The following is a 53682-nucleotide window of genomic DNA, read 5'->3' as shown; positions in this document are numbered from 1 at the left end:
TATAGCTTCCTTTTTAAAGGATTCAAAATCAAAATCGTATTGTGTTGCCATATTTATGTCGATAGTTTAAAGTTACACTATTGACACAGTTCGTGAAACACCCTCTTACTTTGAGGAAAATGTGGGGGATGTTCCGTTCTGATTTAAGTTTTTATCCTTTAGAACTTTCTCTTTGGGTGAAAAGTAGTTCCCCTAGCAATAATAAAGTAATCATTCATTTACTTCAACAAAATGAAGATTATACTTTAACTAATGACTCATTAAAAGTATTTTCATTTAGAAGTTCTATAGATTTAAGTAAAACGGAGTGGCAACAAATTACTATCCCATATAATTTGTTCGTTGAAGATAAAGAAGGGAGAGGAGATCCGATTGATCTTAAACGTGTTGTTGGGTATGAATTTGGTGTAGAAAATACATCGGGGAAGGCGCATGAATTTACAATGAATTTTGATAGTTTTCAGCAGTTTACATCATTTAAACCTACTTTTAATAAAAAAAATAAGTTTAGTAGTATCTTTATACAATTACATGCTAGTCTACACGAACATTTAGATTGGGAACCAACTTTTAAGGCATATAGAGCAGTTGGTATAGACACTGTAATTTTACAGCAAGCCGTTCGTAATGATAAAACGGGATCCGTATCCAATTATAAAGGGACAAAACTACCCAATATTATCAAACAATATCAAATGATTGAGAATGCATTTACTGCAGCGACTAAAACAGGGATGAAAGTTATATTAGGATTAAATGCAGGTAAATATCCTATCAATAAAAATGAAGCCACGGTGTATGATCAATTATATGAAATAAATAAAATTATAGTGGATGAACTATATAACAAGTTTTCCAATAATAAAATGATGGTAGGTTGGTATATTTCAGAGGAGTATCATGATGGTACTTGGAGAGGGTGGTGGAAACCTGAAGATGCATATTTACTATCACATTATCAGGAAAGAGTAGCTTCATATGCAAAATCTAAGGAGAAAAAATTTCTTGTGACTATAGCGCCAGCTTTATGGCGTGGCCGTCCAGCAGATATGACCTATGAGTTTTATAAACGAATTTTAGAAAAAACACCAAGTGTAGATATTTTATACCTACAAGACTGTGCAGGAAGGCTTAATATTCTTAATGATGATTTAATAATTGATTTGCCCAATTATTTCGCTATGGTAAAAAAAGCTTGTGATGAGACAGGTGTCAAGTTTGGCGTTGATATAGAATCTTTTACTAAAGGTAACTGTACTATTAAAAGAGGAACAAAAGAATGGGAGGATTTAAAATTATTATTGGATATTGCAGGAATGTATACTCAAAATATTTCTCAGTTTAGTTGGCATTCTTTTAGACCAGGAATAGGAGCGTTTAGTAACTATGAGAAGTATATAAATGAATAATTTCCTTGTGTTTTGTGCTCTTAAACAAAAATATGTCATAAAATAAAGAGTGAGAATCGCTCATCTTCAAATTATATAAAAATGAAATTATAGTGTATATAGAAAAAATAAACTTAAAATAATGATAAAAATGAAAAAAGTATTTCTTACAATTGTTCTTTCTGTATTCCTTTTATCAGGGATAAATGCTCAGAAAAAATCTACTGCTATTTTTTTACATCATGAAAGTGTAATGAATACCCTTAATCTTGATGCAGATCAACGAGCCAAAATAATGGACATTAAAAAAATAACTGATCCTAAACTTAGAGAAATAAAAGCTAATACTTCACTTAGTCCGGAAGAAGCTACTAAAAAGATGAGAGAAGTATGGGCAGAGCGCACAAAACTGCAGAATGAAGTATTAAGTGCCGATCAACTAAAAAAATTGAAACAAATGCGTGCAGAAGCAAAGCAGGCAAATTAATAATAAAGAGCTGTCTAAGAAAACCACTAAACAACTTGAGTTTCGGAGTGATGAAAAGTTTTAAGACAGCTCTTCTCTTTCTATGGTATTAATAGTACTATTGAAATGAGACTTTTTTCTATCTTGAGTTTAATGACATTGTTGAAATAAAAGTTTTGTTTTTTTCGGTAACGTACCCAATAATTTGATATATTAGCTGAAGAAATAGTTGACCAGTTGTAATAAAAACAAATTTTGAAACCAAGCAGAATTATATAATACCAGTTTTAAAAGTAGATGCCTTAAATAATGAAACCACATATTAAATCAATCCTGACCTACCTATTTATAGGACTATTCGCTGTTCAACATGGAGCATTTGCGCAAGCTACAACAGCAGGCATAGATGTTGAGGATCCCAGATTAACAGGATCTAAAAACCTAGAGTTTCTGGTGAACCCTGATAAAAGTGATTGGGTATATAAATTGGGTGAGCCAGTAAAATTCACAATAAAGTTATTTGTTGATGGTAAACCCCTAGAGTCTGCAGATTTATCTTATATGATTGGATTGGAGAAAATGACTCCAACAAAAAAAGGAAAATTTTCTCTTATAAATGGTTATGCAACATTAGATGGAGGAACTTTAAATGAAGCAGGTTTTTTACGATGTGATGTAAGGGTGAATGTGAAAGGGAAGATATATAAAGAATTGGCAACAGCTGCATATGAGCCAGAGAAAATAAAACCAACAGCGGTAACGCCAACGGATTTTGATAAATATTGGGATACAGCGATTAAAAATTCTAAGAATGTTTCCTTAAATTATAAACTGACTCCTATACCTGAAAAAGGAAACGAGCAAGTAGATGTATTTCAGGCAGAATATGAGTTTTATAATAATGGTGTGCAAAAATTTTATGGTGTATTGAGTATTCCTAAAAAAGAAGGGAAATATCCGGCAATTATTCGTTTTCCCGGTGCAGGGTGGTTGCCTTTGAGCGGAGATCAAAGTAATGCAGCTAAAGGATTCATAACCTTGGATTTATATATTCATGGAAGGCCGGTAATTATGGAAAAAGCATATTACACAGCTTTACAGGCTAACGAGCTGAAGGGCTATCAATATAAAGGAACATCTGATCGAGATTCATTTTATTATAAAAATGTAATATTAGGATGTGTAAGATCTGTCGATTTTATCTATTCGCTTCCTAAGTTTGATGGAAAGTACATTGGAGGTTGGGGGTCTAGTCAAGGAGGAGCTTTGTCTATTATTACAACATCCTTAGAGAATAGAATAAACTATTTGGTGGCTTTGTGTCCGGCAATGTGCGACTTTACAGGCTACTTGAATGGAAGAGCAGGAGGTTGGCCTCATTTTTTTCTTAAACCAGAACTTTATGAAAACAATAAAGAGCAAATAATGAAAGCATTGTCTTATTATGATGTAGTGAATTTTGCTAAAAGAATAAAAGTTCCCGGATTTTATTCTTGGGGATTTAATGATGAAACAACACCGCCTACATCCTTTTACTCTGCTTACAATTCTATAAAGGCTCCAAAACAGGTCTTCATTATACCTTCTGGAATACATAAAATTTATCCGCCTCAGCGAGAAAAAACTTATGTCTGGTTATTAGACAATTTGAAAAAAGACAACTAGTTTTTGTTTGCATCTTTTGTATTTGCCCTTCTGTAAAGTTGGGCAAATCAAAAGATAAATCTTAATTAAAATGAGATTTATGAATATGAAATATAAAATTTTGTTTCTGTTATATGTGATTGTATTAGGTTGTAATCCTCAAAAAGCAAAAAGGAGAATAATCCCGGTAGAGAAAAATATTCAGTTAGAAAAATCAGTTTTGGATATAAGTGTGGTAGCTAAGGGGCTTAACGTTCCATGGGAAATAACATGGGGTCCAGATAATAAAATTTGGATAACAGAACAACATGGAGAAATAAGTAAGTTGGATCCAGAAACAGGGGAAAAACATAGAATATTAGAAATAAAAGAAGTTTGGAAAGATAGAACAACAGGTCTTTTAGGAATGGCTATTCATCCGAATGTGAAAGAAAATCCTTATGTGTTTGTAGATTATACGGTAAAGAATAACGGGAAGATATTTTCGAAGTTGGTTAGATATACCATACAAAGAGACACCTTAATAAAACCTACTACCTTGTTAATTATACCTGGGAGTACTGGTCATAACGGATCAAGGTTAGCTATTTCTCCTAATGGAAAACTTTTATGGGCAACGGGTGACGCGCAAAAAGGAGGAAATGCACAAAATGAAAAGAGTTTGAATGGTAAGATATTGCGAATAAATATAGATGGAACAGTTCCCGAAAATAATCCGATACAAGGAAGTTATGTATGGGCAAAAGGTTTTAGAAATATGCAAGGATTGGTGTTTTCAAAAAGGGGATTTCTCTATACCTCTGAACATGGCGATGCTTTAGAAGATGAAGTAAACCTTATTGTAAAAGGAGGGAATTATGGATGGCCTAATATAGAGGGGATACACGATATTGAAGAAGAGAAAGAATATGCACTGAAAAATAACACTATAGAACCTTTGCTATCATGGACTCCAACGATTGCACCATCAGGGATAACCTATTATGGACATAAAACCATTCCCGAGTGGGAGAATAGTTTACTTCTGGCGACACTGAAAGCAAGAAGTTTACATGTATTGAAGTTGAACGATGATGGTACAAAAATCTTATCGGATAATATATTTTTAGAGAATGAGTATGGACGCCTAAGAAGTGTTTGCGTTTCACCAGAGGGAGATATTTACGTTTCTACTAGTAATAGAGACTGGAACCCTTACAGTAAGCCGATAGAGGCCGATGACCGGATATTAAAAATAAGCAAAGCAGCTAGGGTGACTAGTGACAAGGTACTGAAAGGGAAGTTGGCATCAGAGAATAAAACTATAGAAAATATAGATCAGTTATATAGCGTTTATTGTGGCGGTTGCCATAAAGATGATGGTTCTGGAGTAGAAGGAACATTCCCAGCTTTAAAAGGTTCTTCCTTAGTACAAGGAAGTAAGGAAAGCCTGATAAAAGTATTCTTAAAAGGTAAAAAAACAGAAAACAAAGCCGAGCAAATGCCTTCTTTTAAGTTTCTTAATGACGATGAAGGGGCAGCGATATTGACATATATAAGAAAAAACTGGGGAAATAAAGCAGAGCCAATTCAAGCTTCTGAAATCAAAGGATTAAGATAATACTCGGAATAAGATATAAGTTTTTTATTTGATTGATTGTTTTGTAAGGCATTGAGTTTATTGAATAAGAAATAATTTGTCATAAATGTAATATTAGCACAAAATGAACAATATTTTAATCAAGTTAAGCCGAATTAGTTTCATTATTATATTTCTTTTGACCTCATCAATTTGTATGGGTCAACATAATTTAGACCATATACGAACAGCCTCTAAAAATTGGCGGATAAGTTTTGCTGGATCTTCTGTTACTTGGGGTGGAGGTTTTTTACAATCAGGTTTGGTAAAAGAAGCTATTTTAAATATCCAGAGAAACCAATCTATAACTGTAGAGCCGGATATGGTAAAGGTGTTGGGAAATAGTTCTTATTTAAGCGGGCCAGATAATCAAAAATATTTTGATGGTAAAGCCTTGAAAATTACCGGTATAAATTCGAGTATCAAGTTTTCGATTACAGGAGATGAGATTACACTTGTTCAAGGAATAGAAAGAGATAATCATGCGGCTTCCGAAATAGAAGTATATATAGATGGCAATTTATACGACACCATTAATAACTGGAACACCAGTCCCATAGGGATAGATAAGCTGGAGTTCAAGGGTGATGGTGTCAAAAAGCAATTTGATTTAGGAAGAGCCTTTACGTTTAGGCATCAACTGTTGTTGAATGAAAAAATACTTAAAGGAGATCATAATCAAGGCGGTTATGGAGGCGGAGAAATCCCTAAAGATTTAGACTATCTGGTTATTAGAAAATACGGAAAAGATAAGCATGGAGACCCAGAAGTACATCACTGGATTTCATTCAAAACAGCTCCGGCTAAAGGAGATAAAGTATTGGTTGCTTTTTCTTATGGTGAGGAAATCAGTTACGAAAAGACTACCATAGGAAAATCCGATAAAGGAGAGTTGGAAAGCCCTTTCGGAGACGGGGATGTTTCGTTTGATATAACTAAACCAACACGAGTTTCCAGCGGATTAGATTTTAGAGAGACCGATGATAGAGCTATGAAGACTTACAGATTCGAAACTATTCAAAAACGGGATGTCGAGCTGAAAATAAAAGGCAATTATAAAGAGTCAAAAGGTATTCCTTATTTTATCTTCAATCTGGCGACTAATAGGATTTTTTATTTCCAAAATGCTGGTATAGGTGGCTGGAAATTAGCTTTTTTTAATAACCCGAATGAGTTCTACCGAGGATATAAGAAAATTGCCAGTTTCTCACCAGATATCCTGTATATAGAAACAACACCCAATGACGATTGGAGTGTGAAAGGATACAAGCTTTATACTGAGTACCCTGATTTATCTTTGACAGAACTACAGTCTATCAGGACGCTTCCTATCAAATCTATTACCTATAATAAGGAGTCTGACACCTATAATTTTCAAAAATGGGTGGGAAGAATCGATAAAATAACAGCACAGAGTGTTACCTATTTGGCAGACAAACAGCATCAAACAGATGCTCTGCCCCGGCGGGGAGATTATGTGTTTCTGGGAGGGTATTATTCAAATAATAAAGAGTATGTGGTAAGGAAAGTAGACAGATACGATGACACTAAGTATCAGATATTTTTTGATAAACCCATTACTGCGCAAGAATTAATCTATAAAGATATAGAGACACTTAAAGGTATGGAAATCAGGGTGAGATCTTTGTCTGTCTTTGAGGAAGAATTCAGAGAATTTATAGCCCACATGAGAAAAGCCAAGCCTGAATTGAAAATAGCATCTATGGTTAATCCCCTTCCTATTATTGGCGCAAGAGAACTATGGGGATATTGGGATTTGATGAATGATATCTCTAAGGATATAAAGGTCGATAATTTGGGAATTCAGACTTTTTATGATTACCAGTATTCGCAAAGTAGAGACAAAGAGGTGGTTGTAGATGCAAATGCTTTAAAAATTAACCCGTTGACCGGTTATATGGAAGCAAGTATAGATAGATTTGATGGTAAGAATCGCCAAAACTATGAAGTGATTGTTAACGGGAAAAATGTTTACGGGTTAGATGCTGTAGTGAGAAATCCCTATGCTTATGGTGTAGATACTGGCTTGAAGAAAGAGCAGCTTAACATGGATTATCGGAGGGAAGGAGTGAGAGCAAATCAAGGAATCAACCAGAAAATGGAATTGGTTTTTCTTAAGAATGCACCTAAATCGGGTAAAATTCATATTAGATTTTCGACTAAAAACTGGAGTGGAGATGGTTGTCATGTAAGAACAGGGGACGATGGTTCTAAGCTTTATGGAGAGGTTTATTATGACTACTTCAATAAGTTAGAGAAAGAATCAATGTTAGGTAAAAGTTCTAAATGAGCTGAATCTGTAGATTTTAGATAAAATATCATTGTTACAATAAATTACAGTATATGAGTATAAGAAATAACTGTAAGACATTGGAGATGATATGGGATCTACCCATATGCTTTAGATCAAAGATTAAGATAACTAAAAAACTAAATGAAAAAAAAAGAAGAATCAAAACTGATGAAAAGGGTTAAGGAAATTATTCCCGGGATAATTATAGCTGCCATTGTTTTTGGCCCCAGTAAAATGACCATTACTTCTAAATTGGGAACAGACTATGGTTATAGTATGTTGTGGATTGTTGTAGTGGCTATTTTCTTCATGACTGTTTTTACCAAAATGGCCAGTAGGATAGGTATAGTAAAGAAAGATTCATTATTAACAATAATTGGACAAAAATGGGGAAGATGGGCAGCTATTGTTATTGGTTTTGGGATTTTTTTAGTAGCAGCATCTTTTCAGGCAGGAAATTCAATTGGCGTAGGAATTTCTATAGGAGAAGCTACCGGGACATCACCAAAAATTTGGGTCATTGTATTTAATATTATTGGTATTCTACTACTGTTTTTCAAAGAGTTTTATAAAATATTAGAAAAATTAATGCTGTTGTTAATATTTATGATGCTGTTATCATTTGTTGTCACGGCTTTTGTGGTAGATCCGAAGGCAGAAGATATTCTGAGTGGGTTTATACCCAGTCTGCCGGAAGGTTCTGTGGGTTTGGTTATAGCCTTTATGGCCTCTTGTTTTTCGATTGTTGGAGCATTTTATCAAGCTTATGTAGTTCAGGAAAGAAAAAAAACGGGGGAAGAGGAAGAGGTCATTATTGATAAGAGTATAGTAGGTATGATTGTTTTGGGATTAATGAGTGCTATAGTGATGATTTGTGCAGCGACGGTACTACATCCCAAAGGAATAAAATTGGCAAGTGCTATGGATATGGCAAAAGCCTTAGAGCCTTTATTTGGTCATTACGCGTCAATCTTGTTTTTGATAGGTTTGTTTGGAGCTTCTTTTTCTTCAGTAATAGGTAATGCCTCAGTTGGAGGAACCATGTTGGGAGATGCATTAGGTTATGGAAGTAAATTACAATCTGTCAAAGTACGAGCTTTGATAGCTGTATTAATGATTATAGGTGCAACAGTGGCAATAATATTTGGAAAACTTCCTTTAGAGCTGATTGTGCTAGCTCAGAGCGTGACTATTTTCTTGGTACCTTTTATTGGGATTGCTATGTTTTTGGTTGCAAATGATAAGAAAATTATGGGAGAGTATAAAAATAATAGATTCACTAATATATTCGGAGTGTTAGGGCTGTTATTACTTTCCTTTTTAGCGATTAGTAATGTATACGATTTATTTATAAAATAACAGATTATGGAAGATTTGATAGCTTTAGAACAAAAACTGACCAGACCAAGTACCAAACTTATAGAAGATATAAAGAGTATAGATGGTGATATTATGCTACTTGGTGTTGGGGGAAAGATGGGGCCAAGTATGGGGAAGTTAGCTGCGCGGGCAATAAAGGAGGCAGGTATTAGCAAACGTGTTATAGGTGTTTCAAGGTTTAGTGATGAAAAAGCAAGAAAAGAACTAGAAGACGCCGGAATAGAAACTATAGCCTGTGATTTGTTAAACGATGAAGAGCTTTTTAAGCTTCCAGAAGTTAAAAATGTTATTTATCTGGCGGGGCATAAATTTGGGACAGTAGGCAACGAAGGTTTTACCTGGGCAATGAATACATACTTACCTGGTAGAGTATCCGAAAAGTTTAAAAACTCAAATATTGTAGCATTTTCGTCAGGGAATGTACTTCCTTTCGTACCAGTAACTTCGGGAGGAGTAAGTGAAGAAACCACACTAGAACCTATAGGAGAATATGCACAATCCTGTTTAGGAAGAGAGCGCATATTTGAGTATTTCTCTAAGAAAAATAATACGCCATTACTTATATACCGTTTAAACTATGCTGTAGATTTTAGGTATGGTGTAATTATGGAAATCGCAAAATCCGTATTATCAGGAAAACCGATTGACTTAAGGACCGAGAATGTAAACGTTATTTGGCAAGGAGATGCTAACGAAATAGCTATAAGATCTTTATTACATTGTGCAAGCCCGGCTAAGATTTTAAACGTAACTGGACCAGAGACACTATCTACAAAATGGGTGGCAGAAGAATTTGGCAGAAAATTTGGTAAACAACCCGTTTATCAATATGAGGCAGAAGGATCGGCATTATTAAATAATGCGGCAGAATGTCATAAACTATTTGGTTATCCGCAGGTTACCATAAAAGAAATTATAGATATCACAGCTATCTGGTTAACTCAGGGAGGCGAAGAGTTTGGTAAAGCAACACATTTTCAAGAAAGAGGAGGGAAATTTTAATGAAACGGTTAAGTGAAGAGCTTAAGCAGTTATTGGATGAAGGAACAGTATTGCCAGCACATCCATTGGCATTAACAGCCGATAGAACAATTGATGAGTTTCGTCAAAGACAGTTGACACGGTATTATATAGAGTCAGGAGCAGGGGGGGTAGCTGTAGGTGTGCATTCGACTCAGTTTGAAATTCGGGATCCGGATATTAATCTTTTTCGTACAGTTCTAAAATGGGCATCAGAGGAGATTGATAGTGCTAAACTGGAAAGACCCTTTCTGAAAATAGCAGGTATTTGTGGCCCTACAGATCAGGCTGTTGCAGAGGCAAATATAGCTGTTGAGTTGGGATATGATATTGGATTGTTAAGTATGGGAGGTTTGCAGGGATGGACGGAAGAACAAATATTAGACAGAGTAAAAGCTGTAGCGAAAATTATCCCTGTATTTGGTTTTTATCTGCAACCTTCTGTAGGGGGTAGAATATTCAGCTTTGATTTTTGGAGTAAATTTGTTGAGATTGATAATGTAGAAGCAATTAAATGTGCCTCGTTTAACAGATATCAAACACTGGATGTAATGAGGGCAGTAGCTAATTCTTCCAGAAGAGAGAAAATATCCATGTATACAGGAAATGATGATAATATCATAGCAGACCTTCTAACAGAATATAGCTTTCCGGTAAAAGGAGAAATGCAATCTGTAGGCTTTAGGGGAGGTTTATTAGGACATTGGGCTGTTTGGACAAATAATGTGGTACAGCTTATGGAGCGTATTAAGAAGTATAGGAAAAATAAGACAATAGAAGAAGCAGATGCGCTATTAAGTTTAGGTGTACAGGTTACAGATGTAAACGCAGCTTTATTTGATCCGGCTCATGATTTTCACGGTTGTATTCCTGGAATACATGAAGTTTTGCGTAGACAAGGTCTTTTGGAGGGGCGGTGGTGTCTTAACTCCAAAGAAGAATTATCTGAAGGGCAAATGGAGGAGATCGATAGAGTTTATGAGAATTACCCTCATCTTAACGATGACGAGTTTGTGAAACAATTTTTGCATAAAGAGAAGCAGATGTCTCCTATTATAAATAGCTATTAATTACAAAAATATGAAGTGGTGCTCAGTTTCCCTGATGATGTGTTTAGTAATTACAGTTATTAATATACAAGCCAAAGAATATAAAATAAAAAACGCCTCTGAATTAGAGGTGTTAACTCTGTTGCCCGGAGATAAAGTAATTTTAAAGTCAGGTGTGTGGACAGACCAAAAGCTTATGATGAAAGGTCTGGGAACAAAAGAAAAAAATATAGTTTTTTCTGGAGAAAGAAATGGAAGTACCGTTATATCTAAAGGATCAACACTTTTGATAGAAGGAAAATACCTTACTGTAGAAAATTTGAAATTTAGGGATACAAATATCCCTAAAGGAAGTATTGTTTTTATCAGCAAAGCAGCAGAAAATTGCCGTTTTACCAATAATGTGTTTCTCGAAACAGGCGAAAATTCATTAAGCAAAGACACTTTTTTTGCATGGGTAACCATGTATGGTGTAAATAATCGAATAGATCATTGTTATTTTAAAGGAAAAACCAATAAGGGATGCACTATTGTTGCCGAAGCAGAAAAAAAGCCAGGTTATAATAGAATAGATCACAATTTCTTTGACCATAGACCAGAATTAGGAATGAATGGCGGAGAGAGTATCAGGGCAGGAAACTGGAATACATCGATGTTCTCATCACACATTACGATAGAAGAAAACATTTTTAAAAATTGTAATGGAGAAATAGAAATTATATCTAATAAATCTTGTGATAACATTATCAGAAATAATCTTTTCTATGAAAGTAATGGCACTATTTCTTTAAGACACGGGAAAAGAGCTACCGTAGCCGGAAATGTATTTATAGGAAATAAAAAAAATGGAGTAGGAGGGATTAGAGTTACAGGTGAAGGACATCGGATTTTTGATAATTATTTTTCGGGTATAATTGGAACCGATTTCTACGCACCTGTGTCATTCAGAAATGCATGGGAAAATCCTCCGTTACATGGTTACGATCAGGTGAGAGATTGCGCTGTTTTCTCAAATACATTTATTAATTGTGGTATTCCATTTTATATAGGTGTAGGAAAAGATGAAAAATCTTTTGTTGTTCCGATAAATACAACAATTGCTAATAATTTGATATATAGCAATGAAAAAGCATTGAAAATAATAGAACCTAAATATAAATTTGAAATTATTAAAAATCTGGTTTCCAGTTCATCAACCGAAAGTGCTAAAGGATTTATAAAAGAGAATTTACATTTGCAAAGTAAAAAGGGTTTAGCCTATATCAAAGCTCCTTCATCTGTTAAACCTCATATTTTGGAAGGTGCCAAAGAAAATTATTTTGGAAGCAGGCTGCAAGATGGATTTTACGGAAAATTATTAAAAGCAAAGAATGTAGGTCCATCCTGGTACCGTATTAAACCTTATTTAGTTATAATCAATTAAACTTAATTTATGCCCACCAGAAGAAATATATTAAAAACCATAGGGGTAACAGTCCTAACAGCAGGAGGTATAGCACATTCATCTTATGCTTCAAAAAAAAGGGATATAGCAGTTGGTACAATAAAGTTCTTTTCTAATGTAAACTCTTTGATTTCCGAAAAGAAACTTAAAGAAGGTGATATTGTTAAAACTTTGGGATATCATCAGGCTAACGATGGTGGACATGCTGAATATATTATTTCCGATAGGCAAGATCAGTATCAGGCAGGTATAGCGCTTCAAAATGGTTTGTTTGCTTTATTGATTAATGTATCTTCAGTTAATTATAAGATGTTCGGTACAATCTCTGATGGAACACATGATGACGGAATTGAGATAAAGAAAGCACACCAATATGCAAATGGGCAAAATATTCCTGTATTTAACTATACAGGAGAGTTTTGGCTAAAAGAGACCAACTCTATACAAATTCTTAATAATGTGGAGTGGGGAAACACCATTTTTCATATAGATGAACAATTTAATACACCAAAAGCAAACAAATTTGTAATAGCAAGTCAAAAGCAAAAAGTAAAAAAAACTTTCTCAACACAGGAAAAAGCTAATATTATAAACAGATTTAAACCGGGCGTAAACGTTGTGGAGGAGTTTTCTCCTTTTTCGGGCCATTTAATATATATAGAGGATACCAATGATAAGGTTGGATTCCGGTCAGGAGCTAGATTCACAGGCCAATCCTGGGCTAAACAGGAATTTGTATATATAGAAGAACACGGAAAAGTTTTAGGAGAAGTGGCTTATACCTTTAAAGACTTTTCTTCTATTGAAATAATTCCTGTAGACGATACTTATTTGACTGTTAACGGAGGCTGTTTTTACCTTTCGGGAGACAGTCAGGGAAAAGGATACACAAAAAATGGTTTTGGCATTGTGCGGTCAAGAACGTTAATCAGCAATCAGGTAGTAAGGCTGGAAGCTGGTAAGAAAGATACTGCACCCAATGCGAGAACCGGTTTTTATAATTTCAGCAAAGTTTATGAAGTTAAGTTAGAAAACATTCGTCTTATTCCATACGAGCAAGATCGGGAAGGAACGGCAAATGATGTTCCTGCAGGTACTTATGGTATATCTGGAGGAAGAATGCTTAATGCAACATTTAGGAATATTACCGCAGAAGGTAGTGCTGTACATTGGGGCGTTTTTGGTACTAACATGAACAAGAACTTTAAAATAGATGGTTGTCATTTAAACAGAGTAGATGTTCATTTTCATTGTTGGAATTTATCAATATTAAATTCAAAAATTGGTTACAGGGGTATTTCCATTACAGGAGGAGGAGATCTTATTGTTCAGAATACAACCTGTGAAAATCGCTCGTTTATAAATTTTAGAAGAGATTTTGGATCTAAATGGGATGGAGATATCAGGATATCCAATTGTAAATTTATTCCGGCAGAAGGTTCTTATAATAATGTACTGGACTTTAATCCGGCAAATTTCGATTATAAATATCCTATTGTATTTGGCAGATCGGTTTCAATAGAAAATCTGGTGATTGACTGTAACAATAATAAATCCAAAGGCCCGCTTTATTTAATGAGTCTCAGCGGTTTTTCTGAGATGAAACACGGAGAGAGAATTGTATTTCCTAAAAATGTTCAGTTCAAAAATATTATCGTACATGGTGAAAACAGAGGCGTTCGTATAGTTACACTTTATAACCCTAAAGGTTACTTTGTTAATACAAAAGGCAGCTATGATGGTATAGAACTGAAGCCTAATAGTAAAATGCTGATTGATAATGTTGATTTAGAAGACCTTTCCGGATTAAAATCCGAAGAAAAAAATAATCATATCTTAGTTAAAGACGGTAGTAAGGATGTAAAAGATGCTAATTCCCTATTTCTCCAAATAGAAATAGTAAACTGTGCGTCCATAAAAATGGATATCTCTGGTTTACCAGCAAAGGTGATAATTAGAAATTCCAGTCTATCAGCCTTTAAAAGTAAAAAATTAGGAATAATGAAAGGGGAGCTTTATTTGTTAGAAAGCAAAATTTTACCTGAAATTACTTCCAAACAAGAAATAGATTTAGAGTTAGATACAACATTAGCAACCGTTTTTTTCAACTGTACTATTCATGCTCCTAAAGTAGCAGGCAAGTTTGAACCGTCTTTACTAGATAACTATGATTTTATTAAAATAAATGAAAAGTTGAAATTTAATCATTCAAACACTATCTTAGGAAAAGATATATTAAACTTTTTGAAATCTAAGGGTAGTAGCCTGAATCCTAAATTTATATCCATGTTAAAATCACATTCTGATTTAGAAAATTAATCTAATAACATATTAATAGTTCATATATTATGAAAAATAAAATTTGTATTATTTTTTTGATGATTTCTGCTATTTCTTTTGTAGCATATTCACAAGGAAATTCTAACAGTAAAGAAGAGTTGTGGGGAAAAATAAGCCCTTATTTTTCTGTTCCTTCTGAGTTTTCGGGTCAATATGGTAATTATAAATCTCTTTTGAAATTTTATAATGGCGACACTGTATTAACTAAAAATGATTGGCGGAAACGTAGAAATGAAATTTATACGAAATGGAATGATATGATGGGAAAGTGGCCAAATCTTATTCAAAAGCAAAAGATGAAAATACTGGACACTGAGCAAAAAGAGGGATATACAAAATATAGGATTAGTTTTAAATGGACTCCAACAGAAGAAACAGAAGCCTATCTTTTAGTTCCCAAATTAAATAAAAAGAAATACCCTGCAGTTGTGACTACTTTTTATGAACCTAAGACTGCTATAGGGGAGGGGAAACCCAATAGGGATTTTGCATTACAACTGGTTAAAAGAGGCTTTGTCGCATTATCTATAGGTACAACTAAAGCTTCTCAAGACCGTACTTATTCTCTTTATTATCCCTCGATACAAAATGCAAAAGTGCAGCCCTTATCTATGTTAGCTTATGCAGCAGCAAACTCTTGGTATTTATTGTCTGATTTACCTTATGTAGATAATAAAAGAATAGGAATAATGGGACATTCTTTTGGTGGAAAATGGGCCATGTTTGGATCCTGTTTGTTTGATAAATTTGCATGTGCAGTTTGGTCAGATCCTGGGGTAGTTTTTGACGAAGATAAAGGTAGTTTAGTTAACTATTGGGAGCCATGGTATTTGGGATATTATCCAACCCCATGGGAAAATGTTTGGCGTAAAAAAGGAAATATAGAAGGTGCTAAAGGTCTTTATCCTAGATTGTTAAAAGAAAACCACGATTTACACGAAATTATGGCATTAATGGCACCACGCCCATTTTTAGTTTCAGGAGGAGCTTCAGATCAACCAGTACGTTGGACAGCGCTCAATCATGTGACGAAAATAAATAAGTTGTTAGGAGTAGAAAATAGAGTAGCTATGCAAAATAGGGTTTTGCATGAACCTAATAATTATTCTAATAGTATTGCCTATGACTTTTTTGAGTACTTTTTAAAATGATAAAAATGATCTTGGGTGAAGTCGGCGAAAAAGATAATACATGTGATTTTTGCTGTTGTTTTAAAGTTAATATGCTCTTGTTTTTTCAGTTATTGTTAATAAGTAGGCTTATTGGTGATAAATAATTGATTTTATTCTAGATAATTATGGTAATTATATTAATTGATTTTGAAAGATTAAAAAAAATATTTAATTTCGTGTACGTACACATTTTATATTAAAAATGCCTAAATGAAAAATAAGCTAAAAATAATTAACGGAAATATTATTACACCGTATAAATTGATAGAAGGAGGGTGTATCCTCATAGAAGACGGAAAGATTATAGAAATCAATAGGTTTGATATAGATGTGAATGATGCAGAAATAATAGATGCTAAAGGTAATTATGTATCGCCTGGCTTTATTGACTTGCATGTCCATGGAGGAGGAGGATATGATTTTATGGATCATTCTGAAGAAGCTTTTCTTAGTATAGCAAACCTGCATGCACAATATGGAACAACAGCGATGTGTCCAACAACATTAACAAGTCTGAAAGAAGATTTGATTAAGACCCTACATTTTTATGAAAAAGCAAATGAGAATAATCATTCTGGTGCTCAGTTTTTAGGTATGCATATAGAAGGTCCTTATTTCTCAATGCAGCAAAGAGGAGCTCAGGATCCAAGATATATCAGAGCCCCAGATCCTGATGAATATAAGGAGATATTGAGGTGGGCTCATCTTATCAAAAGATGGAGTGCTGCACCAGAATTAGACGGAGCGATGGAGTTTGCCAGATATTTGAAATCTGTAGGTGTTTTGCCAGCAATAGCACATACAGATGCTATTTATGAAGACGTTCAGGAAGCTTTTGAGAATGGGTATACTTTGTTGACACATTTTTATTCAGCTATGTCTGGAGTCACAAGGAGAAATGCATATCGCTATGCGGGAGTAGTAGAAAGTGGTTATCTGATAGATGAATTGGATTTAGAAATAATTGCAGATGGGATTCACTTACCACCACCATTATTAAAACTAATTTATAAGATTAAAGGTCCTTCCAGAGTTGCTTTGATTACGGACGCTATGCGTGGTGCAGGAATGGGAGAAGGTGAAAGTATTCTTGGTGATTTAAAAAATGGAGTTAAGGTTATTATAGAAGATGGAGTGGCTAAGTTACCAGATAGAAGTGCTTTCGCAGGCAGTGTAGCTACGGCAGATAGGTTGGTAAGAACAATGCATTTCGATGCGGGTATAGGATTATTAGAAACTATTCAAATGATAACGGCAACACCTGCAAGAATATTGAATGTTGATGATAAAAAGGGAAGCATCTCTATCGGTAAAGATGCTGATATTGTATTATTTGACAGGAATATAAAAATTTTACAAACTATTATAAAAGGAAAATCAATATATAGACATGAAGAATTTGCAGAAAGATTTGTTGAAAATTAGAGTATTTGAAAATAGAACGGAATTAGGAGAAGATGCAGCTTCTCTTGTAGCGAAAGAAATAACAGAATTGTTAAAAACGGAAAGCTATATCAATATGATTTTTGCTGCTGCACCTTCTCAGAATGATTTTTTTGAAAAAATAGTACAAAAGGATATTAACTGGGAAAGAATAAATGCTTTCCATATGGACGAATATGTTGGATTACCAGAGGATGCCCCCCAGGGATTCGGTAATTTTTTAAAAGATAAAATTTTCTCTAAAGTTAAGTTTAAAACTGTTAATTATATTAATGGGCAGGCTGAAAATATAGAAGACGAATGTGTTCGTTATGAGAATTTATTAAAACAATTTCCTCCTCATATTGTTTGTATGGGGATAGGTGAAAATACACATATAGCATTTAATGATCCTCATGTTGCTGATTTTAACGATTCTAAGTTAGTGAAGGTGGTTGATTTGGATGATGCTTGTCGTACGCAACAAGTGAATGATGGTTGTTTTAAGGTAATTGATTCTGTACCAAAGTATGCCCTTACTTTAACTGTTCCTGCTCTCTTTAAAGGAGAAAAGATATTTTGTATGGTTCCAGGAAAAACGAAAGCTAATGCAATAAAATTGACATTAACATCAGAGATAAAACAAGAATACCCATCGACTATATTGAGAAATCATAAGAATGCAATGTTATTTGTTGATGACGATAGTTATTCCCTTATGAGTTAGTGTTTTTAAAGTGTAAATTTATTAATTCATTTTAATTTTTGTAATTTGCTTTTAATGGTTCTTTGTTAATGTTAATATATTCTTGATGAAGAAAAAAGAAGAAAAGGAGTTAGTAGGAGTAAAGGAGATAGCTAGAAGGGCAAATGTTGCAATCGCTACTGTTGATAGAGTCATAAATAATCGAAAAGGTGTTTCGGAGAAAACGAAGGCAAAGATTAATGCAATTATAGAGGAGCTTAATTATAAACCAAATATTTTAGCAAGAAGATTAGCTTCTAAAGAGACTTTAATGTTTGCGGTTTTAATACCTTCTGTTTCTAAAGAAACAGATTATTGGGAAGCTCCATTGGAAGGTATTACTCAAGCTCAATCAGAAATAGTAAGTTATGGAATAGAAATAGACAAATATTTTTTTGATCAGAATGACACTCAGTCCTTTTTAATAGAATCGAGGAAAATTCTTGATAAGAAGTATCATGGTATTTTATTAGCTCCAATGTTTGCCAAAGAGTCAGCAGAATTTGTATCCGAATGTACAAGAAGATCTATACCAGTTGTTTTTATTAACTCTGATTTGCCAGATACTCCAAGTCTCTGTTATATAGGCCCAGACCTTTATCATGCGGGGGGATTGGCTGCGCATTTATGTGGATATTTGATAGAAGAGGAAGACCGAATTCTGATTGTTAATATCTCAGAAATAGATAATCATAGACATTTTTTAAGAAAAGAAGAAGGTTTTAAAGATTACTTTTATGAGAGTAAAAAGTCGAATGCGATTTTAAAGCTTGATATAAAAGAGACTAATTATAAAGCTATAAGTAAAGAACTTAGGAAAATATTTAACTCTGAGAGAGTAAATCTTGTGTTTGTTCCTAATTCGAGAGTTTTTTATGTAGCCAAATTTTTTGAGGAATACGAAATTGATAATGTTAGATTAATAGGGTTTGAGTTTCTTGCAAAAAACATTAAATATCTCAAAAAAGGAACTATAGACTTCTTGATTTGCCAAAAACCTATAGAACAAGGGTACCGAGGGATAATGACACTTTATCAGCATTGTGTGTTGAAAAATCGTGTTAAAAAAGTGCATTATATGCCAATAGATATTATTACAAAGAAAAATTATAAGTTTTATAGCAATTAGATATTATATTTATCATCAAAAAAGTATCGTAGTTTAGCATTTAGATATAGAGCCTTATCAATATAAAAATGTAGCTATTTCGAGGAGTATTGGAAGGGGGAAGTCTTCCTCCTAAGTGCTGAAGAGACATATTCCTAGACTTCGATCGGGATGACAAGATTCTTTTTATATAGTTATATATGTTGTGGGACCTTGTTTTGTTAATATATTATAGTTTTATAATTTACATTTAATATTTCTTTATAGATTTATATTAAAGAATTTTTGATGAAGAAAGAGAAAGAATTAGTTGGAGTAAAAGAGATTGCCAGAAGAGCAAATGTTTCTATAGCAACTGTAGATAGAGTATTGCATAATAGAGTTGGGGTTTCCCCAAAGACCAAAGAAAAGATTATTGCTATTATAGAAGAGTTAAATTATAAACCAAATATTTTAGCAAGACGCCTTGCGTCTAAAGAAATATTGAAGTTTGCGGTTTTTATTCCCTCGGTTTCGGAAGAAACCGATTATTGGGCAGCCCCATTAGAGGGAATTAATCAAGCTGAAACTGAAATAACTACTTACGGAATAGAAATAGAAAAGTATTTTTTCGATCAAAATGATAAGAAATCTTTCTTGAAAGAATCTAAGAAAATACTAAACAATAAGTATCATGGTATTTTGTTAGCACCTATGTTTATTGAAGAATCAATAGACTTTGTGAAAGAGTGTATGAAAGCGAAAACTCCATGCGTTTTCATTAACTCTGATTTGCCAGATATATCTAATTTATGCTATATAGGTCCGGATTTATATCATTCTGGAGCATTAGCCGCACATTTGTGTGGGTATTTAATAGGCAAAGAGGAGAAAATTCTAATTGTTAATATTTCAAAGGAAATTGATAATCATCATCACCTTTTAAGAAAAGAACAAGGGTTTAAAGAATATTTTGAAAAGCATCAAAAAGAAAACATTATTATAAAATTAGATATTCGGGATACGAATTATAAAGCCGTTAGTGAAGAATTGACTAAAGCCTTTTCTAATAATAAAATAGAGTTGGTTTTTGTGACAAATTCAAGAGTGTCTTCTGTGGCTAAGTTTTTTGATGAAAATCAAATTGATAATGTGAAATTGATAGGGTTTGACTTCCTGAAAGAGAATATTGAGTTTTTGAAAAAAGAAACAATAGATTTTCTAATCTGTCAAAAACCTATTGAGCAGGGGTATAGAGGGGTTATGGCCCTTTACCAGCATTTTGTTTATAATGCAGAGGTGGAAAAAATATATCATATGCCAATAGATATAATAACTAAAGAGAATTACCAATTTTATAGGAATTAGTTTGTCAGAATATAAAGAATATTGGAAAAAATAAATACTGAAAATATATTGTATTCTCAATATTATACTATAAATAATCAACCCTGGTCAGAATACCATACGGATTGTGAAGCCAAAGTTTTGGTTTTATATGACGAAGGATTTTTACATTTAAAGTTTTTTGTTAAGGAAAAACAAATAAGAGCAAGATATAGAGAAACAAACGGTACCGTCCATAAGGATAATTGTGTAGAGTTTTTTGTGAGGTTTGATAATGATACTAATTATTATAACCTCGAGTTCAATGTTTTGGGGAATACTAAAGTAGCCTATGGTAACGGACGACACGGAAGGGAAGAGTTGCCTCTTAAATTAATAGAACAAATTGAAAGAGAAGTTTCAATGTTGCCGAAGTCAGTCAATGGCCAATTATATATAGAATGGGTTTTAGATATAAAAATTCCAGATTTTATATTTATAAATAATAAACAAAAAGAACTAAGCCAATATGAAATTTTCGCCAATTTTTATAAATGTGGAGATGATTTAGACAACCCGCATTACCTCTGTTGGAATACTATAAATACAGAAAATCCCGATTTTCATAGACCTGAGTTTTTTAAAAAACTAACTTTTAACAAATAAAATTAAAAAATATTTTGATTAACGGTAAATCTTGCTTATTTTCGGTAACGTACACGAACCAATTTTATCTAAATGAGTAAAACTAATATAACAAGAAGGAAATTTATATCAGGTGGGACAACGGCGTTAGGCGTATTATCGCTTACGGGTGTGCCTAATATTGTATTTGGAAGATCTGAAAAAATTCGGTTAGGGCTTATTGGATGTGGGCAAAGAGGAGGAGGGATAAGTTCTATTGTAAGTAAGTTAGATAATGTAGAAATAGTAGCATTTTGTGATGTATCAAAAGATGCTCTTCACGCAGTTAAGAAATATGCAATAAAGGATGCTAAATATTATGAGAATTACCATGAATTATTACAAGATAAAAAAATCGATGGAGTTATAATAGCAACACCTTTATATCTTCATTATCAGATGTGTGTGGACTCTTTGGATGCAAAGAAACATGTGTATGTAGAGAAGACCATGACTTATAGTATTTCTGAAGCAGTAGCCTTGGTAAATAAAGTGAAGTCTACAAATTTAGTATTGCAGGTTGGACATCAGTATCGGTATTTTCAAATGTATTACAAAATAAAAGAAATCATAGATCAAGGGTGGTTAGGACAAATAACACATTTTGAAAGTCAGTATAATAGGAATTCGGACTGGCGAAGACCACTTAAACCAGGGCAAGAAGATAGAATTGTCAATTGGAGAATGTATAAAGAATATTCAGGTGGAGTTTTAGCAGAGTTGTGCGCTCATCAAATAGATATTGTTAATTGGATGGTAGATGGTCATCCTAATAAAGTTATAGGTTTAGGAGATGTGAATTATTGGAAAGATGGTAGAGAAACTTATGATAATGTACGTACAATATATGAATATGATAATGGTGTAAAGTCTAGTGTTACATCTGTTTTATCCAATGAATACAATAGCTATGCTATGAGGATATTAGGATCTAAGGCTACTATTGATATCAGAAGAGAAAAAGCCTTTCTCTATCCAGAACCTAAAACGAAAACTTTGGGAGTGGTAGATGGAGTAACTGGGGCAACTGTTGAAAGTATAAAGCCAGGGGAAGGAAAAGAGATTGTTTACAAAAGTATAGACGGTTTAAATTTGGATCCTACAGCTTATTCGTTAATGGCTTTTGCAGATTGTATTAAAAATAACCAAAAACCTGTGTCTAATGTGAATACAGGTAAAGATGTTGCTATTGCTGTTCATATGGGGAATCAGGCTGTTGAAAGTGGTGTGATGCAACATTGGGATAAAAATAAATACTGATAAACGTTTTTTAGTATAAGTAATTTAACAGCTTAGCTTATTATTGATCATTGAGTTTTGATCGAAACATGAATGATTTTGCCATTATTAAAAACCTAAAATTAAAAACCAAAAGCAATCGCTATGAACATAGACAAATTTAATAGGCGTAAATTTATAAGATCTGCGACTATTGCAGGGGCCTTTGTAGCAGCTCCAAGCTTAATTAGTAATAACCTGTTTGCTAATCAAATTAAGGGAAAAAGAGTAGGTATTATAGGACTTGATACCTCTCATTCCGTAGCATTTACAAAAGAATTAAACTCAGGTAAGAGCGAGTATTTAGGATACAAAGTAGTCGCAGCTTATCCCAAAGGGAGTAATGATATTAAAATAAGCGTTGATCGTATTCCTGGTTTTACCGAAGATGTGAAAAAACAAGGAGTTGAAATTGTTAATTCAATAGACGAGCTACTGAAAAAAGTAGATGTGGTGCTTTTGGAAACTAATGATGGACGTATTCATTTAGAACAAGCTCTACCAGTGTTAAAAGCAAAAAAGAGAGTATTCATAGATAAGCCTATTACAGCATCTTATGCTGATGCAAAAAAAATATTCGAAGCTTCACAAAAATATAATACTCCATTCTTTTCATCATCATCATTAAGATATATTGAAGGAATGAGTGAAGTGAATAGTGGTGCGATAGGAAAAGTAATTGGTGCGGATACTTATAGTCCAGCATTATTAGAGCCGACACATCCGGATATGTTTTGGTATGGGATACATGGTATAGAAATGTTATTTGCGGCAATGGGAACGGGGTGTAAGAGTGTGACTCGTGTATTTACAGAAGGTAGTGATTTAGTGGTAGGTACATGGAATGACGGAAGAATAGGGACTTTTAGAGGGATTAGAGATGGGAAGAAAGATTTTGGAGGAACTGTTATAGGAGAAAAATCGGTTCAGAAATTTGGGAAATTTACGGGATACAATCCTTTGCTTTTAGAAATTATAAAATTTTTTGAAACAGGAGTTGTTCCATTTAATTCGCAGGAGACATTGGAGATTTGTGCATTTATAGAAGCTGCGGATGAAAGCAAAAAAAATGGAGGGAAACCAGTTTTAATTAGTTCAATTGTAAATAAATAACTTAAGATATGAGCAACATGAATGAGAATGCCAGAAGAAAATTTATAAAAAATGCAGTAACTGGTGCTGCTGCTATCGGAGTTGGAGGGATTTTACCAGGTTTTAGTGCGAAAAGCTATGCTAGTATATTAGGGGCTAATGATAAAGTTAGAGTAGCTTCTATGGGGGTAAACGCTAGAGGTTTAGCGTTAGCTACTAATTTTGCAGCACAAAAAAATTGTGAAGTAATATATGTGTGTGATGTAGACTCTAGAGCTGCAGATAAATGTATTTCTAAAGTTTCTGAAATTCAAGGTAGAAAACCACAAGCACAAGGGGATTTTAGAAAGGCTTTAGAAGATAAAAACTTAGATGCATTAGTAGTGGCTACGCCAGACCATTGGCATGCTCCTGCGGCAATTCTAGCATCTAAAGCAGGGAAAAGTGTTTATTTAGAAAAACCTTGTGGTCACAATCCTAATGAAGGAGAGTTGTTGATTAAAGCTGTAGAGAAGTATAAAAATATTATACAGATGGGGAATCAGCGAAGATCATGGCCTAATGTTGTAGCTGGTATCAAGGAGCTTCATTCGGGAGTGATAGGCCGTCCATATTTTGCTAAAACATGGTATACCAATAGTAGAAAATCTATTGGTATAGGAAAGAAAGTAGAAGTGCCGTCTTGGTTGAATTTTGATTTATGGCAAGGTCCTGCACCAAGGAAAGACTTTAAAGATAATTTAATCCATTATAACTGGCATTGGTTTTGGCATTGGGGAACAGGAGAAGCTCTTAATAATGGAACTCACATGGTGGATATAGCACGTTGGGGATTACAGGTAGACTATCCTACAAAAGTAAGTTCTAACGGTGGAAGATATCATTATAAAGATGATTGGGAAACACCAGATACTCAAATTATCAATATGGAGTTTGCTGATAAATGTTCTATTACTTGGGAGGGTAGAAGTTGTAATGGACGACCTATAGAAGGAGCTAGTGTTGGAGTAATATTTTATGCTGAAAATGGATCTCTTCAGATTGAGGGAGATAATGGTTATAAAATATACGATTTAAAAGGGAAATTGATAAAAGAAGTTAAAAATGAGGTTCAGGTAGATGTTAGAAGTTTAACAAATCCATCTCAAGCTTTAGATGCTATCCATATCCAGAATTTCTTTGACGCTATAAAAAAAGGGGGAAAATTAAATGCAGATATAGTGAGCGGACATAAGAGTACTTTATTGGTGCAATTAGGTAATATTTCACAGAGGGTGGGAGAATCGCTAGATATTGATCCTAAAACTGGAAGAATCTTGAATAGTTCATCCGCTAAAAAATTATGGAGTAGAGAGTACCAAAAAGGTTGGGAGCCTACGATTTAATATATAGCAGATAGAAATGAGCGACAAAAAAATAACATCAGACCAGCTAACTAAGCGAGATACCACTATATCTATATTATTGATAGGTTTGGTTTTCTTTATTATTGGATTTGTATCGTGGATAAATGCTATTCTGATACCATTTTTCAAAATAGCTTGTGAGTTGACAAACTTTCAGTCTTATTTGGTAGCATTTGCCTTTTATATTTCTTACTTGGTGATGTCAGTTCCATCATCTTATCTTCTGAAAGCAGTAGGTTTTAAGAAAGGGATGATGACGGCATTCTTTGTTATGTCTGTAGGTGCCGCATTATTTGTGCCAGCAGCTTGGTTTAGAACCTATGAAATATTTTTATTAGGGTTGTTTACTTTAGGTTCTGGTTTAGCTATTTTACAGACAGCTTCCAATCCATATATTACCGTATTAGGTCCACAGGAAAGTGCTGCACAGCGGATTAGTATCATGGGAATCTGTAACAAGTTTGCAGGTATTCTTGCTCCTTTACTCTTTGCAGCGGCAGTTCTGAAGGCAAGTGATGCAGAGCTGTTTAAGCAAATACCATTAATGGAGGATGCGGAAAGAGCAACGGTACTTGATGAACTCATAAGAAGAGTTATGATTCCTTATTCAGTAGTATCGCTAGTGCTTATTGGTTTGGGACTATTTATAAAATATTCACCTCTTCCTGAGATTGATACAGAGAATGAGAGTGAAGAAGTTGCAGAAGCTAATTCAGGAAAAACCAGTATTTTTCAGTTTCCACATTTAATATTGGGTGCAGTAGCCATTTTTGTTCATGTTGGCACACAGATATTGGCAATAGATACGGTAATAGGTTATGCAGGATCGATGGGTATTACTTTAATAGAAGCAAAAGTTTTTCCGTCTTATACTTTAGCACTTACAATAACAGGGTATTTGATAGGTATTATTACTATACCACGTTTTATTAGTCAAGTAAATGCCTTAAGGTTTTGTACTATACTAGGGGCTATATTGAGTTTATTGATAGTTTTTGCTAGTGGAAACATAACTTTATTTGGGCATACAGCAGATGTATCTATTTGGTTTGTAGTCATGTTAGGGTTGGCAAATTCATTAGTTTGGGCTGGTATATGGCCTGTAGCATTGGATGGATTGGGGCGATTTACTAAATTGGGTTCCTCGATCATGATTATGGGGCTTTGTGGAAATGCTATTATGCCATTAGTATATGGGCATTTTGCAGACGAATATGGTTTAAGAGAGGCTTATTGGGTGTTATTCCCCTGCTATCTATATCTTGTATATTATGCTGTGTATGGTTTCAGGATTAGAAAATGGACGTTTTGAAAATTTAAGTAGATTTTACGTTTTTTGTTTGTAAATGAGATGCTCGCATCTCATTTCTTGTTGTTATCTCTACGCTTTAAATTAGTATTCATTAGTAAAAATTAAAATCATGCCAAAAATAAAAATATATATATGTTGTATGTTGGTCATGTCTATTGTGAAAATAGGAGTAGGGCAACAAACTGTAGAAAAAGATCCGATTGTTAATGTTTTGAAAGATATTCGTTATGCCGCAAAAACAGATTCAAGTCGTAATGATATATCTTGTGATAGATTATTAGATTTATATTTACCAACCAATGTATCTGAAACAGAAAAACTACCTGTCTATATGTTTATTCACGGGGGAGGTTTTTCTGGAGGAGATAAAGACCAAACGGCGATATTTTGTAATAAATTAGCGTTAAATGGAGTGGCTGTACTATCTATAAACTATCTTCTCTATTTGAAACTAAATAAGATAAAAGGAGCAAGCTGTAGTGCAAATATGTCTAAAGGATTGCCAGCATCCGGTAAATTTCATTCAGGTCTGCACCATGCTATAGAGGTAGCTTCAGAAGATGCGACTTTGGCCTTAAAATGGATTAAAGATAATGCCTCTAAATATAATTTTAACCTAAAAAAAGTAATTGTTTCTGGGGGATCTGCCGGGGCGATGACGGCACTATATACGGGTTTGTGTAAGAAATCTAAAGACCCAGAGATTTTGGCTATTGTTAATTTATGGGGAGGTTTAGAAAATAATGAGCAAATTATAAATACTAAAATACCAGTCCTAACATTTCATGGAGATAAAGATGCTTTGATTTCTGTAGATTATGCATATTCATTGCATAAGTTTTTGGAAAATAATGGTAATAAATCTTCAAAGTTGGTAATCATGGAAGGAGTAGGGCATGCCGCTTATACTTATATTACTAATAATAAGGTAGACGAAATTCTTAGCTTTTTAAAAAAAGCATATAAAAAATAATTAATAAGGAGGTGTTGAGTGAAGAGGGTATCAATAAAAATCACATTATTTCATAGATCAATAGATTAGAAAATGAAAAAAAATAATTCGTTAATAGCAGGTTTAATAATAATGATATTTACTATGTCTAACTGTTCAAACTCCAAAAAAGAACAAGAGGTAAAACTTATTACCCTAAATCCAGGGCATTTCCATGCCGCTTTGGTGCAGAAATCTATGTACGAAGGTGTAAGTCCAGAAGTTTATGTATATGCGCCGGAAGGAGAAGAGCTTGAGGCACATCTGAAACTGGTAGAGAAGTATAATACCAGAGAAGAGGATCCTACCCAATGGAAAGAAAACGTATATAAAGGGTCTGACTTTTTGGAAAAGATGTTGTCAGAAAAAAAAGGAAATTTGGTGGTTTTAGCAGGAAATAACAAAGAGAAAACCAGTTATATAGAACAATCGGTTAAAGCTGGATTTAATGTGTTAGCAGATAAGCCTATGGCAATTGATGCTAATGGTTTCTCGTTATTACAAAAAGCATTTGAAGAAGCGAAGAAGAACAATGTGCTGTTGTACGATATTATGACCGAGAGATACGAAATAACCAATACCTTGCAGAAAGAACTATTTATGATGGGGAATGTTTTTGGAGAGTTGGAAAAAGGTACCCCAGAGAATCCCGCTATCGTAAAAGAAAGTATACATCATTTTTTTAAGAATGTTTCTGGTTCACCATTGATTCGTCCAAGTTGGTACTACGATGTAAACCAATTGGGCGATGGTTTGGTAGATGTAACCACACATTTAGTGGATCTTATACAGTGGACATGCTTTCCAGATCAGATTTTAGATTATCATAAAGATATAAATATGAACGACGCTAAGCGGTGGGCAACATTAATTACTCCGTCGCAGTTTAAAAAGTCTACCAACAAAGATACCTATCCGGATTTTTTAAAGAAAGATTTAAAAGATAGCGTATTAAGTGTGTATTCTAATGGAGAAATGAATTATACCATTAAAGGAGTTACTGCTAAGGTCTCTGTGATATGGAACTATCAGGCACCTGAAGGAACAGGAGATACGCATTTCTCTGAAATAAAGGGAACCAAAGCCAGTTTGAAAATAAAACAAGGAAAAGAGCAAGGTTTTAAGCCAGTATTGTACATAGAGCCAAAACAGCATAATGATTTAGACTATAAAAGAGCTCTTTTTGATGGCTTTGTGAAATTACAAAAGAAATATCCGGGAATAGAGTTGAAAGAAGTGACAAATGGCTACGAAGTTATTATTCCTGAAAGTTATAAAGTAGGTCATGAGGCACATTTTGCAGAAGTTGCCAGAAAATATTTAGCCTATCTTAAAGAAGGAAAACTTCCGGAATGGGAAGTGCCTAATATGATTGCTAAATATTATACAACAACTTCAGCGCTTGAATTGGCGAAAAAAGGTGCTAAATAAAAAGAAAAGTATTTTAAAGGAGTATAGTCGTTATGGGATATCCGTAATGACTATACTCTTTACTGTTATTTTATATTGAAAAAAGTTATATAGCCTCTAAAAGATAATATAGTTTAGTCTTTAGGTAATTGTGTACATAAAAAAAATCAAATAAACGTTGTATATTCCCGCTTATTTTTACTGATGAGAGTTTGTATCATTTTGTTTTTCATTTTACTAAAAACTTCTATCCTTGTTGCTCAGAGCAATAAAGAGGTAGGTAATATAAATGGTAATGTAAAAGATGAAACCACAGGAGAATCCATAGATTTTGCGGGGGTAAGTGTTTATAAAACAGATAGTGAAGTGGCAATAAAAAACTTCATGACTGATTTGGATGGCAAATTTTCGTTTGGAGAATTACCTTATGGTATCTACAAATTGAAAATATCATTTATGGGCTATCAGGCAAAAACAATAGATGAGATTGTTTTGAATACCGATAATAATGATGTAAAGATAGATGTGAAATTAACTCCTATAACTCTTACCGTATTAGATGAGGTTGTAGTTACAGCATCAAAACCTATGATAGAGTTTGGTGCAGATACCATAACTTTTAATGTAGACCAGAGTATTTATGCACAAGGGGCCACCGCTACCGATTTGTTGAGATCTGTACCTATGGTAACTGTAGATCCGGATGGAAAACCAACCATTGCAGGAAAAGTCAATACAAGAGTTTTTATAGATGGAAAACCATCGGATTATACATCAGAAACATTAACAGATTTGCTTAATGTACTTCCATCAGAAGCTATACAAAAGATAGAAGTGATTACCAATCCAGAAGCCAGATATTCTGCAGATGGAGATGGTATTATCAATATAGTTCTTAAAAAAGGTTATACTTTAGGGGTAACCAGTGGGCTTGCATTTACAACCACTACTCAAGGAACTTATAATGGAACGGCTTATGCTGCTTATAGCGATAAAAAGTTGACTGTAAATGGAAGCTATGGTTTTAAGCATAATAGAAATATAACAGATGTTGATTTAAATAGGATAAATTACAATGCCGCTTCGGCAGTTTCTTCTTATATGAATCAATTGTCCAATTCTAAAAGCTTAACAGATGGACATAATGCCAGAGCATCTGTTAATTGGGATATAACTCCATTACAGAATCTAAGAGCATCTGTAAATTATAATTTAAGTGACTTAGGAGGTGAAAGTTTTATGGACGATTTTAGGTTTAATGCCGCTAATAGTCCTACTCAGACTATTAATCAAGATATATATAATGCCAATAAAAACAATGCTTTTACCGTTAACGCAGATTACACGCTGAAATTTAAAAGAAGAAAAGGTGAAAGTATTTCTGCGGGATTTACTTATTTTGATAATGGTATTTTCAGGGATAGAGATCTGTCAAGATTATATTATAATAAAAATGGAGTCAAAAATAATGAGAATAGTCAGTACAGGTCTAACGATATAAAGACAGGTCGTTTTAATTTTAATGCAGACTATGTCAAAAATCTCAGCAAGTTTGCCACACTTTCTTTAGGAACTCAAATCACGTTAGGTTCAAATAGTAACGATCAGTATGTAACCGGGTATGATTATGTGAATGCCGTAGATACAATTTCGAGGCTGACAAGTAAGTTTGATTATGATGAAAATATTTACGCTTTTTATGCCAGTTACAGATTGCGTACAAAATCCAGGTGGACATTTAGAGGAGGAGTACGCTCCGAGTTTACAGACCTCAACTTTTACGATACATCTATACAAGGTTTAGATACAAGACCATATCACAATCTTTTTCCTAACATATCTATTAATAAGACCTATAAAAAGAAATATAATTTTGGGTTGAGTTATAGTATGAGGGTCACCAGGCCTCGCGAGAATGCGCTTAACCCATTAATAGATGATACAAACCAATCAAACGTAAGCTTTGGAAATCCTAATTTAAGACCATCATACACCAATCAGTTTCAGTTGAGTTTTGGTACAGCTGGTGCAAAGTGGTCTTTCACTCCCAGACTAAACTATACAACAACAGATAAAATCATAGAAAGATTTCGGATATCTCCAGATAGTATAACTTATGAGAATTTGGGTTCAAATAAAGCGCTTACATTTAGCCTATTTGGTAATTATAGATTAGCCAAATCAATTACTTTAACAGGAGGATATACTGTAAGCTATCGTGCTTACGAATCAAAATCTGCGCTTCAAAGGCCTACGCAAGGATATAGTCACAGAGGTAACATGAGTATAACAGGGCAATTGCCACATTCGATTATGCTAGAAGGGCAGCTGAATTATTATTCTAATGCACTGGCACAAGGTAAAAACTCGAGTTCAGTAACGACCAGTTTTGGGTTGCGAAAAACTTTCCTCAAAAACAGATTGAATGCAAGAGTAGCAGCATTTGATCCTTTTAAAAACCGAAACCTGAACGAGATAGTGGATGTTTTAACCAATACAGGAGGAAGTTACCATCAGGAACGGAATGTGCTGTATAACTCCACAAATTATAGTTTTACCATAGGTTACCGTTTTATGAACACCAAGAAACAGAAAGCTAAGGAAGATGTAGGAAAAGTATTGGAGTCTCAACAAGAAGGAGCTGAAAAACTACCAAGTACCAAAAGCAAGAAAAAATAATTTTTTATTGAAGAGTTATAAGATTGTGTGTTTATTTTAATAGCGATGTTTTTTGTATTGTAGTGGTGTTTTTCCGGTGATCTGTTTAAAATGACGATTGAAGTTAGATAAGTTCATGAAACCGCTTTCAAAAGAAATAACGCCAATACTAAAATCAGTTTCTTTTAGCAATTTACAGGCGTGACTAACACGTACTTCCAGTAAAAATTGAGAATATTTTTTCTTAGTTCGCGATTTAAAATATCTACAAAAGGCATGTGGAGTCAGGTGTATAATATCAGAAATATCCTTTAATGTAATTTCTCGATGAAAATTATTAAGTGTATAATGGTAAATTCTGTTTAATCTGTTTTCATCCTGTTTATTGGTGAAAACTTTTAATGTGTTGCCCGATATAGGATGATGTTCGTCACTCTCTGCCAGTGTGTTCAGTATTTGTAATAAGCTTATTAAACGCTGTGTGTTTTGCATGTAACTAAGGTGTTTAAGATAATTAGTCACGATTCTCTTGGTTTCGCCATTAATTTTTAAACCTAGTTTCGATTTTTCAATTAAAGAAAGGATATTCTTGTTCTCTGGTAAAGCTAGAAAAGAAGATAGTATCTCTGTGGTGAAATGCACAGTAATCGTTTCAGTAATTGCCGATTCATATTTACTGCCGTCATCATCACTTCTGAAAAGATGAGGTAAATCAGAACCTACCATCAAAAGAATATCATTTCCAATATTAATAATACTATCTCCAATTAAAGCAGTTCCATTTCCCTCAATTATCCAAACCAGTTCCATTTCAGGATGATAATGCCACTGACTATAGAACTTTTTAGATATATCAGTTTTGATACTAAAAGATTGATCTACAGGAAGTGGTATTTTTTGTAACTGTGGTTTCATTATTAAAGTATCTTGTATTTGCTAAATATAAGTTAAAATAGGTTAATATAGTATCATAATATGTTATTATATGTGTATTTACCTTTGTTTTATTCTTTGATATTAGCAAAGTCAAAAACAAAAAAATATGGAAAGACCGCCGATTCTTCTAAATCTAAGTCAGGTAAATATTAACGATATCAATATTGCAGGAGGAAAAAATGCTTCTTTAGGAGAGATGATAAAAAATATGGAATCTTTGGGTATCAAAATTCCTGGTGGTTTTATTATTACGGTAAAAGGCTATTACGATTTTTTAGAATATAATTATCTGGATGAATTTATTACCAAAACCTTATCAGAGATAGATTCTGACGATTTACTGCTGCTTAAGAAATCTAGTGAAGCTATTAGGAAAAGAATTATAGAGGGGCACTTTCCTTATCATTTAAGAAAACAAATAGAAGAAGCTTACGAGAAACTTTCTGCCGAATACGGCACAGAAAATGTAGATGTTGCTGTAAGATCTTCAGCTACTACAGAGGATTCTCCAAATGCTTCATTTGCTGGTCAGCAAGATACATATCTGAATGTTTGCGGAATAAAAAGCTTGTCAAACGCGATAAAAAACTGTTTTGCATCATTATATACAGAAAGAGCTATAAGTTATCGGAAAAGTTTTGGTTTTGGAAAACAGCAGATAGCACTGTCTGTTTGTGTGCAAAAAATGGTTCGTTCAGATATAGGAACTTCTGGCGTTGCTTTTTCTTTGGATACGGAAACAGGATTTAAAGATGTGGTAGTTATAAATGCATCTTACGGATTGGGACAACCTATTGTAGAAGGAGCTGTTGCGCCAGATGAGTTTGTTGTTCATAAACCTACATTAGATAAAGGATACCCTTCAATTATAGAACGGAAATTGGGTTCAAAAGACCAGAAGATGATATATTCAGATTCTTTTCAAAAAAGAGTAGATATTGTTTCTACTACTGAAGAAGAAGCCAGATCTTTTTGTTTGAAAGACGAACATGTTCTTCAACTGGCAAGGTGGGTGTCACAAATAGAAAAATATTATTCAGAATTAAAAGGGTACTGGTGTCCAATGGATGTGGAATGGGCCTTAGATGGTCATACCGAACAGCTTTATATATTACAGGCCAGACCAGAAACCGTTCATTCTCTTGTAAACAAAAATAAAATAGTAAACTACTCTATCAAGCCATCGGAAAATAAAGAGAAATTATTACAAGGCATTGCTATAGGAAATAAGATAGGAGCAGGAAAGGTAAAGAAAGTAACAGGGCTGAAAGAAGAAATATTTGGTATAAACTTTCAGAAAGGAGACGTTTTGTTAGCAGAGATGACTGATCCGGATTGGGAGCCTTTAATGAAAATAGCATCGGCCATAATAACCCAAAAAGGTGGGCGGACTTGCCATGCAGCAATTGTAGCTCGTGAGTTAGGTGTTCCTGCTATTGTGGCATGCACTAATGCTATGAGTGTGTTGACAGAAGGACAGGAAGTAACTATTTCCTGTGCAGAAGGAGATACTGGTTTTGTTTATAATGGAGTACTTGCTACAGAGCAATCGGTGTTAGACTTAAATAATTTGCCTGCAACAGTTACCCCAGTAATGTTAAATATAGGTTCGCCAGATACAGCTTTTAAATATGCTGAGCTTCCGCATGGTGGAATAGGATTGGCTCGTTTAGAGTTTATTATCAATAATTATATTAAGATACATCCTTTAGCTTTACTTAATACGGCAAGTTTGTCAGATAAAGAGTTAAAAAAAGAAATAGAATTACTTACAGTTAATTATAAAAGTGCAGAAGATTATTTTGTAGATAAGCTTTCGCAGGGAATAGCCAAGATAGCAGCGTCTTGTTATCCGAAAAATGTTATTGTTAGGTTTTCTGATTTTAAAAGTAATGAATATGCCAATTTAAAAGGAGGAAAATATTTTGAACCAGAAGAAGAAAATCCGATGATAGGTTGGAGGGGAGCATCACGATATTATTCTGAAGTATATAAAGATGCCTTTGGTTTGGAATGCAAGGCAATTAGAAAAGTGAGAGATAAGATGGGTTTAGATAACGTGATTGTGATGGTTCCCTTTTGTCGTACTGTAGAAGAACTAAAGAAAGTTTATGTGGTAATGGGAAGTTACGGCCTTGAAAGAGGAGGAAATGGGTTGCAGGTGTATTTAATGGCAGAATTGCCGTCTAATTTTATTATGGCAGAAGAATTTGCAGAATATGTTGATGGATTCTCAATAGGTTCTAATGATTTAACACAGCTAGTTTTTGGACTGGACAGAGACTCCTCACAAGTAGCACATCTTTATGATGAGCGAAATTCTGCCATCAAAAAAATGATAAGAATGTTATTGGAAGCTACAGAAGATAAAAATGTGAAAGTTGGGATTTGTGGTCAGGCACCATCTGACTTTCCGGATTTTGCACAGTTTTTGGTTAAAGAGGGGATTGATACTATCTCGGTAACTCCAGATTCATTTGCTACAACGGTAGAAGCAATAGCCCAAGTAGAAAACAAATTCAGGAAAAAAGCATTTACAGTAGCACATAATATGGCAGCTTTCAGATTAAAATAAATAGGAAAGCTATCGGGTAAGCTGTAAATAAAGATCTATAGTGCCAATTTTTACTTAATTTTTATGCGAGCCTTCGAGGGGAAATGACCCTCGGAGGTTTTTTTATGCTAAATATTGTGATACAAACGATAATAATCGTAATAAAAAGTAATCATAAAAAAAACTACTTTAGAAGTTCTTAAAACCTAAAATAAATATCAATTTTTTGAATATGCTACGTTTACTAAATCTGTTTGTTTTACTGCTAATTGGTGCGAGTCAAGTTTTTTCGCAAAATGGACTTGTTAGTGGTCAAGCTATTAAAAATGGTTCTCCTGGTGGAATAGGACATTTTTCTTTACCATCATTAACAGGAGTGCTTATGGGAATAGCGACAGCTAATGACGATGAGTTTCCTGATGTTTTTATGCAGGCAGACGCCAGAGCGCCAGGTACATATCTTTACCATTTTAAAAAATTAACAGATAAAGGAGAACCTGTGTTTTCTGAAGGAATAAAAATAAAACTACCTTTTGAAGATGCAGGACAGACTAAAGGAGTAGTTATTCAAAATCAAGCTAAGAAAATATATGGATTCTGGCGTTCTAGTGGGGAATCCATTAAAGCATCCTTATTCGATAAGAAAACAAATGCTTTTGAACAGTCACAAAATATAGCTGTAAATGGTTTGCCCGGAGGTTTTTCGACTTTTGGAGTAGTAGAAACTGCAGAAGGGAAATATCTTTTTCTATTTACTGTAGCCAAGGAAGCCACATCTCCAGTTGTAAAAATGAAAGTCGATAGCGCATATTATACTCCGGAAGGTTTTTGGCCTAACGAATTACCTGAGGTGGGGATTTATGGAGCTTATGTAGATAATTTACAAGATATTCAATCGCTAAATGCACAGCCACTTACAGATTTAAACCAAACTTATTATGGAATTAGTGGGTACACCGGATATCGTACAGAAAACAACGACAGGTATGTGGTGTGTGGTACAAGATTGGGTAATATTCATGTCTATAAAATAGAAAAGAATGGTTTGTCCCAAACAAGATATATTGTAAATCAGAAAGAAATATTGCAACGTAACCCTACCATTAATGCTTATCCTGTATATTTTAATGGACCGGGAAGTGCAAAAGGACTGTTGACTTCAGGCGAAGGAGGGATTTTCTTCTATAAAAATATTGGGAAAAAAGATAAAAAAGGCAATCTTGTTTTTGAAGATCCGTCTGCTATTTTTCAGGAAAAAGCAGTTTTATACGGAGGATCTTTAGTTGTTCCAAGTATGGCAGACTGGAATGGAGATGGTGTTTTAGATATTGTTTCAGGAAATTCGGCAGGAAATATTCTTTTCTTTAAAAATACAGGTTCTAATATAAATCCCTTGTTTCAAAATCCAGTAACGCTGGAAGCAGGTGGAGAAAAAATACATGTACAACCGGGTTATCGGGAAGATATACAAGGCCCGGGCGAAGCCAGATGGGGCTATACTTGTCCGGTAGTTTACGATTGGAACAAAGACGGATTACCAGATATCCTTACAGGAGATAGCCGGGGGAAATTTATGGTTTATATAAATAAAGGCAGCAAAACAAAACCACAGTTGGATGTAGAGCGATCTCTTTATGTAAATGGTATGAATGTACACGGAGGGTGGCGTTCTATACCGGGAGTAGCTGAAATGAATGGTGAAAATGTATATGTGATTTTGGATAGAGATAATGATTTTCATCTTTATTACCAGTTAGATACCTATAATGTTGAAGATGGAGGAAAGCTAAAATTAACAGATGGTAAGTATATTAATGGCCATCGCCGTAAAGGTGGACAATTTGGTAGAGCTAAAATACACATTGTAGATTGGGATGGTGATGGTGTAAAAGATATGTTGGTGGGAACGGGAAGAGGAGCTTCCATTCCAAACCCTATAACAGGATTACCTTATAACCGCAAAAAGAAAAATGAAGGCGCTGCGGTATTATTCCTTAGAAATGCAGGTACAGATGCGCAACCTGTATTTGAATATCCTCGTATGATGAAATTTAAAGGGGAAGATATTCTTTTGGGAGCGCATGAATGTGCCCCGACAACTGGCTATTTAGGAGGAGATGGCAAAACATTGAATTTAGTGGTGGGTACAGAGTACGGAACTTTTATTTATTATGACAGGAAAGATCTGAGCTGGTAAATAAAGTTTAAACTTCAAAAACTCTTTCTTGCATTATCCTATGAAGGGATGGTGAAGGGATTCGTTTAATCCAAAAAATGAAATTTATAACAAAAAATTAGAACAGAATGACGTCTTTTTGTTTCGCATTGTTTGCTTATGATAATATAATACATATATAAGATAAGTATGGTTAGAAGATGCTTTTTTAAGTTCACTACCTTTAATATTATAAGCTTTTCTAGCCAATAAGCACCTAATAGTTTCGGTTTAAAATGACTGGTTTTTTTAAAATATTGAAAGGAAATAATAGTATTCTACAAGATGAATATGTGCTGTTTAGTTTTGATAACTATCAATATTGGAATCTATACGGTCGTTTTTTTCTTTTTGTTATAGTATTCTATGTAAGCATTTTAAATAGAACGAATAGAGTTAAGTTTCGTGTTCTGGCAATAGCTATGAGAGATTCCTCAGAGAGTTTAGTAGATATCAAGAATTAATCAACACAGTATAATTAATATTTAAAAATGAACATTATGAAGAAGACGGTTTTATCAAGGGTATTGCTTTTAAGCTTGTTTATGTTAATGAGTGCAGTGGGATACAGTCAAATAGTAGCCTGGCAATTTGCGTTGCCAGAACCATCAACAGGTAAAGATCGTTCGGCTAATGCTACTATCAATAATGAAAATCTGGAACAATCAGTATTAACAAGGGGACCAAGTGCTGTTGCAAAGCAAGGTAATGCAAGAGGTTTTAGCGGTAATTTTCCGATTGATGCCACTAAAGAAGATGCAAAAAAATCTGGAGCTTATTATCAATTCACTATACAGGCAAAGAAAGGAAATAAAGTTTCTCTTTCTTCATTAGATGCAGTGTTGAGGAGACAAGCAGAGTCTGCACATATCTATCGTTGGATGTACAGTTTAGATGGTAAAAATTTTAAAGAAGTTGGAAATGAAGATGTAGTTATTAATGACCTTAATAATAACGGAATAAAACAAAAGTCAATCAGTTTAACCGAATATAAAGATTTACAAAACGTTCCATCGTCTAAAACAATAACATTTAGAATATATGCCTGGGGAGGAATATCAGAAAAAACTGGTGCCATAGCTTTTGGCTTTGGTAAATCTAATGCGAAAGGGAGCCCGGTATTGGCTATTAAAGGAAGCATAGAAACAGATAAAAAATAAATATTCTTGTTATTTCGACCGACCATGGGGAGTGGAGGAATTTCAGACCGAAAAACTTCTGAAAAAGATTCCTCCACTACAGTCGGATGACGGAAATTTTTAAAACATACTCTTTGAAATAATTAATTATAAACAACTTAAAAACGAATGGTTATGAAAAAACTTTACTTTATGACAATTGCATTGATTCTAGGGCTTGGCAATACTATTAATGCACAGGATCTTTTAGTTGGTTGGAACTTTAGGCTTCCAACTGCTATTGATGGAAAGTTAACGGAAGTAGCAGCATATAGCACTACTGGTGCAACGTTTCAAACTTTACCGAAAATAACAATGGGTGCAAATTTGACTACTGTGGGTATAACTGGTAACTCTGCAGGTTTTGGTGGAGATATAAAAAGTACGGGAACAATGCCAACCACATTTGCAGAAGCACTTAGTACTGGTACTTATTATGAAATAATATTACAGCCAAAAACAGGGGAAACGGTTTCTTTAGGTACTCTTGATTTTAAGATTAGAAGAGAATTTGATAAATCGCCAAATGCTTATGTTTGGACATATAGCATAAATGGTACCGATGAAAATTCTTTCTTAGCTAATAAACTACATGCTGAAAGAGACATACGTAATGAATTTTATAATCAGGTAATAAGTACTGATCCCTCAAATAATGGTGTTGTCCAGCCAACAGTAACGCTAACAGGGTTAACGAATCTTACTTCAACTTCTACCGTCTATCTACGTTTATATTTCTGGAACACTTTAGATATGACAGGTGTGGCTGATGCGACTGCTAAAGGGTATAATTTTGCTTTAGGCAAAACAATGACAACTACGCCTATTAATTATGATGTCTTGAATATAAAAGGGATCACTACTCTCCCCGTAAAACTTACTTCTTTTAAAGCTACAAAAGCACCTAACGGAATCAAATTAAACTGGCAAACAGCTTCAGAAGAAAATAACTCACATTTCGAAGTTTATAAATCAGCGAACGGAAAGCCAGATATTTTTGTAGGCAGTCAGAACGGAGCAGGAAACAGTACACAAATTAACAATTACAGTCTAACAGATTACGAACCATTTATAGGTACCAATTATTATCAGTTACGTCAGGTAGACATTGATGGACAATATCAGGAATCTGCTATTATCTCTATAAAAAATACTTTAGAAACCGAAGATGCAATTAAGGTATATCAAAAAGAATCCTCTATTGAGTTAAGATTAAATAGTACAGAGGGCGGTAAGGGTACACTGCAGATTGTAGATGTTACCGGTCGTTTAATCTACAAAAAAGAAGTTAATCTATCAGCAGGAGATAACAAGTTGGAACTACCATTTAATGCTTCTTCTGGAGTTTACATGATCAATCTAACAACAGATAATAAAACCGTAGGAACCAAATTTATTTGGTAATAAGAATATATTAATAAACAGGATGAGCTTTTACACACCTTCAGAAGTTAATCTTAGAAAATTAAATTAAATATAAAAATATATGCAGGTTAGAGAAAAAATACCAATTCGCATTTTTCTTTGTGTGTTGCTTATGCTAAACGTGGTGAATCTTTTTGCCCAACAAAATCCACGTAAGGTAATCAACAGTCAGATACTGGATGCAGAAAATAACGATCCTTTGGTAGGGGTTTATGTTAAAGTAAAGGAGGATAACAAACGTTCGACAATAACCGATATAAATGGAAAGTTTAGTATACGCGCTGCAGAAAATGAAACGCTGGAGATAGCTTATATAGGTTATACTACTATCCATATCGCAGCAAAGAATTTTCCCAAAACTGTGAAGTTGAAACCAGACTTAAAAGCTTTAAAAGAAGTTGTAGTTATTGGATATGGTACAGTAAACAAGAAAGACTTTACGGGGTCACTTTCGGAAGTGAAAGTAGAAGATCTCAACAGAGCCCCGGTTCCTAATGTGGCACAAGCATTAGCCGGGAGGGTCGCTGGTTTACAGGTGAGTGCGCTTTCAGGACAGCCAGGTGAAGAGTCTGATATTATTATCCGTGGAGGAAACTCTATTACCCAAGATAATTCACCATTATATGTAGTAGATGGTTTTCCAATAGAAGGTTTTAGCCTGTCGTCTTTAAATCCGGAAGAAATAGAAGATTTTAGGGTGTTAAAAGATGCTTCTGCAACTTCTATTTATGGTAGTAGGGCGGCAAATGGAGTAATCATTATAGAAACCAAGAAAGGTAAAGAAGGTTTACCAACATTAACTTATAATTTTAACTATAGTCTGCAAAAAGCTAACAAATTTATGGACATGATGGATCCTTACGAATTTGTTAAGTACCAGTTAGAACTTAATCCAGGTATAGACGGTGCAGAGAAAACATATCTTACTGGTCCCGGACGTACTTTGGATGATTACAAGAATATAGCAGGCCACGATTGGCAAAATCAGTTGTTCAGAACAGCTCCTATGCAAAATCACAATATATCGTTGCGAGGTGGCAATAAGGATACCAAATATGCTTTCTCCGGAAATCTGGTAGATCAGGATGGTGTAATCATCAATTCAGGTTTTAGCAGATATCAGGGACGGGCAAGGGTAGAACAACAGGTCAATAGAAAGCTAAAGGTTAATCTGAACCTGAGTTATTCAAAAGATAAAAATTACGGTCAGTTAACCAATCAGCAAGCATCAGGGAATAATTCGTATGCCACGTACATCATGTACAGAACCTGGGGCTACCGTCCGGTTTCTACTACAGGGAATTTGGAAGATCTCTTGTTTGATGACGATGGAGAAAGTAGCGAAACCTTGTTAGTTATGAATCCAATAATTTCCACTAATAACGAGTATAGGCAGCAAAACAGAACTTTTTTTACAGCTAACCTGGGACTTGATTATAATTTGCCATGGAACATGAAATTAAATGTAAGGGGAGGTTATAATTCCAGAATAGTGAGAGATGAGTACTTTAATAATTCAAAAACTTATAGGGGGTATCCATCGGCAAATAATGTAAATGGTATGCATGGAGGGTTCGCTGAAAATAGTTTAACAGATTGGGTAAATGAAAATACCCTTACTTATAATAAAAAGTTTAACTCCAGGCATAGATTGGATGCTTTGTTAGGGGTTACCATACAAGGGCAGGAGCAGAATAAATATGCTTTTACCTCTATTAAAATTCCTAATGAAGAAATGAGGATGAGAGCTTTGGGCACAGGGTATCCTAAAGATCCTTTATCTCCAGCAACAGGAAATATGCTAGCTTCTTATTTAGCGAGAGTGAATTATAATTACCGAGGTAAATATCTGTTAACGGCCAACTTTAGAACAGACGGATCTTCAAAATTTGCTCCACAGAACAGATGGGGCTATTTTCCTTCATTTGCAGCAGCCTGGAGGGTAGGGCAAGAAAAATTCTTAAAGAAGGTAGCTGTTATTGACGATTCGAAAATTAGAATAAGTTGGGGAGCAACAGGTAATAATCGTATTAATGATTTTGCTACATCCAATGTGGTAGCAATGGGAGATTTTTATGGTATTGGCACAGGTTCTTCCGTTCCGGATTTTGCATTAACCATGTCTAATTTTGGTAACAAAGACCTGAGATGGGAAACGACCTATCAGTTAGATATTGGCTATGAGTTATCACTATTCAAAAGTAGATTAAATTTTGTCTTAGATTTTTATAATAAAGACACGAAGGACTTGCTGTTGTACTCAAATGCACCATATATAAGTGGATATCCTAAAATATATAGAAATATAGGTTCAATCCGTAACAGAGGGTTTGAGGTAGAAGTAAATTCTGTGAATATCCATAAAAAAGATTTTAAATGGAGTACCAGCTTTAACATCTCGTTTAACCAGAATAAAGTACTTGCATTAACGGAAGATGAGAAAACAATGTTCTCTAATCCAGCGTTTACAGGGACTTGGAATGCAGCCAATCTGTACATTACACAAATAGGAATGCCCGTGTCTTCTTTTTATGGGTTGATGTGGGATGGTGTATATCAACTATCAGATTTTGATAAAATGTCTACCGGATCCTATGTATTGAAAGATGGATTACCCTCTCTTTACGAAGACAGAACAAAAACACAACCGGGCGATATCAAATATAGAGATATCAATGGCGATGGAATTATTGATGATAAGGATAAAATTATTATGGGACGGACCTTACCTAAACATTATGGTGGTTTAAACAATAATTTTCAGTACAAAAACCTAAGTCTCAATGTGTTTTTTCAATGGAATTATGGTAATGATGTTATGAATGCTAACCGTTTAATGTTTGAGGGTAACAGTACTGGAAGGCCAGGACTTAATCAATTTACTTCCTATGCAGATAGGTGGACAGAAGATAATCCATCAAATGAACAATTCAGGACAAGAGGATTTGGACCCGCAGGCTATTTCTCAACCAAGCACTTGGAAGACGGTTCATTCATTAGGCTAAAAACGGTAGAATTAGCTTACAGATTGCCTAAGAAATGGTTGCGTAATAAAATTTCTAGCCTAGACTTAAGCATGGCAGCACAGAATCTTTATACCTGGACAAAATATTCAGGTTTAGATCCCGAGGTTTCTACCCGTAACTCTATTTTGACACCAGGTTTCGATTATTCGGCCTATGCGCAAAATTTTACAGTTTCATTTGGTGCTAAAGTAGTTTTTTAAACAGATAAAGAGATGAAAAATATACTAAAAAAAATAAGTGTAGTAGGAGTACTTTTTTTAGTGACCTCTTGTAATGATATTCTTGATGTCAATCCGTCTAAATATGTGATGGAGAAAGAAACTTATTATGCTACAGAAGCAGAGCTAAATTATGCTTTAAATGGTGTTTATGCAGCACTGGCTGATGGTAATTTATACGGTAACAATATGTTGGGGAGGATGGGATTGGAAGCTGATGAAGCTTATGAAGATTACAGTTCAGATGAAAATACAGTAGGAGATTATAATGTAGAATCTACTGATGCTAAAGTACAAAACTACTGGCGGTCTTGTTATGCGGGAATTGATAGAGCAAACAATTTATTGGCAAATGTAGATAATGTGAATATTGCTATCAGTGATAGCAGGCGTAATGATATCAGAGGGCAGGCATTATTTTTAAGAGGCTATTATTTCCTGATGCTGGTAACCCGCTTTCAGGGAGTACCATTGGTGTTAAAACCAGTAAAGAATGCAACTGTATCAGAATTGCAACAGGAGCGTGCATCTGGAAGAGAAGTTTATACACAGATACTGGAAGATATGGAAAAAGCAGCTGCATGGGTGAAAACAGCCAAGGAAGTAGGGGTTGGAGGTCGTGTTTCAAAATCAGCAGTATGGGGGATGTTGGCCAGAGTAAATCTTTATTTAGCAGGATATCCTTATAATGAGCAGGAACGTTACAAAGATGCTATGATATATGCCGGCAGGGTTATTAATGAGGGGTATCATGAATTAAATCCTTCATATCAACAGGTTTTTATTAATTATGCGCAAGATAAGTATGATATCAAAGAAAGTATTTTTGAAGTAGAATTCCATAGCGATGGAACAGGAGTGTATCCAACAGCTGGTATGGTTGGCAGAAATAATGGGATCAAGAACCCGGTTATTGATAATGTTATAGGATTGTCTATTGGAGCTTTAAGGTGTACAGATTATTTACATGGATTATATGATGCAAATGACTTGAGAAGAGACTGGAATGTAGCACCATTCTATTATGTAGAAGATCCGGATAATAAAGGAGTAGCTAAACTTACAAATTGGGGAGCTGCAGATTCCAAATATCAGAGACATTGTGGAAAGTTCAGAAGAGAATATGAAGTTGTATTACCTAAATTACAATCTCAAACGCCACAGAATTTTCCATTATTGAGGTATTCTGATGTGTTATTGATGTACGCAGAAGCATATAACGAATATTATAAGGGGGCAGACAATAATGCATTGGAGTACTTGAATATGGTGAAAAGAAGAGGACTGGGGTTAAATCCAAAAACGGCTAATACGGCAACTGATTTTAAAGATATCAGCTATATCGGCTTTCAGCGTGAAGTAAGAAACGAGCGCCCCAGAGAGTTATGTTTTGAAATGATGCGTAAAAATGATGTGGTTCGTTGGAAAATATTTTACGATAATATGGTTACCCGCGAAGCAGAAACTCCACAAACCTATACGTCTTCTTATTATGTAAGAGCAAGAAGATATTTCAGAAGCGTGGATCGTAAAGATGAGTGGTGGCCAATTCCTTCGTATGAAATGGGAGTTAATAAAAAATTAGTTCAAAATCAAGGATGGTAAAGATGAAAAAGTATTTAACATTTATAGGAATGTTGCTTGGAGTAGCAGCATGTAAAGATCCTTATGAGGTCTCAGCTCCTGTTTTTAATGTCTCAACAGAGAAAAATGTTTATGCAGTAGGAGAAAGGATTAGGTTTGAGATAGAAGGGAGTCCTGATATGATAAATTTCTATTCAGGAATAGTTGGGTATGATTATACTTATCACGATAAAGATCGTGTTTATGAAATAATACCTAGTTTAAATTTTAGATCTGCAAAATATGCAGGAAATAATGAAGATTGTGCCGATTTGCTTTATACTACCGATTTTAATGGAGACTATACTTATGAAAATGTGAAGGCTGCAAATTGGATTAGTATATCCAATAGGTTTAATATTCCTCCCATTGTAGGCACATCAGCTTCTTTTTCTGATTCTGGTACTGCGGATATTGCAGATTTATTTGAAGGAGGGAAAAACGTTTATTTTGCCTGGCGCTGTAAAACGAATGAAGCTTCAAGCAGAACACAATTTCAGGTATCGGATTTCAATATAAATGGTGAATCATTGGACGCTAACAATCCTTCCAGTGTGTTATATTCTCAAGTAAAGCTAGACTTTAGGTGGGTTTTAAATGAAGCCGCTAGTCTGGATGCTACCCAGCCCAATGTTAATACCTCTCGAATTCTATGGACCGGTACTTTCAATAATACAACTGGACCATTTAAAGAAGGTTACGCAATTAGTGGGCCTGTAGCTATTTCTGAACAGATGAATTTAGGTCTTGATAAGCATGAGGTTATAAAAAGTATTCAGAACGAAAACGTGACAGAATATTTCTACACTTTTGATAAAGCAGGAGAGTATGAAGTCGTTTTTGTAGGTTATAATGTGAATTTTAATGGAAGAAAAGAAACCGTTAAAAGAATAAAGCTAACTATTGAATAATAAAAAATGGTTATGAAAAGGAACATAAAAAAATATACTTTGATGCTAAGTGTGCTGGCACTGATGGCGTCATGTAATAAAGATCCGGAAGAAGCTATCGAGCGTCCGAAAATAGATGTGGAGGATCCTACTGCTCCAAAGACAATGGAATTTGAAGCAAGTGTGGAAGGAAGCAATACAATAAAAGTAGGGGATACTGTTAGATTTATATTGCAAGGTAATCCAGATTTAATCAATTTCTATTCCGGTGCTGTAGGTAATGATTATGCTTATAAGGATACAGAACGGTTCTATGATGTTGTTGCTAATCTTAGTTTTCAGTCTGGTAAATCACCTAATAATAATACTGAAATTAATTGGGATTGTGCCCATTTAATGTATTCCACAGATTTTAATGGAGATAAAAATAGTATTAATGCTTATACTAGTGTGAAAGCGGCAACATGGAAAAATATTACGAATAGATTTTCTTTACCAACCATTCCAGGAGATATAGCTAATTACACAAATTCAGGTGTTTCAGATATATCGGACATCTTTAAAGAAGGAAAACCAGTTTATTTGGCTTGGTATTGTACTACACAAGCTTCTTCGAATAGAGTACAGTTTAGAGTAGTTAACTCTAGTTTGCAAGGAGTTGTAGAAGATAATCCATCACTTTCAAGTCAATTGTATAATCAAAATGGTTTTGGTTTTCAATGGGTATTGAATCCTGCAGCTGCAGAACAATCAGGGAGTCTTCCTACTACTACGTCTACGCAGGTAATGTGGAATGGGGTTTTCAATAATATGACAGGCCCATTTAAAGAAGGTTATGCTATAAGTGATCCATTAGCGCTACCTCAATTTAATGCCGGAAAAGATAAACCCACGGTAATTATTGCCCAAAAAGGCAAAAATGAAATGGTTTATAAATACGTGTATAAAAAAGCAGGTAATTATGAAGTGGTATTTATTGCATCAAATACCCAGTCAAATCAACAACCAGAAATTATCAGAAAACTAAACGTAAGCATAATACCATAAATTAAGGGTTGATAATAACAAGTATCTACAAAGATTAATGTTATAAAAACAAGATAAAAGGAACTTCTTCTGATTAAAATCGGAAAAGAAGTTCCTTGATTTAAAATTCTCGTAGCAGGACATGTCGTTCAGTATGTCCATTTTTAATGATTTCTGTTGAGAATATTATAAAAAATAGTTTGGTACATGACAAAAATGCTATAAACAAACAAAAAATGTGTCATTCCGAGAAAGAATAGCCTGTCCCGAACTCGATTCGGGAACGAAGCAATCTACGTTTTTTGTCCATAGAGATTGCTTCGCTTCACTCGATGACGAATAGTTTTTTGTCATGTACTATAAAAAACAGATATATCACCACATTTCTAAAACATTATCATGAATAATTATTTACGTACTTTATTGATAGTATTACTACTGGTTTATAGCCAATTCTCTCTTGGTCAGTTAGTAAATCCATTTCCGGGAACCGTAGTTTTCGAGTCAAAGGACGATCCAATCAGAAAAAAAGTAGCTTCCCCTTCAATTGTAATATTGTCTAACGGAGACTATCTGGTCTCTCACGATTATAACAGAGGAACTAGTGTGCATATATCTAAAGATAAAGGTAAAACCTGGAACCTGCTTTCAAGAGTTTCGCCATTGATTTGGGCGAATATATTTGAACATAAAGGTAATGTATACTTAATGGGGACAACAAAGGGATGGGGAAATATTGTTATTTACAGATCAGAAGATAAAGGCAAAACCTGGTCTAATCCGGTTGATGAATATACTGGTATTTTGGCGAAAGGACTTTATCATACAGGACCAGTTCCTGTTGTAATTCATAAGGGTAAAATATGGAGAGCCTACGAAGAAGCTTTTGATCCCGAAAACCGGAGAGATTTTCATGCATTGGCAATCTGTGCAGATGAGAATGCAGATTTACTAAAAGCCTCTAATTGGAAAAGAACAAACAGTATTCGTTTTGATGAAAAATGGCTCAATGCAAAACGTCCAAACTGGTTGGAAGGAAATATTGTTGTTACACCAGAAGGTAAATTGGTCGATGTTATACGATTTGAAACTTGGACGGGAAAAGGAGTTGACTATGAAATAGAAGGAGTAGCAAAAGGAAAACCAAGAAACGAGCTAGCTACTATTATAGATATCGATGAAAAGAATATGAAAATGGAATTTAAGAACGAGCCTCGTAACTTTGTCCATTTTCCTGGAGCCGAAACTAAATTCACCATACGGTACGATCCTGTTTCAAAACTGTATTGGACTATTACCAATAAAATTTCTTCATTCAAAAATACAGAAGAAACCTATAATGGAAACTGGCACCAAAGAAATGTATTGGTATTGATGAGTTCTAAAGATTTGCAGCATTGGGACATAAGGAAAAAAATACTACGTTATAACGAGGGAGCTCATCTGCGTACATGGGATACTTTCGGTTTTCAGTATATCGATTGGGTTTTTGATGATAAGGATATTGCTTTTGCAAGCAGAACCTCATGGTACGGCTATAGGTATCATGATGCTAATATGATTACTTTTCACCGTATAAAGGATTTTAGAAATAGCAACAAAAACGAAGAACCAGAAGATTTAAAGGTATATACGAAACATCCAAACTTAGTGAATATACCTGTTGGGAAGTTGGCAAATTCTGATTTCACAGAGGGAGATTTTAGTTTTAAAGTGAGTACAGGTAATGGACTAAAACAGTCCTCTCCGGGTGTGTTTGATATTGTAAACCCGGGAAAAATAGCCCGAAACTTTACACAGACATTAAAATTGGAAAGATATTTTGATATAACGCTTTCAGCCAATAATATAAAAGCCTTCTCTTTAGAAACTTTAGATTATACACCAGTTTCTGACGGAGCAGATGTGAAATTAAAATGGGAATATTGCATATATGGTGAAAAGTTTTTACCTATTACAAACTACTACATCCCAGTAGAGAACAGACCAGGTAACAGCATACCTGAACCTACACTTTTTTTACAGATATATAAAGAATTAAACAGGATAGAAGGGAGCAGAGGAGTTGTTTTACGCTGTCATATTATTAATATGGTAAATAAACCAGCGTATCTGAAGCTAGAAAATAACATACAGTTAGGAGGAAGAAAGCTGTAGTTATATGTTGTTTAGCCTTACAACTTTCAGGAATTAATGACTTCTGTTTATCAAACTTTAACAAAATGAAAAGGAATAATTTCACATCGTTAGCTATAATTTGTTTTATTCTGTTTTGTATCTGTGCTATTAAACCAGTTAGTTTAATAGCACAGACTCCTTTTCCGGGAACGGTAGTAGCAGAAAGTCCAGACCCTCTAAATAATAGCTATGCATCTCCCGGAATTGTGGTTATGCCAGACGGAAGCTATTTGGTTTCACATGATATAACATCAACAATTAGTGCGGTTTATAAATCAGTAGATAATGGTGCAACCTGGCAATTACTTAATTTAGTAAAAGACAGCCATTGGTCTTCATTATTTTATCATGATAATGCAGTGTATTTATTGGGAGTAGCCAAATCGTTTAATAATATAGTTATACATAAATCAACAGACGGAGGAAATAGCTGGACAACATCAACAGATGCAAGTAATGGAGTTCTTTTATCAGGACGGTTTCATACAGCACCTACCCCCGTTGTGGTGCATAACGGGCGTATATGGAAAGCTTTTGAAGAAAGTCCGGATGCCAATAACGAACGTAATTTTCATGCTTTTGTATTTTCGGCACCCATAGGAGCAGATCTTTTGAAGGCTTCCAGTTGGACAAAATCCACTTCCGTAGAGTTAAATCCAAGTTGGTTTAATGCAGATAAGCCAGAGTGGTGCGAAGGAAATGCCGTGGTTGATCCTGATGGGAGAATAGTGAATATTATACGTATGTCTACCGTTCAACCAGTTAATGGAACCCTGGACATGAACGGATATGCGACAGGAATACCCCGGTATGAAGTAGCTGCGAAACTAAATGTATCTGCAGACGGACAAACAACGAGTTTTGATCCAACCACTGGATTTATTCATTTCCCTGGAGCTATGACTAAGTTTAGCATACGTTACGATGCTGCTTCGGGAAAATATTGGTCTATTGTTAATAAAATAACTATAGTGTTTTCTGGATGGAGCAATAATTCAACCAATAATCCATACAACCAGCGGAATGTGTTGATGTTAATGAGCTCAACAGATTTGAAAAACTGGCAGGAACATTATAAAGTAATCAGATGGAACGAAGGAGATTTGATTACCCGTAGAGAGAATTTTGGGTTTCAATATGTAGACTGGCAGTTTGAAGGAAACGATATTGTTGCAGTTTCACGGACATCCTGGTATGGTTCAGATTGGCATGATGCTAATATGATTACATTCCACCGCCTCCCTAATTTTAGGAATCTCACTATGGCAGATTCTCCTGTAGATTTGGGATCATTGACACAGTCAGATCCGGCGGTAATTTCGTGGCAGTTTGGAGCACCAGCAACTGGGGGTTCAGAACCTGCTGTTAATGCATCCTATACAAACACTGGGTTAAATGTTTCTGCATTGTCCAGAGGTAATGGACTTAATGCCGCTAGTTTTGATCGTTCATTTAGTGTAACCAGTAAAAGTCAGCACAATTTAAAAGCAAATGCTATTGTTCGTGATGAATATATCCAGTTTGAAGTTCAGGCAAAACCGGGGTATAGTGTTAACTTAACCTCTATTGATGCTGTGTTTTCCAGAATATCCAATGGACCAAAAAGTTATCGCTGGGCTTATAGTAAAGACGGGACAAACTTTACGGAAATAGGTTCCGGAGAATATTTTGGTATGGTAGAAAGTGCAGAACAAGCAGTGCAGCCTACCATCAGGATGGTAAATTATCCCGATCTTCAAAATGTACCGTCTACACAAAAGATAACTTTTAGATTATATATCTGGGGTTCAACCAGTTCTTCCGGGAGATTTTCGATAGGTAGATTTGGAACAGGAGATACCAGTCCGAGTCTGGTTATTGGCGGGCAAGTTTACGAAACTCCAGTACAGGAAGCACCTTTGGTAGGCTGGAAGTTTGATACACAGACAGGTACAGCACTTAATAATAAAGCAGCAGAAACTAATAGTACATTGCTAATGACATCAAGTCTGACACGTGGAAATGGCTTTACTCCAGCGAATTTAAATTATGGTTATTATTCTACAGCTCCTGTTCATAATAAAGCGGAAGCATTAATCGGTAACGATTTTTATGAATTTTCAGTGCAGCCTCAAAGTGGACAATATGTTTCATTAAATAAGCTTCGCTATAAAGTAAGACGTAATTCTGCGGGACCTGTAGTGTATAGATGGAGCTATAGTGTAAACGATGGAGAATTTATAGAATTAGGAAACACTGATGTTCCATTTATAGGGACGGCAGGTACGGGGTATATGAAAGAGATGGATTTGTCTGCAATAGTTGGATTACAAAATGTGGCATCAGTTCATAATATCAGATTCAGGTTATATGCATGGGGAGCATCAACAACTTCAGGAGGGTTTGGTTTTGCCCGTTATACTGATGATTATTGTTTGGCTTTATACGGGACTACACATGAAAATATTGTTACAGCATGGCAATTTGATGGGAAGAATGGGAGACAAAATAATGATCCTGCAACCACATTCAATGCGAACATAGAAACGTCCATTTTAACCCGGGGGAATGGTGTTACAGCATCAGAAAGTTCTATCAATTCATTTGTAGGTAATTTTCCAGTTACAACAACTAAACAACAGGCAATAGATAATGGAAACTATTTTCAGTTTGCTATAAAACCGAAAACAGGAAACAAAGTGTCTTTAACTTCTTTAGATGCCAGAATAAGGGTACAGGAAAATGCACCACACCATTATTGCTGGCGTTATAGTATAGATGGTGTAAATTTCTACGATACGGACCCTGCTGATAATATAATTAATACAACAGTTAATAATGGACAGGCTGTCCCGCAGATTAATCTTTCAAATATTCCCCATTTACAAAATGTAACTGCAAATAAAACTATTACTTTCCGACTGTACGCCTGGGGAGGTATAGCTACATCCACTAACTCTTTTGGCATAGGTAAAAGTTTGTCAGGGGCAAATGCTTTAATCATAGGTGGTAAAGTGGAAGAAGATGAAAATCCTTTGCCTGTTAAATGGGGGAAAGTAGAAGCAGTTAAAGAAGGGCATTCTATCCGGTTAAAATGGAATGTGTTTTCAGAAGAAAATCATTCGCATTATAACGTTTTAAAAAGTATTGATGGAAAACAGTTTGAGAATATAGGCTCAGCTGTTGAAAATCAATCTATGCGTTATGAATATAGAGATCAACAACCCCAAAAAGGAAACAATTACTATCGGGTACAGCAAATTGATTTGGATGGACAATATACTTACTCAGATGTATTGAGTGTTTTTTTCTCGTTAGACAATCCTCTTTTTAAGATTTATTATACAACAGAAAATAATCAATTGAATTTGTTAATAAATAGTGAGATATCTTTTACAGATCAATTTATAGTTAGAGATATACAAGGGAAAAAACTTTTAAATACTCAGGTAAGTATTAAAGAAGGTCAAAACTTAGTGAGTTTCCCTCTACACTTAGTGAGTGGAATATATATGGCGGAGTTGAAAGGTGAAGTGGTAAAGTTTGTTAGGTAGTAGATATGATCTTTCCTAAATACCGTATAATCTTTATAAAACATAGAATGGTTAAGGAGATAATATCTTCCATAAATAAGCGAAAAAAAGTAATAGAATTTCGGGATGGATGGCTTAGATTCGCTTATAAACTTAATTTTTTTAAAAATCAATTTTAACATGACGAAAGCAAGATTTATTGCATTTTTATTTATCCTTCTTTTAATGGAAGGAAAACTATCAGCAAAAGTTACTATTCCATCCATTTTTTCGGATGGGATGGTTTTACAACAAAAAACACAAGTTAATATCTGGGGAAAGGCAAAAAATCCAGTTAGTATTACTACTTCGTGGGATAATAAAACTTATAAAGTTTCTCCGGATAAAGCAGGAAATTGGAAAGTGAAGATAAGCACTCCTGTTGCAGGCGGCCCTTTTACGATGACAATAAATGATGGTGATGAGCTGAAATTATCAGACATTTTGATAGGGGAAGTTTGGTTGGCATCTGGGCAATCCAATATGGAGATGCCTTTGAAAGGGTTTAAAAATCAACCGGTAAGCGGATCGCAAGAAGCAGTTAAAAATTCCGAAAATGCTCAGATCAGATTTTTTAATGTAGAAAATATCAGTTGGAAAAAACCGTTAGACAACTGTAAAGGGAGTTGGGTGAGGGCATCACCTTCGACAACTTCAAATTTTAGTGCTGTAGCTTATTTCTATGCAAAAATTCTTCACGAGAAATTAAATGTTCCTGTTGCAATTGTAGAAGCAGATTGGGGAGGAACATTAGTGCAGGCCTGGATGAGCGATAAAGCATTGTCCGCATTTCCGGAGGCTAAAGTTCCTCAAGAACTTAACGAGAAAAATGAAAATAAAAATACCCATGCCGGATTATTTAACGGAATGATACACCCGATAGTTGGTTATGGAGTAAAAGGAGCAATATGGTACCAGGGAGAACAAAACCGTAACGAACCTGAATTATATCTCAAAATGTTCCCTGCTATGGTAAAGCAATGGCGTAAAGACTGGGCAATAGGAGATTTTCCGTTTTACTATGTACAAATAGCTCCCTATATTTCAAAAGCAAAAAAACTTTCGCCAGCACTTTTAAAGTTACAACCATTAGTTCCGGTATTGAGAGAATCGCAGTTATTTGCAGAAAAGAAAATCAAGAATTCCGGAATGGCAGTTTTAACAGATATTGGTGCAGAGAATACCATTCATCCACCAGATAAGATTACTGTTTCCGAAAGGCTTTCTTACCTCGCTTTGGCAAAAACATACAATAAAAAAGATATTTACTATATGGGACCGGTCTATAAAAATAGTAAAATCAAAGGCAATGAAATGATTCTTTCTTTTGATCATGCAGAAGGAGGTTTGGTATTAACTAATAAAGCTTTGCCAAACTTTGAAATAGCGGGTTCAGACAAAAAATTTCATCCCGCAACGCCAGTAGTAAGCGGCAGTACAATTATATTAACTTCGCCACAAGTAAATAAGCCAGTAGCAGCCAGATATGCCTTTAAAGCATGGGTAGAGGGGAACCTGTATAATAACCATAATTTACCGGCATCTTCATTCAGAACAGATAAATGGGGTGTTGAGTAACCAACCCTAATTTTCTATAACCTTTAGTACTGTGGCTT

General features: G+C 34.6%; 35 protein-coding genes. 34 read left to right on the top strand and 1 reads right to left on the bottom strand.

What is annotated here, in order from left to right; all coding sequences use genetic code 11:
- The first annotated feature begins 119 nt into the window (after window positions 1-119).
- From ACFSAH_RS19835 to ACFSAH_RS19725, 23 genes are all read left to right on the top strand, one after another.
- Window positions 120-1409, top strand: a complete 1290-nt coding sequence (locus ACFSAH_RS19835) for a DUF4434 domain-containing protein (protein WP_379664451.1) — start codon at window positions 120-122, stop codon at window positions 1407-1409.
- A 130-nt stretch (window positions 1410-1539) separates the two neighbouring features.
- Complete coding sequence (locus tag ACFSAH_RS19830; RefSeq protein WP_379664450.1) at window positions 1540-1875, top strand: hypothetical protein; 336 nt, start codon at window positions 1540-1542, stop codon at window positions 1873-1875.
- A 288-nt stretch (window positions 1876-2163) separates the two neighbouring features.
- Window positions 2164-3519 (top strand): acetylxylan esterase, encoded by a 1356-nt coding sequence (locus ACFSAH_RS19825; protein WP_379664449.1) that lies wholly within the window; start codon window positions 2164-2166, stop codon window positions 3517-3519.
- Window positions 3520-3604: 85 nt separating this feature from the next.
- Window positions 3605-5098, top strand: a complete 1494-nt coding sequence (locus tag ACFSAH_RS19820; RefSeq protein ID WP_379664448.1) for a PQQ-dependent sugar dehydrogenase — start codon at window positions 3605-3607, stop codon at window positions 5096-5098.
- A 175-nt stretch (window positions 5099-5273) separates the two neighbouring features.
- A complete protein-coding gene (locus ACFSAH_RS19815; RefSeq protein WP_379664447.1) occupies window positions 5274-7427 on the top strand; it encodes a hypothetical protein in 2154 nt (717 codons plus the stop codon).
- A 144-nt stretch (window positions 7428-7571) separates the two neighbouring features.
- On the top strand, window positions 7572-8789 hold the full coding sequence (locus ACFSAH_RS19810; protein ID WP_379664446.1) for an Nramp family divalent metal transporter: 1218 nt from the start codon (window positions 7572-7574) through the stop codon (window positions 8787-8789).
- A 6-nt stretch (window positions 8790-8795) separates the two neighbouring features.
- Window positions 8796-9812, top strand: coding sequence for an NAD-dependent epimerase/dehydratase family protein (locus tag ACFSAH_RS19805; protein WP_379664445.1), 1017 nt, complete (start codon window positions 8796-8798; stop codon window positions 9810-9812).
- Window positions 9812-10900 (top strand): dihydrodipicolinate synthase family protein, encoded by a 1089-nt coding sequence (locus ACFSAH_RS19800; protein ID WP_379664444.1) that lies wholly within the window; start codon window positions 9812-9814, stop codon window positions 10898-10900. The genes ACFSAH_RS19805 and ACFSAH_RS19800 overlap by 1 nt, the downstream gene beginning before the upstream one ends.
- 10 nt (window positions 10901-10910) lie before the next feature.
- Entirely contained in the window at window positions 10911-12302 is a 1392-nt protein-coding gene (locus ACFSAH_RS19795; RefSeq protein WP_379664443.1) for a polysaccharide lyase 6 family protein, read from the top strand.
- Window positions 12303-12311: 9 nt separating this feature from the next.
- Window positions 12312-14642, top strand: a complete 2331-nt coding sequence (locus ACFSAH_RS19790) for a hypothetical protein (protein ID WP_379664442.1) — start codon at window positions 12312-12314, stop codon at window positions 14640-14642.
- A gap of 29 nt (window positions 14643-14671) precedes the next feature.
- A complete protein-coding gene (locus ACFSAH_RS19785; protein ID WP_379664441.1) occupies window positions 14672-15814 on the top strand; it encodes an alpha/beta hydrolase family protein in 1143 nt (380 codons plus the stop codon).
- 231 nt (window positions 15815-16045) lie between these two features.
- Window positions 16046-17260, top strand: a complete 1215-nt coding sequence (gene nagA / locus ACFSAH_RS19780) for an N-acetylglucosamine-6-phosphate deacetylase (RefSeq protein WP_379664440.1) — start codon at window positions 16046-16048, stop codon at window positions 17258-17260.
- Window positions 17226-17984, top strand: a complete 759-nt coding sequence (locus ACFSAH_RS19775) for a glucosamine-6-phosphate deaminase (RefSeq protein ID WP_379664439.1) — start codon at window positions 17226-17228, stop codon at window positions 17982-17984. Before nagA ends, ACFSAH_RS19775 begins: the two co-directional genes overlap by 35 nt.
- A gap of 85 nt (window positions 17985-18069) precedes the next feature.
- On the top strand, window positions 18070-19131 hold the full coding sequence (locus tag ACFSAH_RS19770; protein ID WP_379664438.1) for a LacI family DNA-binding transcriptional regulator: 1062 nt from the start codon (window positions 18070-18072) through the stop codon (window positions 19129-19131).
- Between the two features lie 267 nt (window positions 19132-19398).
- Window positions 19399-20457, top strand: coding sequence for a LacI family DNA-binding transcriptional regulator (locus tag ACFSAH_RS19765; protein ID WP_379664437.1), 1059 nt, complete (start codon window positions 19399-19401; stop codon window positions 20455-20457).
- Between the two features lie 21 nt (window positions 20458-20478).
- On the top strand, window positions 20479-21081 hold the full coding sequence (locus ACFSAH_RS19760) for a carbohydrate-binding family 9-like protein (protein WP_379664436.1): 603 nt from the start codon (window positions 20479-20481) through the stop codon (window positions 21079-21081).
- A gap of 72 nt (window positions 21082-21153) precedes the next feature.
- The gene (locus ACFSAH_RS19755; RefSeq protein ID WP_379664435.1) at window positions 21154-22359 is read left to right on the top strand and encodes a Gfo/Idh/MocA family protein; all 1206 of its coding nucleotides are present in this window, start codon (window positions 21154-21156) and stop codon (window positions 22357-22359) included.
- 123 nt (window positions 22360-22482) lie between these two features.
- Complete coding sequence (locus ACFSAH_RS19750) at window positions 22483-23490, top strand: Gfo/Idh/MocA family protein (protein WP_379664434.1); 1008 nt, start codon at window positions 22483-22485, stop codon at window positions 23488-23490.
- Between the two features lie 8 nt (window positions 23491-23498).
- Window positions 23499-24854: a Gfo/Idh/MocA family protein gene (locus ACFSAH_RS19745; RefSeq protein WP_379664433.1), complete on the top strand. Its 1356-nt coding sequence runs from the start codon at window positions 23499-23501 to the stop codon at window positions 24852-24854.
- 16 nt (window positions 24855-24870) lie between these two features.
- Window positions 24871-26187, top strand: a complete 1317-nt coding sequence (locus ACFSAH_RS19740; protein ID WP_379664432.1) for a sugar MFS transporter — start codon at window positions 24871-24873, stop codon at window positions 26185-26187.
- A 109-nt stretch (window positions 26188-26296) separates the two neighbouring features.
- Window positions 26297-27160 (top strand): alpha/beta hydrolase, encoded by an 864-nt coding sequence (locus tag ACFSAH_RS19735; protein ID WP_379664431.1) that lies wholly within the window; start codon window positions 26297-26299, stop codon window positions 27158-27160.
- A gap of 72 nt (window positions 27161-27232) precedes the next feature.
- Window positions 27233-28609: a putative oxidoreductase C-terminal domain-containing protein gene (locus ACFSAH_RS19730; RefSeq protein WP_379664430.1), complete on the top strand. Its 1377-nt coding sequence runs from the start codon at window positions 27233-27235 to the stop codon at window positions 28607-28609.
- A gap of 183 nt (window positions 28610-28792) precedes the next feature.
- Window positions 28793-31267 (top strand): TonB-dependent receptor, encoded by a 2475-nt coding sequence (locus ACFSAH_RS19725; protein WP_379664429.1) that lies wholly within the window; start codon window positions 28793-28795, stop codon window positions 31265-31267.
- 36 nt (window positions 31268-31303) lie between these two features.
- Here the strand turns inward: ACFSAH_RS19725 and ACFSAH_RS19720 are convergent, their stop codons facing one another.
- The gene (locus tag ACFSAH_RS19720) at window positions 31304-32161 is read right to left on the bottom strand and encodes an AraC family transcriptional regulator (RefSeq protein WP_379664428.1); all 858 of its coding nucleotides are present in this window, start codon (window positions 32159-32161) and stop codon (window positions 31304-31306) included.
- A 127-nt stretch (window positions 32162-32288) separates the two neighbouring features.
- Here ACFSAH_RS19720 and ppsA point away from each other — a divergent pair, with 127 nt between their 5' ends.
- The 11 genes from ppsA (at window position 32289) to ACFSAH_RS19665 (ending at window position 53644) form a co-directional block, all read left to right on the top strand.
- A complete protein-coding gene (gene ppsA / locus ACFSAH_RS19715; protein WP_379664427.1) occupies window positions 32289-34757 on the top strand; it encodes a phosphoenolpyruvate synthase in 2469 nt (822 codons plus the stop codon).
- A gap of 211 nt (window positions 34758-34968) precedes the next feature.
- A complete protein-coding gene (locus tag ACFSAH_RS19710; RefSeq protein ID WP_379664426.1) occupies window positions 34969-36933 on the top strand; it encodes an FG-GAP repeat domain-containing protein in 1965 nt (654 codons plus the stop codon).
- 518 nt (window positions 36934-37451) lie between these two features.
- Window positions 37452-38111, top strand: coding sequence for a hypothetical protein (locus ACFSAH_RS19705; RefSeq protein ID WP_379664425.1), 660 nt, complete (start codon window positions 37452-37454; stop codon window positions 38109-38111).
- Window positions 38112-38264: 153 nt separating this feature from the next.
- Complete coding sequence (locus tag ACFSAH_RS19700; protein WP_379664424.1) at window positions 38265-39533, top strand: T9SS type A sorting domain-containing protein; 1269 nt, start codon at window positions 38265-38267, stop codon at window positions 39531-39533.
- Window positions 39534-39615: 82 nt separating this feature from the next.
- Window positions 39616-42780, top strand: a complete 3165-nt coding sequence (locus ACFSAH_RS19695) for a SusC/RagA family TonB-linked outer membrane protein (RefSeq protein ID WP_379664423.1) — start codon at window positions 39616-39618, stop codon at window positions 42778-42780.
- Window positions 42781-42792: 12 nt separating this feature from the next.
- Window positions 42793-44403: a RagB/SusD family nutrient uptake outer membrane protein gene (locus tag ACFSAH_RS19690; RefSeq protein ID WP_379664422.1), complete on the top strand. Its 1611-nt coding sequence runs from the start codon at window positions 42793-42795 to the stop codon at window positions 44401-44403.
- Between the two features lie 2 nt (window positions 44404-44405).
- The gene (locus ACFSAH_RS19685; protein WP_379664421.1) at window positions 44406-45332 is read left to right on the top strand and encodes a DUF5017 domain-containing protein; all 927 of its coding nucleotides are present in this window, start codon (window positions 44406-44408) and stop codon (window positions 45330-45332) included.
- A 12-nt stretch (window positions 45333-45344) separates the two neighbouring features.
- Window positions 45345-46358: a DUF5017 domain-containing protein gene (locus tag ACFSAH_RS19680; protein ID WP_379664420.1), complete on the top strand. Its 1014-nt coding sequence runs from the start codon at window positions 45345-45347 to the stop codon at window positions 46356-46358.
- 378 nt (window positions 46359-46736) lie between these two features.
- Window positions 46737-48494: a sialidase family protein gene (locus ACFSAH_RS19675; protein WP_379664419.1), complete on the top strand. Its 1758-nt coding sequence runs from the start codon at window positions 46737-46739 to the stop codon at window positions 48492-48494.
- 65 nt (window positions 48495-48559) lie between these two features.
- Window positions 48560-52048 (top strand): hypothetical protein, encoded by a 3489-nt coding sequence (locus ACFSAH_RS19670; RefSeq protein ID WP_379664418.1) that lies wholly within the window; start codon window positions 48560-48562, stop codon window positions 52046-52048.
- A 159-nt stretch (window positions 52049-52207) separates the two neighbouring features.
- Entirely contained in the window at window positions 52208-53644 is a 1437-nt protein-coding gene (locus ACFSAH_RS19665) for a sialate O-acetylesterase (protein ID WP_379664417.1), read from the top strand.
- Window positions 53645-53682 lie beyond the last annotated feature (38 nt).

Source organism: Pseudopedobacter beijingensis, from assembly GCF_042678145.1.
GTDB lineage: Bacteria > Bacteroidota > Bacteroidia > Sphingobacteriales > Sphingobacteriaceae > Pseudopedobacter > Pseudopedobacter beijingensis.
The sequence above is the reverse complement of the archived record's forward strand: the minus strand, read 5'-3'. Positions and strand labels throughout refer to the sequence as shown.

What these genes read in the sequence shown, in the direction of transcription:
- ACFSAH_RS19835 (WP_379664451.1), top strand. Translation starts at nt 120, where the DNA reads ATGTGGGGGATGTTCCGTTCTGATTTAAGTTTTTATCCTTTAGAACTT.
- ACFSAH_RS19830 (WP_379664450.1), top strand. Translation starts at nt 1,540, where the DNA reads ATGAAAAAAGTATTTCTTACAATTGTTCTTTCTGTATTCCTTTTATCA.
- ACFSAH_RS19825 (WP_379664449.1), top strand. Translation starts at nt 2,164, where the DNA reads ATGAAACCACATATTAAATCAATCCTGACCTACCTATTTATAGGACTA.
- ACFSAH_RS19820 (WP_379664448.1), top strand. Translation starts at nt 3,605, where the DNA reads ATGAAATATAAAATTTTGTTTCTGTTATATGTGATTGTATTAGGTTGT.
- ACFSAH_RS19815 (WP_379664447.1), top strand. Translation starts at nt 5,274, where the DNA reads ATGGGTCAACATAATTTAGACCATATACGAACAGCCTCTAAAAATTGG.
- ACFSAH_RS19810 (WP_379664446.1), top strand. Translation starts at nt 7,572, where the DNA reads ATGAAAAAAAAAGAAGAATCAAAACTGATGAAAAGGGTTAAGGAAATT.
- ACFSAH_RS19805 (WP_379664445.1), top strand. Translation starts at nt 8,796, where the DNA reads ATGGAAGATTTGATAGCTTTAGAACAAAAACTGACCAGACCAAGTACC.
- ACFSAH_RS19800 (WP_379664444.1), top strand. Translation starts at nt 9,812, where the DNA reads ATGAAACGGTTAAGTGAAGAGCTTAAGCAGTTATTGGATGAAGGAACA.
- ACFSAH_RS19795 (WP_379664443.1), top strand. Translation starts at nt 10,911, where the DNA reads ATGAAGTGGTGCTCAGTTTCCCTGATGATGTGTTTAGTAATTACAGTT.
- ACFSAH_RS19790 (WP_379664442.1), top strand. Translation starts at nt 12,312, where the DNA reads ATGCCCACCAGAAGAAATATATTAAAAACCATAGGGGTAACAGTCCTA.
- ACFSAH_RS19785 (WP_379664441.1), top strand. Translation starts at nt 14,672, where the DNA reads ATGAAAAATAAAATTTGTATTATTTTTTTGATGATTTCTGCTATTTCT.
- nagA (WP_379664440.1), top strand. Translation starts at nt 16,046, where the DNA reads ATGAAAAATAAGCTAAAAATAATTAACGGAAATATTATTACACCGTAT.
- ACFSAH_RS19775 (WP_379664439.1), top strand. Translation starts at nt 17,226, where the DNA reads ATGAAGAATTTGCAGAAAGATTTGTTGAAAATTAGAGTATTTGAAAAT.
- ACFSAH_RS19770 (WP_379664438.1), top strand. Translation starts at nt 18,070, where the DNA reads ATGAAGAAAAAAGAAGAAAAGGAGTTAGTAGGAGTAAAGGAGATAGCT.
- ACFSAH_RS19765 (WP_379664437.1), top strand. Translation starts at nt 19,399, where the DNA reads ATGAAGAAAGAGAAAGAATTAGTTGGAGTAAAAGAGATTGCCAGAAGA.
- ACFSAH_RS19755 (WP_379664435.1), top strand. Translation starts at nt 21,154, where the DNA reads ATGAGTAAAACTAATATAACAAGAAGGAAATTTATATCAGGTGGGACA.
- ACFSAH_RS19750 (WP_379664434.1), top strand. Translation starts at nt 22,483, where the DNA reads ATGAACATAGACAAATTTAATAGGCGTAAATTTATAAGATCTGCGACT.
- ACFSAH_RS19745 (WP_379664433.1), top strand. Translation starts at nt 23,499, where the DNA reads ATGAGCAACATGAATGAGAATGCCAGAAGAAAATTTATAAAAAATGCA.
- ACFSAH_RS19740 (WP_379664432.1), top strand. Translation starts at nt 24,871, where the DNA reads ATGAGCGACAAAAAAATAACATCAGACCAGCTAACTAAGCGAGATACC.
- ACFSAH_RS19735 (WP_379664431.1), top strand. Translation starts at nt 26,297, where the DNA reads ATGCCAAAAATAAAAATATATATATGTTGTATGTTGGTCATGTCTATT.
- ACFSAH_RS19730 (WP_379664430.1), top strand. Translation starts at nt 27,233, where the DNA reads ATGAAAAAAAATAATTCGTTAATAGCAGGTTTAATAATAATGATATTT.
- ACFSAH_RS19725 (WP_379664429.1), top strand. Translation starts at nt 28,793, where the DNA reads ATGAGAGTTTGTATCATTTTGTTTTTCATTTTACTAAAAACTTCTATC.
- ACFSAH_RS19720 (WP_379664428.1), bottom strand. Translation starts at nt 32,161, where the DNA reads ATGAAACCACAGTTACAAAAAATACCACTTCCTGTAGATCAATCTTTT.
- ppsA (WP_379664427.1), top strand. Translation starts at nt 32,289, where the DNA reads ATGGAAAGACCGCCGATTCTTCTAAATCTAAGTCAGGTAAATATTAAC.
- ACFSAH_RS19710 (WP_379664426.1), top strand. Translation starts at nt 34,969, where the DNA reads ATGCTACGTTTACTAAATCTGTTTGTTTTACTGCTAATTGGTGCGAGT.
- ACFSAH_RS19705 (WP_379664425.1), top strand. Translation starts at nt 37,452, where the DNA reads ATGAAGAAGACGGTTTTATCAAGGGTATTGCTTTTAAGCTTGTTTATG.
- ACFSAH_RS19700 (WP_379664424.1), top strand. Translation starts at nt 38,265, where the DNA reads ATGAAAAAACTTTACTTTATGACAATTGCATTGATTCTAGGGCTTGGC.
- ACFSAH_RS19695 (WP_379664423.1), top strand. Translation starts at nt 39,616, where the DNA reads ATGCAGGTTAGAGAAAAAATACCAATTCGCATTTTTCTTTGTGTGTTG.
- ACFSAH_RS19690 (WP_379664422.1), top strand. Translation starts at nt 42,793, where the DNA reads ATGAAAAATATACTAAAAAAAATAAGTGTAGTAGGAGTACTTTTTTTA.
- ACFSAH_RS19685 (WP_379664421.1), top strand. Translation starts at nt 44,406, where the DNA reads ATGAAAAAGTATTTAACATTTATAGGAATGTTGCTTGGAGTAGCAGCA.
- ACFSAH_RS19680 (WP_379664420.1), top strand. Translation starts at nt 45,345, where the DNA reads ATGAAAAGGAACATAAAAAAATATACTTTGATGCTAAGTGTGCTGGCA.
- ACFSAH_RS19675 (WP_379664419.1), top strand. Translation starts at nt 46,737, where the DNA reads ATGAATAATTATTTACGTACTTTATTGATAGTATTACTACTGGTTTAT.
- ACFSAH_RS19670 (WP_379664418.1), top strand. Translation starts at nt 48,560, where the DNA reads ATGAAAAGGAATAATTTCACATCGTTAGCTATAATTTGTTTTATTCTG.
- ACFSAH_RS19665 (WP_379664417.1), top strand. Translation starts at nt 52,208, where the DNA reads ATGACGAAAGCAAGATTTATTGCATTTTTATTTATCCTTCTTTTAATG.